General features: G+C 57.9%; 51 protein-coding genes and 11 pseudogenes (2 of these 62 running past the window's edge). 38 read left to right on the top strand and 24 right to left on the bottom strand.

Annotated elements, in window-relative coordinates; genetic code table 11:
• The 5 genes from GGD53_RS16755 to prs all read left to right on the top strand — a co-directional run.
• Positions 1-123, top strand: the 3' end of a protein-coding gene (locus GGD53_RS16755; protein WP_004672712.1) for a radical SAM/SPASM domain-containing protein. 1146 nt of this gene lie to the left of the window's left edge; 123 of the gene's 1269 nt are visible here — the last part of the coding sequence; its start codon lies beyond the left edge, outside the window; the stop codon is at positions 121-123.
• Positions 124-203: 80 nt separating this feature from the next.
• Complete coding sequence (locus GGD53_RS16750; protein WP_004672713.1) at positions 204-698, top strand: hypothetical protein; 495 nt, start codon at positions 204-206, stop codon at positions 696-698.
• Positions 699-703: 5 nt separating this feature from the next.
• Positions 704-1033, top strand: coding sequence for a hypothetical protein (locus GGD53_RS16745; protein WP_004672714.1), 330 nt, complete (start codon positions 704-706; stop codon positions 1031-1033).
• A 29-nt stretch (positions 1034-1062) separates the two neighbouring features.
• Positions 1063-2178, top strand: coding sequence for a nucleotidyltransferase family protein (locus GGD53_RS16740; RefSeq protein ID WP_004672715.1), 1116 nt, complete (start codon positions 1063-1065; stop codon positions 2176-2178).
• Between the two features lie 2 nt (positions 2179-2180).
• On the top strand, positions 2181-3122 hold the full coding sequence (gene prs / locus GGD53_RS16735; protein ID WP_011053499.1) for a ribose-phosphate diphosphokinase: 942 nt from the start codon (positions 2181-2183) through the stop codon (positions 3120-3122).
• A 6-nt stretch (positions 3123-3128) separates the two neighbouring features.
• Here the strand turns inward: prs and GGD53_RS32155 are convergent, their stop codons facing one another.
• On the bottom strand, positions 3129-4163 hold the full coding sequence (locus GGD53_RS32155) for a zinc-dependent alcohol dehydrogenase (RefSeq protein ID WP_011053500.1): 1035 nt from the start codon (positions 4161-4163) through the stop codon (positions 3129-3131).
• A 410-nt stretch (positions 4164-4573) separates the two neighbouring features.
• A pseudogene (locus GGD53_RS16725) lies at positions 4574-5197 on the bottom strand (acyl-homoserine-lactone synthase).
• A 434-nt stretch (positions 5198-5631) separates the two neighbouring features.
• On the opposite strand from GGD53_RS16725, the gene repA reads away from it, so the two are divergent.
• The 3 genes from repA to repC all read left to right on the top strand — a co-directional run bounded on the left by repA (position 5632) and on the right by repC (position 9232).
• Positions 5632-6846: a plasmid partitioning protein RepA gene (gene repA / locus GGD53_RS16720; RefSeq protein WP_008534005.1), complete on the top strand. Its 1215-nt coding sequence runs from the start codon at positions 5632-5634 to the stop codon at positions 6844-6846.
• Positions 6843-7868, top strand: a complete 1026-nt coding sequence (gene repB / locus GGD53_RS16715) for a plasmid partitioning protein RepB (protein ID WP_004672729.1) — start codon at positions 6843-6845, stop codon at positions 7866-7868. The genes repA and repB overlap by 4 nt, the downstream gene beginning before the upstream one ends.
• 155 nt (positions 7869-8023) lie before the next feature.
• Positions 8024-9232, top strand: a complete 1209-nt coding sequence (gene repC, locus GGD53_RS16710) for a plasmid replication protein RepC (protein WP_016737357.1) — start codon at positions 8024-8026, stop codon at positions 9230-9232.
• A 450-nt stretch (positions 9233-9682) separates the two neighbouring features.
• Here repC and GGD53_RS16705 read toward each other — a convergent pair.
• Positions 9683-9894: pseudogene (locus GGD53_RS16705) on the bottom strand (IS3 family transposase); the annotation flags it as partial.
• The gene (locus GGD53_RS16700; RefSeq protein ID WP_281413915.1) at positions 9848-10804 is read right to left on the bottom strand and encodes an IS4 family transposase; all 957 of its coding nucleotides are present in this window, start codon (positions 10802-10804) and stop codon (positions 9848-9850) included. The pseudogene GGD53_RS16705 and the gene GGD53_RS16700, both read right to left, overlap by 47 nt.
• An 18-nt stretch (positions 10805-10822) precedes the next feature.
• Between GGD53_RS16700 and GGD53_RS16695 the strand changes: the two are divergent.
• Positions 10823-11597: pseudogene (locus GGD53_RS16695) on the top strand (integrase core domain-containing protein); the annotation flags it as partial.
• 1046 nt (positions 11598-12643) lie between these two features.
• Here the strand turns inward: GGD53_RS16695 and GGD53_RS16690 are convergent.
• On the bottom strand, positions 12644-13561 hold the full coding sequence (locus GGD53_RS16690; protein ID WP_008534020.1) for a recombinase family protein: 918 nt from the start codon (positions 13559-13561) through the stop codon (positions 12644-12646).
• A 1136-nt stretch (positions 13562-14697) separates the two neighbouring features.
• Here GGD53_RS16690 and hxsB point away from each other — a divergent pair.
• The 4 genes from hxsB to GGD53_RS16670 are packed head-to-tail and all read left to right on the top strand — an operon-like array spanning position 14698 to position 19012.
• Positions 14698-16104, top strand: a complete 1407-nt coding sequence (hxsB, locus tag GGD53_RS16685; protein ID WP_085861351.1) for a His-Xaa-Ser system radical SAM maturase HxsB — start codon at positions 14698-14700, stop codon at positions 16102-16104.
• On the top strand, positions 16101-17183 hold the full coding sequence (gene hxsC, locus GGD53_RS16680; RefSeq protein ID WP_085861352.1) for a His-Xaa-Ser system radical SAM maturase HxsC: 1083 nt from the start codon (positions 16101-16103) through the stop codon (positions 17181-17183). The genes hxsB and hxsC overlap by 4 nt, the downstream gene beginning before the upstream one ends.
• The gene (gene hxsA, locus GGD53_RS16675) at positions 17180-17827 is read left to right on the top strand and encodes a His-Xaa-Ser repeat protein HxsA (protein WP_085861353.1); all 648 of its coding nucleotides are present in this window, start codon (positions 17180-17182) and stop codon (positions 17825-17827) included. Before hxsC ends, hxsA begins: the two co-directional genes overlap by 4 nt.
• A gap of 24 nt (positions 17828-17851) precedes the next feature.
• The gene (locus GGD53_RS16670; RefSeq protein WP_085861354.1) at positions 17852-19012 is read left to right on the top strand and encodes a hypothetical protein; all 1161 of its coding nucleotides are present in this window, start codon (positions 17852-17854) and stop codon (positions 19010-19012) included.
• Here GGD53_RS16670 and GGD53_RS16665 read toward each other — a convergent pair.
• On the bottom strand, positions 19006-20919 hold the full coding sequence (locus GGD53_RS16665) for a DUF4236 domain-containing protein (protein ID WP_085861355.1): 1914 nt from the start codon (positions 20917-20919) through the stop codon (positions 19006-19008). The genes GGD53_RS16670 and GGD53_RS16665 overlap by 7 nt on opposite strands.
• A gap of 274 nt (positions 20920-21193) precedes the next feature.
• On the opposite strand from GGD53_RS16665, the gene GGD53_RS16660 reads away from it, so the two are divergent.
• The 7 genes from GGD53_RS16660 to GGD53_RS32260 all read left to right on the top strand — a co-directional run bounded on the left by GGD53_RS16660 (position 21194) and on the right by GGD53_RS32260 (position 29892).
• Entirely contained in the window at positions 21194-21481 is a 288-nt protein-coding gene (locus tag GGD53_RS16660; RefSeq protein ID WP_125461501.1) for a hypothetical protein, read from the top strand.
• Between the two features lie 256 nt (positions 21482-21737).
• On the top strand, positions 21738-22910 hold the full coding sequence (locus GGD53_RS16655; RefSeq protein ID WP_085861411.1) for a Fic family protein: 1173 nt from the start codon (positions 21738-21740) through the stop codon (positions 22908-22910).
• Entirely contained in the window at positions 22907-26626 is a 3720-nt protein-coding gene (locus GGD53_RS16650) for a hypothetical protein (protein ID WP_184457669.1), read from the top strand. The genes GGD53_RS16655 and GGD53_RS16650 overlap by 4 nt, the downstream gene beginning before the upstream one ends.
• Before the next feature lie 616 nt (positions 26627-27242).
• On the top strand, positions 27243-27605 hold the full coding sequence (gene tnpA / locus GGD53_RS16645) for an IS66-like element accessory protein TnpA (RefSeq protein WP_009996987.1): 363 nt from the start codon (positions 27243-27245) through the stop codon (positions 27603-27605).
• Positions 27602-27949, top strand: a complete 348-nt coding sequence (gene tnpB, locus GGD53_RS16640) for an IS66 family insertion sequence element accessory protein TnpB (RefSeq protein ID WP_009996986.1) — start codon at positions 27602-27604, stop codon at positions 27947-27949. The genes tnpA and tnpB overlap by 4 nt, the downstream gene beginning before the upstream one ends.
• A gap of 72 nt (positions 27950-28021) precedes the next feature.
• Positions 28022-29587: an IS66-like element ISRel19 family transposase gene (locus GGD53_RS16635; RefSeq protein WP_009996985.1), complete on the top strand. Its 1566-nt coding sequence runs from the start codon at positions 28022-28024 to the stop codon at positions 29585-29587.
• Complete coding sequence (locus tag GGD53_RS32260; RefSeq protein WP_009996984.1) at positions 29587-29892, top strand: hypothetical protein; 306 nt, start codon at positions 29587-29589, stop codon at positions 29890-29892. Before GGD53_RS16635 ends, GGD53_RS32260 begins: the two co-directional genes overlap by 1 nt.
• Here the strand turns inward: GGD53_RS32260 and GGD53_RS16625 are convergent.
• From GGD53_RS16625 to GGD53_RS16605, 5 genes are all read right to left on the bottom strand, one after another.
• Positions 29887-30513: a GIY-YIG nuclease family protein gene (locus GGD53_RS16625; RefSeq protein ID WP_281413912.1), complete on the bottom strand. Its 627-nt coding sequence runs from the start codon at positions 30511-30513 to the stop codon at positions 29887-29889. The two genes, GGD53_RS32260 and GGD53_RS16625, sit on opposite strands and share 6 nt — an antisense overlap.
• 103 nt (positions 30514-30616) lie before the next feature.
• Positions 30617-31480, bottom strand: coding sequence for a PGN_0703 family putative restriction endonuclease (locus GGD53_RS16620; protein ID WP_085861358.1), 864 nt, complete (start codon positions 31478-31480; stop codon positions 30617-30619).
• Between the two features lie 90 nt (positions 31481-31570).
• On the bottom strand, positions 31571-32296 hold the full coding sequence (locus GGD53_RS16615) for a DUF2726 domain-containing protein (protein WP_085861359.1): 726 nt from the start codon (positions 32294-32296) through the stop codon (positions 31571-31573).
• A 319-nt stretch (positions 32297-32615) separates the two neighbouring features.
• Positions 32616-32999, bottom strand: coding sequence for a type II toxin-antitoxin system VapC family toxin (locus GGD53_RS16610; RefSeq protein WP_040111689.1), 384 nt, complete (start codon positions 32997-32999; stop codon positions 32616-32618).
• A complete protein-coding gene (locus GGD53_RS16605; RefSeq protein WP_016736583.1) occupies positions 32996-33196 on the bottom strand; it encodes a type II toxin-antitoxin system VapB family antitoxin in 201 nt (66 codons plus the stop codon). The genes GGD53_RS16610 and GGD53_RS16605 overlap by 4 nt, the downstream gene beginning before the upstream one ends.
• A gap of 357 nt (positions 33197-33553) precedes the next feature.
• Between GGD53_RS16605 and GGD53_RS16600 the strand changes: the two genes are divergently transcribed.
• Positions 33554-33970 (top strand): response regulator, encoded by a 417-nt coding sequence (locus tag GGD53_RS16600; protein WP_052272645.1) that lies wholly within the window; start codon positions 33554-33556, stop codon positions 33968-33970.
• A gap of 10 nt (positions 33971-33980) precedes the next feature.
• Here the strand turns inward: GGD53_RS16600 and GGD53_RS16595 are convergent, their stop codons facing one another.
• The 4 genes from GGD53_RS16595 to GGD53_RS16585 all read right to left on the bottom strand — a co-directional run bounded on the left by GGD53_RS16595 (position 33981) and on the right by GGD53_RS16585 (position 35257).
• Positions 33981-34346, bottom strand: a complete 366-nt coding sequence (locus tag GGD53_RS16595) for a response regulator (RefSeq protein WP_052272646.1) — start codon at positions 34344-34346, stop codon at positions 33981-33983.
• A gap of 100 nt (positions 34347-34446) precedes the next feature.
• On the bottom strand, positions 34447-34692 hold the full coding sequence (locus GGD53_RS31815) for a DUF4142 domain-containing protein (RefSeq protein ID WP_244597473.1): 246 nt from the start codon (positions 34690-34692) through the stop codon (positions 34447-34449).
• Between the two features lies 1 nt (position 34693).
• The gene (locus tag GGD53_RS31810) at positions 34694-35008 is read right to left on the bottom strand and encodes a hypothetical protein (protein WP_244597472.1); all 315 of its coding nucleotides are present in this window, start codon (positions 35006-35008) and stop codon (positions 34694-34696) included.
• Between the two features lie 72 nt (positions 35009-35080).
• Positions 35081-35257 (bottom strand): XRE family transcriptional regulator, encoded by a 177-nt coding sequence (locus GGD53_RS16585; protein WP_244597471.1) that lies wholly within the window; start codon positions 35255-35257, stop codon positions 35081-35083.
• A 1064-nt stretch (positions 35258-36321) separates the two neighbouring features.
• Here GGD53_RS16585 and GGD53_RS16580 point away from each other — a divergent pair.
• The 3 genes from GGD53_RS16580 (at position 36322) to GGD53_RS16570 (ending at position 40253) form a co-directional block, all read left to right on the top strand.
• On the top strand, positions 36322-38145 hold the full coding sequence (locus tag GGD53_RS16580) for a PAS domain S-box protein (RefSeq protein WP_342210734.1): 1824 nt from the start codon (positions 36322-36324) through the stop codon (positions 38143-38145).
• Positions 38142-38519, top strand: a complete 378-nt coding sequence (locus tag GGD53_RS16575; protein ID WP_040111692.1) for a response regulator — start codon at positions 38142-38144, stop codon at positions 38517-38519. The genes GGD53_RS16580 and GGD53_RS16575 overlap by 4 nt, the downstream gene beginning before the upstream one ends.
• A gap of 1434 nt (positions 38520-39953) precedes the next feature.
• Positions 39954-40253, top strand: a complete 300-nt coding sequence (locus tag GGD53_RS16570; protein WP_040111693.1) for a DUF982 domain-containing protein — start codon at positions 39954-39956, stop codon at positions 40251-40253.
• Positions 40254-40926: 673 nt separating this feature from the next.
• On the opposite strand, the pseudogene GGD53_RS16565 reads toward GGD53_RS16570, so the two are convergent.
• Positions 40927-41146, bottom strand: a pseudogene (locus GGD53_RS16565) (hypothetical protein); the annotation flags it as partial.
• Between the two features lie 273 nt (positions 41147-41419).
• On the opposite strand from GGD53_RS16565, the gene GGD53_RS16560 reads away from it, so the two are divergent.
• From GGD53_RS16560 to GGD53_RS16540, 6 genes and pseudogenes are all read left to right on the top strand, one after another.
• Positions 41420-41839, top strand: coding sequence for a response regulator transcription factor (locus GGD53_RS16560; protein WP_052272668.1), 420 nt, complete (start codon positions 41420-41422; stop codon positions 41837-41839).
• 115 nt (positions 41840-41954) lie between these two features.
• Positions 41955-42899 (top strand): hypothetical protein, encoded by a 945-nt coding sequence (locus GGD53_RS16555; protein WP_125461502.1) that lies wholly within the window; start codon positions 41955-41957, stop codon positions 42897-42899.
• Between the two features lie 121 nt (positions 42900-43020).
• On the top strand, positions 43021-43254 hold the full coding sequence (locus GGD53_RS16550) for a hypothetical protein (protein WP_040111696.1): 234 nt from the start codon (positions 43021-43023) through the stop codon (positions 43252-43254).
• Positions 43255-43535: 281 nt separating this feature from the next.
• Positions 43536-43712 carry a DUF3606 domain-containing protein gene (locus GGD53_RS16545; RefSeq protein WP_080771747.1) on the top strand — a complete coding sequence of 59 codons (177 nt, stop codon included), beginning with the start codon at positions 43536-43538 and terminating at the stop codon, positions 43710-43712.
• A pseudogene (locus tag GGD53_RS31805) lies at positions 43709-43807 on the top strand (exodeoxyribonuclease III); the annotation flags it as partial. The gene GGD53_RS16545 and the pseudogene GGD53_RS31805, both read left to right, overlap by 4 nt.
• 101 nt (positions 43808-43908) lie before the next feature.
• On the top strand, positions 43909-44256 hold the full coding sequence (locus GGD53_RS16540) for a hypothetical protein (protein WP_040111697.1): 348 nt from the start codon (positions 43909-43911) through the stop codon (positions 44254-44256).
• A 269-nt stretch (positions 44257-44525) separates the two neighbouring features.
• On the opposite strand, the gene GGD53_RS16535 is transcribed toward GGD53_RS16540, so the two are convergent.
• The 3 genes and pseudogenes from GGD53_RS16535 to GGD53_RS32400 form a co-directional block, all read right to left on the bottom strand.
• Positions 44526-44999 (bottom strand): helix-turn-helix domain-containing protein, encoded by a 474-nt coding sequence (locus GGD53_RS16535; protein WP_040111698.1) that lies wholly within the window; start codon positions 44997-44999, stop codon positions 44526-44528.
• 505 nt (positions 45000-45504) lie between these two features.
• Positions 45505-45695, bottom strand: a pseudogene (locus GGD53_RS31800) (non-homologous end-joining DNA ligase); the annotation flags it as partial.
• Positions 45696-45727: 32 nt separating this feature from the next.
• Positions 45728-46015 carry a hypothetical protein gene (locus GGD53_RS32400; protein WP_432443160.1) on the bottom strand — a complete coding sequence of 96 codons (288 nt, stop codon included), beginning with the start codon at positions 46013-46015 and terminating at the stop codon, positions 45728-45730.
• A 678-nt stretch (positions 46016-46693) separates the two neighbouring features.
• On the opposite strand from GGD53_RS32400, the gene GGD53_RS16525 reads away from it, so the two are divergent.
• The 4 genes and pseudogenes from GGD53_RS16525 to GGD53_RS31790 all read left to right on the top strand — a co-directional run.
• Positions 46694-47368 (top strand): transcriptional regulator, encoded by a 675-nt coding sequence (locus tag GGD53_RS16525; RefSeq protein WP_012489415.1) that lies wholly within the window; start codon positions 46694-46696, stop codon positions 47366-47368.
• 127 nt (positions 47369-47495) lie between these two features.
• Positions 47496-48050 carry a hypothetical protein gene (locus GGD53_RS16520; RefSeq protein ID WP_040111699.1) on the top strand — a complete coding sequence of 185 codons (555 nt, stop codon included), beginning with the start codon at positions 47496-47498 and terminating at the stop codon, positions 48048-48050.
• Positions 48051-48185: 135 nt separating this feature from the next.
• The gene (locus tag GGD53_RS16515; RefSeq protein WP_011053293.1) at positions 48186-49280 is read left to right on the top strand and encodes a nucleotidyltransferase family protein; all 1095 of its coding nucleotides are present in this window, start codon (positions 48186-48188) and stop codon (positions 49278-49280) included.
• A 167-nt stretch (positions 49281-49447) separates the two neighbouring features.
• Positions 49448-50315 (top strand): annotated as a pseudogene (locus GGD53_RS31790) (HAD-IC family P-type ATPase); the annotation flags it as partial.
• Positions 50316-50391: 76 nt separating this feature from the next.
• Here the strand turns inward: GGD53_RS31790 and GGD53_RS16505 are convergent.
• The gene (locus GGD53_RS16505) at positions 50392-51213 is read right to left on the bottom strand and encodes a universal stress protein (RefSeq protein ID WP_184457667.1); all 822 of its coding nucleotides are present in this window, start codon (positions 51211-51213) and stop codon (positions 50392-50394) included.
• Positions 51214-51342: 129 nt separating this feature from the next.
• On the opposite strand from GGD53_RS16505, the pseudogene GGD53_RS16500 reads away from it, so the two are divergent.
• A pseudogene (locus tag GGD53_RS16500) lies at positions 51343-51800 on the top strand (pyridoxamine 5'-phosphate oxidase family protein).
• Between the two features lie 426 nt (positions 51801-52226).
• On the opposite strand, the gene GGD53_RS31785 reads toward GGD53_RS16500, so the two are convergent.
• Genes GGD53_RS31785 through GGD53_RS16485 form a run of 3 tightly spaced genes read right to left on the bottom strand, consistent with a single transcriptional unit; the run spans position 52227 to position 52930 of the window.
• On the bottom strand, positions 52227-52337 hold the full coding sequence (locus GGD53_RS31785) for a hypothetical protein (RefSeq protein WP_244597462.1): 111 nt from the start codon (positions 52335-52337) through the stop codon (positions 52227-52229).
• Entirely contained in the window at positions 52334-52588 is a 255-nt protein-coding gene (locus GGD53_RS16490) for a hypothetical protein (protein ID WP_225880286.1), read from the bottom strand. The genes GGD53_RS31785 and GGD53_RS16490 overlap by 4 nt, the downstream gene beginning before the upstream one ends.
• Before the next feature lie 42 nt (positions 52589-52630).
• Positions 52631-52930: a hypothetical protein gene (locus GGD53_RS16485; protein ID WP_029875516.1), complete on the bottom strand. Its 300-nt coding sequence runs from the start codon at positions 52928-52930 to the stop codon at positions 52631-52633.
• A gap of 136 nt (positions 52931-53066) precedes the next feature.
• On the opposite strand from GGD53_RS16485, the pseudogene GGD53_RS16480 reads away from it, so the two are divergent.
• From GGD53_RS16480 to GGD53_RS16470, 3 genes and pseudogenes are all read left to right on the top strand, one after another.
• A pseudogene (locus GGD53_RS16480) lies at positions 53067-53950 on the top strand (zinc-binding alcohol dehydrogenase family protein); the annotation flags it as partial.
• A gap of 108 nt (positions 53951-54058) precedes the next feature.
• On the top strand, positions 54059-55414 hold the full coding sequence (locus GGD53_RS16475) for a trypsin-like peptidase domain-containing protein (protein WP_011053299.1): 1356 nt from the start codon (positions 54059-54061) through the stop codon (positions 55412-55414).
• Between the two features lie 123 nt (positions 55415-55537).
• A pseudogene (locus GGD53_RS16470) lies at positions 55538-56186 on the top strand (BON domain-containing protein).
• 409 nt (positions 56187-56595) lie between these two features.
• Here the strand turns inward: GGD53_RS16470 and GGD53_RS32255 are convergent.
• A pseudogene (locus GGD53_RS32255) lies at positions 56596-56875 on the bottom strand (response regulator); its annotated part runs 155 nt beyond the window's last position; the annotation flags it as partial.

The raw sequence follows: 56875 nt of genomic DNA, 5'->3' as shown, positions 1-56875 counted from the left end.
GACCCGACGAAAGATTCCACCTACCGCCGCGGAGTTATAGCGAAAGAGCGTCGGCCCGCCGCCGAAGCTCCTGTCTATAACTTCTCGGAGGAAATCGCGGCTGCTGCGCAACACACTCACTAACGCAGGAGGCGCGACGTAATAATTGCTGTGTCGACGACGTAATTTAACCAGGTCAACAAAAATAACGTGGAGGATTGAGGATGAGCAGAGCTTTCCGAGGTGCGGCGGGTGTGGCGCACACACTTGCGAACAACGCGATACGATCCGGCAACAAAGCAGCCGCCCAGCAAGCCCAGGTGATTTCTCGTCTTGCGGAAGGACTCGCCCGGCTGCAGGCGGGTTTGGATGACCAAGCTCAGCAATTGACGGCTGGCCTTGTAAAATTAGAGCAATCGCTAAAGGTGTCACGCAGATCGCAACGGTCGAAATCCGGCTCACTCGCTGCTAACGGCGAACTACAAGACTACTACGTTGATATAACCGCCTCGAAGAAATTTGGCAAAGCCAATTGGCCGCGCGCCGCCGATTCAGGTCTTGTAGGACGCCGCATTGGGCGAGGACCGGTTAGGATGACTGGTTCCGACACACAATCGGCAAAGGCGGTTACCGCCGCATTCGCCAAACTTCTCTCGGCTCAGGCACAATTGCTGCAGATACGCAGTGAAGTGGAAGACCTCAAGAAGGTTCAGAGGTAGCGGCAATGGCTAGTTCCCGACTGTTTGGCTACGCCGTTGACGAAGAGGATGGCAAGCTGGTAATCGTGATTGACGGATTGCTTGCCGAAAGTTGCATCCGGCAAATTCGGGACAGCGCCCAGACGGGCCGCGGTGGTGAACTCTTGTCGCGATTGCTGCCGGTAAGTTCGGTTTACAAGCTTATGTCTGGACAAGAGGAACGCGCTGAAGAAACGCTCAGCCTTGAACAGTTGCTTGGACAAAACGTCGACCAGAGTTTCGCTTCCTTCGAACAACAGTTCGCCGACCTGAGGCAGACACTAGCCGAATTCGGCAGCCCGGAAAGTTCGAAATAAATCACGCAGCCGTATCAGGAGTCTCCGCGATGCTTCGGTTGTCACCAGAAGACTCTATTTTGCTGATCACCTGCCGGGCCTACCTACGACCCGAGGATGAAGAGCGTTTGGTCCGTCTCTGCAAGGAGCCTGTCAACTGGCCCTATGTGGTATGGCGCGCCGAGCATAATCGGACGGTGCCGCTGCTTGAGAATCACTTGCGCCGCCTCGATTTGTTGACACTATTGCCTACTGAGGCGGCGCATTACGTTCAGTGCTGGACTGTCATGTCAAAGGTCAGGTCCGCACTCGAATTTCGCAATCTGCCAGAAATCATGGATGCGCTGGATCGGGCCGGCATCGCCTGGTTCCTGGTGAAGGGACCAGATCTCGCGCTTCTCCACTATCCCGATCCACTCCTACGGCCGATGACCGATCTCGACATCATGGTCAAGCCCGCTGACGCGCAGCGCGTGCAGCGGCTCATGTTCGATCTCGGCTACCGGCACGGTATTTTCGACCCTTCAAATGGCAACTGGCATCCGGAACGAAAGGAACTCGATGACGAAACCTTCCGCGAAAGCTATTCCTTGCCGGTGTTTGTAAGGATAGAATCCGTTGAATCTCCGTTCCCTGGTCCCGCGGTGCCACGCCAGCTGCGCTACCGCCACGTAAAGGGATACATCGATTCCGCGAAGAAGCTGCACATGCCCATCTTCATTGATATGCATGTAAATCTCTCCGTCGGCATCGATGTCGAAGACATATGGTCAGGCGTGCGTCTTGCAAACGGTCTAGGCCGCATATTGCAGGTCCAATCCGCGACTGGCGCCGTCTGGTTCCTTTCGGCCAGGCTTTATCACGAGGCCTTCCTTTATAATTCGCTTCGACTATTGATGTTCGGCGATCTTCATGCGGTTCTACACAAAGAAATGGCGAATATTAGCTGGGCGGAGGTCGCTGCGATAGGTTACAAATACGAGATGAGGCCGGCGTTATATTTCGTCCTGACGCAGATGAAGCGCATCTGTGGGATAGACATACCGTCCGAGTTCCTAGAGCTCATTCGACCTGATCAAACCGAGGTACCACTTCAACATGATTGGGGCGACGTGTTGCCCAAACTGCTGTCTATTCCCACTGTTAACGATCTTGAGCTGGCGTAAATATGGCGCCCGAGTCACCATATCGTACAGATCCTGCGGCGAACGACCTTCGTATCGCAGCAACCGAAACCTCTGCAAAGTTTGCGTCAACAGTCCATCGGGCCCTCACGCGGTCAGGAATAACGATCCTAAACACGCAGGTGTTCAGCAATGGCCAGATGGCTGTCACTCCGCGCGACGGCGGGCTTGGCGGAAATGTGGTGGTCGTGCAAACATTTCCTGACAGCGTTCATGATCGTCTTTTCGAGTTGTTCCTAGCGCTTGGTGCCGTGCGGGCGCGGGGTCCCCGCACGATTACCGCTGTTCTTCCCTACCTCCCATATTCGCGTTCGGATCGCCCTGCCTTCGACGGCGGACCTGTACCGGTGCGAATCCTTGCGGGGATTATCGAAACGCTCGGTATAGATCGGCTGATAACTTTCGAACTCCATGTTCCTCAGCTGTGCGCCGCATTTGCCTGTCCTGTCGTCAATCTTCAGTTCGCTCCCGCCCTAGTTCGCCATCTCGGTTCTGCGGCCGTCGATGGCGACATGGTCGTTTCACCGGACTTCGGCGGAGCGAAGCGAGCTGAGCACTTGGCGGCCCTGCTCGGCTGCCCATTCGCTGTCATGCGCAAGCACCGCAGAGACGATGATGACTTTCGGGAGAGCGTCGAGATTCTGGGGGACGTTGCTGGCCGGACGATCATCCTGATTGACGACGAAATCAACAGTGGTCAGACGGCTTTTTCAGCCGCCGCACATCTCAAAGCGGCAGGCGCTCGCAAGATAACCCTTGCCGCAGCCCATGCCATATTCACGCCGTCGCTGAACGAAAACTGGGGACGGTCTCAGATCGACCGCATCGTTGTGACCGACAGCGTCGGACGTACCGACAATTTCCCCGACAGTGTCGAAGTAGTCTCGATCGGCAACGAAATTGCAGGCGCGCTGCAGGCACGCTGAGAAGCATTACCTGAAATCTAGCATCACGCGATTAACACGTGGATCGAGCGCCTGCTCGAATGCCTCTTGGGCGTTTGACGAGGGCCAAAGATTGACCTGCAGCACGTCGAAGCGTGCGGCATGTTCAACGATGGTTCGAATGGCATTTCTCACGTCGTCCGCGCTTTGGGCTATGGTGCCGATCAGTTCAATTTCCCGGTAATGCAGAAAGTTAGCGCCTACCGATAACAAATCGGACGTCGGAATCGATTGGTAGAGTACAATCCTGGCACCGCGTGACGCCGCAGCTATGGCCCCCTGAATGCCTCTGACACCGAAGCGCGTGCAAAAGATGCAGTCGAAGCCCCAGCCATCCGTTAATTTCTCGACGAGTTTCGGATCAGACAGAGAATGAACTGACCCCGTTGCATGGGCGCCGGTCGACATCACAGGCCCATGCGTTGCCACGTCGTCATCGAAAAGGTAAACGTCGCATCCTTTGGTTGTCAGAAGTATCGAATGGAGAAGGCCCATCGTGCCTCCGCCGATGACGGCCACAGTGTCTCCAGCCTTTGCACGCGCCCTATTTATGCCGCGTGCCACGCAGGCGACAGGTTCAACTAACGCGGCACGCTCGGGAGCCAAAAAGGAAGGTACGGAAAAAACCTGATAGGCGGGTACGCCCACAAAATTGGCCAATCCCCCCGGCCCCTGCGGCACCCCTCCTCTCGCTTTAGGATTTAAATATGCACAGTGGTTGTCCAGTCCGAGGCGGCAGGCACGACATTGGCCGCATCTGCGCATTAAAAGCACCGCAACGCGGTCTCCTACGCGCAGGCCATCCGGTACATCGTCCGGCAGAGACACGATCGTGCCTGACAACTCGTGCCCGCCCCAATAGGGGTAAGTCGGCTTGGCGCCCCGATAAACGCGTTGCTCCGGTGTGCAGAGTCCACACAACTCTATCCGCACACCGACTTCGGACGATACGGCGAGTGGAACCGACAATGTCCATTCTTCAACCTTGCGGGGGCAAGTAATTACGAGTCCACGAACCTCCATACGAGACCTCTCGCTCCCCGACACACCGACTATCCTAATATGTACACTTACTTGCATCCAGAATCTAGCCAACAACCACAGGCGGCAGTCAGAAAGCTGATGAAATCACGTGCCTTGCTGGCGGGCTTGCTTATGTCCTGGGTCTTGACAAGCTTCTCGGAGATATCGTCGGCGCAAACGGCAAAGGACGTTTCAAGCGGCAGAAGTGTTCCCTTGCGCAAGGAGCGACGAAACTATTGAAGGTAGAGTGGAGCGCTTGGGCCGCGTCAATGCCACCAGCCTCAAACACGAGCCGCGGTTTACCAGCCCGTTCTTCGATGCATCCTCATCTCTGCGAAGATGCCATGTCGCCTTCCCTCATCTGCCCGCGCGAACCCTCCTAAGAGCCTATCGCCACATCGTCCAAAGCTTCATCCTTCGTGGCGCACCGGTTCGAACCGAACAGACCAACAATCCGAGTCGCACCGAGAAGGATGACGGCAACTAGATCGGTAGTTGGGCGGCCGCAACATCAGAAAGGTCTCAGCGTTTGCTGGACGCGTGCCTGCGATGGCGGTGGTGGCAACGATCTTCTCTGGCTGCCCCAAGCGCGGGAGAGGCCATTCGACGCTAGCAAGAGTTCGCTCGAACCTGATATCCGTTACCGCAACGACTTCGCTGAGACCACCTCCCAGGCACCATTCTACGATGCCGGCGAACAAGGTCAGCGTTGCCTCGTGAACGGAACCATCTCCCCTCCCCTCCCCTCCACTCTTCGAGGTGTCGACGCAAAAGCGAGAACTCTAGACCATCAGGGGATTGGCGTTCAGGCGACCCTTCGGGAGCAGAGACGGAAATACGTCTACCAGCATGGTCGGTCCCATCGCAGACAAATCGCGTGCACATCCTGCAAGTGGTCCAGCCGCGGTGACATCCAGGATGGCAGTCGGGGCGAGAGCGTCAACCCCATCTGCCTCGCACTCGTCGACTACTTCTACATCCCAAGTGCGAGTGGAAAAGATCCTCGCACGTAGCCTATGATCGTCCTGAAGCAGCTACGCTTCGTAGTAAATTTTTGGTGTCGAGATCGCGAATACCTGCATGAATTTCTCCGCCGCCGTTAGGCGCCGGGAACTCTGCACGAATTGGAATCGGGCGTCCGTTGTCGAATGCTTACGGTTTTGTGCGAGTGAGTCGCGGCAAGGGGATCACCGACTTTGCCGAGGTCTTCTGCTTTTCGTCTAAATCGCCGGGGCACATTTGTAGGATTCACAATAAAACACACCATGACCAATCGGTACCGCGGTCTTGCTAAGCTGCAGGATATAAACGGAAAAATCCATTTACTCTACGTTCCGGGTTTATCCACGTTAGCCTTTCGTTAACCTAAAACCCCTTGCTCAAAATGCAGAATCGGCTCTAATAGCTAGTGGCGGAACTTTAGCGGTTTCGCGAAAAGTTCCGCCACTTGCAGGAAATGGATTTTGAGATGGCGAAAACCGCAGCAAAAACAGCGCCGGTCGTCGAAGGGTTGACCGCATTGATGGAGCGTCATGCTGACGCTCTCTCCAGCCAACTTCAAGCACATCATCTCAAGGTCTTCCCGCCGACGTCCGAAAAGGGCATTCGATCCTTTGCACCGTCAGAAGCCTCAAAATTGCTTGGCATCGGTGAGTCTTATCTTAGACAAACTGCTTCGGAAATGCCTGAACTGCACGTTAGTATGAGCCCTGGCGGTCGACGCACGTTCACGATCGAAGATATTCATTCAATCCGTAAGCACCTGGACCTGATTGGCCGCGGGAACCGGCGCTACCTGCCCCATCGTCGCACGGGGGAGCAGCTTCAAGTCGTCTCGGTGATGAATTTCAAAGGCGGCTCGGGCAAGACGACGACAGCCGCGCATCTGGCACAGTACCTGGCAATGCGTGGCTACCGGATTCTCGCGATTGATCTTGATCCCCAAGCAAGCCTTTCCGCACTCTTCGGCAGTCAGCCAGAAACTGACGTTGGTCCGAACGAAACACTCTATGGCGCCATCCGGTATGATGACGAGCAGGTCCCAATCGAGCAGGTTGTCCGAGGAACGTACATCCCGGATCTTCATCTAATTCCTGGCAATCTTGAACTGATGGAGTTTGAGCACGATACCCCGCGCGCGCTTATGAACCGGAAGGAAGGTGACACGCTTTTTTACGGTCGGATCAGTCAGGTCATCGAAGACATCGCGGACAACTACGATGTCGTCGTTATCGATTGCCCTCCCCAACTTGGCTATCTCACGCTTTCAGCTCTGACCGCCGCAACCTCGATCCTCGTCACCGTCCATCCCCAGATGTTGGATGTAATGTCGATGAACCAGTTTCTGGCGATGACCTCGAATCTCCTTCGGGAAATCGAGAACGCAGGCGCCCAGTTCAAGTTCAATTGGATGCGCTACCTCGTCACTCGTTTTGAACCGAGCGATGGCCCGCAGAACCAGATGGTGGGCTATCTGCGTTCGATCTTTGGCGAAAATGTCCTCAATTTTCCGATGCTCAAGACGACCGCCGTTTCGGACGCTGGCCTGACGAATCAAACCCTCTTTGAGGTTGAGCGCGGACAGTTCACGCGCTCGACCTATGATCGGGCCTTAGAGGCGATGAACGCCGTCAACGACGAGATCGAAACTCTAATCAAAAAAGCATGGGGTAGAACCACATGAGTCGGAAGCACCTCCTTGACGTCACCACGGACGCGCCCGACAGCTCATCAGCTGCTGAACACAGAGCGGCAAAGACTCGCTCCATGCCGCTTCTCGGCGTGACCAGAAAAGAACGAGATCCAGCGACGAAGCTGACTGCAAACATCGGTAACGCGTTGCGCGAGCAAAATGATCGTCTTGGTCGTGCCGAGGAGATCGAGCGGCGTCTCGCCGAAGGTCAGGCCGTGGTTGAACTGAACGCGTCGTCAATCGAGCCGTCCTTCGTTCAGGATCGCATGCAAGGTGATATCGAAGGACTTCTTGCATCCATCCGCGAGCAAGGACAGCAGGTCCCAATCCTTGTGAGACCTCATCCCGTTAAACCCGCGCACTACCAAGTTGCCTTTGGACATCGCCGGCTGCGCGCCGTTTCGGAGCTAGGACTGCCGGTCAAGGCGGTTGTTCGAGACTTGACGGACGAGCAGTTGGTTGTCGCACAGGGTCAGGAAAACAATGAGCGCGAAGACCTCACCTTCATCGAAAAGGCACGTTTCGCACACAAGCTAAACAAGCAGTTTCCACGAGAAATCGTCATCGCGGCTATGTCAATCGATAAAAGCAACTTGTCGAAGATGCTCCTGCTTGTTGACGCCCTCCCCTCTGAATTGATCGATGCCATCGGCGCCGCTCCAGGCGTTGGACGCCCAAGTTGGCAGCAATTGGCAGAGCTGGTTGAGAAAGCATCGCCTCCGGCAGGCGCTGCGAAATATGCTGCCTCGGAGGAGGTGCAGGCGCTGCCGTCGTCGGAACGGTTCAAGGCAGTGATCGACCATCTGAAACCGCGTCGGACTGCGCGCGGGTTGCCAGACGTCCTGTCGACCCCCGATGGCGACAGGCTTGCGCAGGTCACGCAGAGCAAGAGCAAGCTAGAAATTACCATTGACAGGAAAGCCACGCCGGATTTCGCGGCTTTCGTACTCGAGCATTTGCCGGCGCTTTACCAGGAGCATCGCGCAAAGCATCAACGGAAACAGGGAGTGTAACCCGCAAAAGAAAAGAGCTCCCTCAACGTCGCCGTCGTGGAAGCCCTTCTGTCTCTGTAGCAAGAACAGAATCGCATTTCCTCGAATCCTCGTCAAGAGTCTTTGGCGCCGTTTTGGTGAGCGAATTTCCTTTGCCTGCTGAAAGGTGAGAGACAATGCAGTCGGGGAATGTAGCGACGCCGTTCGGGCGGCGGCCAATGACGCTTGCGCTCGTGCGGCGCCAGGCGGCAATGGAAATCAAGCATGGAAAAGCTGCCGATAAGTGGAAAGTGTTGAGAGACGCTTCCGCCGCGATGGAACTGCTCAAGATCCAGTCGAACAGTCTGGCTGTTCTTGACGCACTTTTGAGTTTTTATCCTGACAATGAGTTGCGTCAGGATGCACAATTGATTGTCTTCCCCTCGAATGCCCAACTGGCGCTTCGGGCGCATGCAATGGCGGGCGCAACGTTGCGGCGGCATATTGCCATTCTGGTGGAGTCGGGGTTGATCGCCCGTAAGGATAGCGCCAATGGCAAGCGCTTCGCCCGCAAGGGCGACGATGGCCAGATCGAGAATGCTTTTGGCTTCGACCTGTCGCCCCTCCTGGCGCGATCGGAAGAGTTGGCGATGTTGGCGCAAAGAGTGGCGGCCGAGAGAGCCTCGCTCAGGAAAGCCAAAGAGAGCCTTACAATTTGCCGGCGGGATGTTCGCAAACTTATTACTGCTGCAATGGTCGAGGGCGCCGACGGCGATTGGAAGACGACCGAGGACATCTACATTGCGCTCGCGAGCAGAATTCCGCGCGTTCCGACCCTTGAAGGGGTCACTAGCGTTCTCAATGAAATGGAGATGCTCCGTGAGGAAGTGCTTAATCGTTTGGAAAACCTCGAGAATGCTGAAAAAATTAGCACCAATGCTGCTCATATCGAGCAGCACATACAGAATTCAAAACCCGAATCCGTAAATGAATCTGAACCACGCTCCGAAAAGGAGCAGGGGGCAAAGGCGAGCTTGAGCCATCAGCCGAAGAATGAATCGCAAAGGGCGTTCCCCTTGGGATTGGTGCTCAAGGCGTGCCCGATGATCAGCGACTATGCACCGCGCGGCGTGGGGAGCTGGCGAGATCTGATGTCTGCCGCTGTGGTGGTTCGATCTATGCTGGGGGTAAGCCCTTCCGCCTACCAGGATGCCTGCGAGGCGCTAGGACCGGAGAATGCTGCGGTGGCAATTGCGTGCATCCTGGAAAGGGCTAACTTCATCAACTCTCCTGGAGGCTATCTGCGGGATCTAACGCGCCGAAGTGAGCGCGGTGAATTCTCGCTTGGCCCGATGATAATGGCGTTGTTGAAGGCCAACGGGCAAGGCGGTTTGAGGGCTGGGTAAGTGCGGCTGATCGTTATTCCTGCCGTTGAGGATTTCGGTTGTGGTCAGCTGACCACCAAGCTAACCCCTTGGAAAACACCAACTTTCAAAGGCGGCTTGTCGCAGGCATTGTGCCGGTTACCGTCTGGCTCCCGAGCCAAATGACGCCTCTTAGGGGAACAGTAGACCGTGATCTCAATACGAACGCGCCCAAGGTCGCGCACGAACAAGACCAGGAGCGAAGTCTTCGCACGAAATGGCAGCCGCCTTTCATCAATTCATTGGCACCGGCGCGGCAAATCGCAAGGCGGCCGGCTGTGCCGGCTAATCGCGAGTGGGCGATGGCGCCGCATGGATAGGACGCAATAGGAACAAGTACCTGCTGCCATCCGCAGCGCCGGAATCTACGGGGCTGATTCGCGGCGGCACTTCCACAACACTGGGAGAATTCATCAACCGCTATCTTGGGCGAGGTGACGCAATGAGCCACTCGACCCTATGGTCTTTTGACCAGGCAAGAATGGCATTCGAGGTGAGTTTGGTGCCGTTGTCGGAGAGATCATTGCGAGTTTCGAGCGAGGCGACGACCGGAGATCGAGGTGTCCGGGGATCGCCGCGAGGCATTCTCGCGTCGCGTCATCGACGATGTTGAGCACGCGAAACCCCCTTCCGTAAGCGAACTTGCAGGCACGCGCGCACGGATCCTGGCCAACGCGAAGGCTCTGCCCGCTGGTCGCTGGATTTTGTTCGTGACCAAAAGCAAATGATCCAGTGGAACATTTCTCCACCGAACGACTGAGGCATATACCTATCTCGCAAGGCCCAGCCATCGGCACAGTATTTGAGTCCGTTGAAGAAGGTGATGGGTCCAGGCGGCTTGGAGGAGGCATAGCCGTTCCAGCCGCCGAGTTTGGCGATGATCCAAGCGGCCCAGGCGAGCGAAGCTTTGGGATGGGGATTGGATTGCAGCTTGGTCTTGCCCTTGAAGCGGCTTTCGAGGGCGGCGAGCGTGTTGATCTCGTGGGGACTGACTGCCAGGCTTGCCGGGTGAGGATCGCCGCCACTGCGGTCCTGCACGAGTTGGAGGACGATTGCCGCGGCCTTGGCGGCGATGGCGACGAGCTTTTCCAGCCGCGGCGCTAACTGCAATTGGCTGTCCTCGATCTTGAAGCCCTGCGTCTTCATCACCCGGAAGAACTGCTCGATCATCCAGCGCTGCTTGTACCAAGCGACGATCTGCCAGGCGTCAGTCGCACTGGAGAGCGCATGGGTGGTCAAGAGCAGCCAATGCAAGGGCTCGACACCGTCGGGTGCGTCCGGTTCGACGACCTCGACCCAACTGAGCCTAACCCCGTCGGGCAGCCCTTCTTCGCGCAGGTTTTGCGGTTGCCTGATCGTCGCCTGGCCGAAGCGCAGGCACAACGTTGCCTGCCGCGCCGGACGGTCGGCGCGCTCGCGCAGCTCGATCGTTTGGGTGTCGCAGAACCGAACTGTCTCTACGACATCACGCAGTTTAGAGCCGCCGATGAGTGCATGGTCATGCATGACGCGCGACAAAAGATCGAAGCGTTGGTCGGGCAGGTGCGCCCACATCATAAAGAAGTCGCCCTATTGCGCGACCTCGCCAATGAGCGATGGCGTTTCGGCGACCGGCGACCGGCGACCGGCGACCGGCGACCGGCGACCGGCGACCGGCGACCGGCGGCTTCGGCGGGGGGGGGAGCGCCGTTGGCGTCGACCGCATCTACGGGCTCTATCGCGAAGAAGGACTTTCCGTTCGCAAGCAGAAAAGCCGGGGCGGCACGCTGTCGGCACGCGTGGCCCGATCCTGGTCGAAGCGAAGGCCAATGCCCGAAGCTCGCTGAATCTCGTTCACGACCAGTTCGCTTGCGGAAGGCGGTTTCGCGTGCTCAACTTCGTCGAAGACGTGACCCGCGAATGCCTGGCGGCGATCCCGTGCACCTCGATCTTGCGTCGTCGCGTCGCTCGCGAACTGTCGGTCCTCATCGAACGGCGCGGCAAACAGGGGATGATCGTCTCCGACAACGGCACGGAATTCCTCGAATGCCATCCTTGCCAGGTCGAAGGATCATAGTGTCGAGTCGCACGGCATCACGCCGGGAAGCCGATGCAAAACGCTAATGTCGAGAGCTTCAACGGCCGGATGCGGGACGAGATGGTCAACCGGAGCCTGTTCCTCGGCTGCGATTATGCCCGAAGCGCCATTGCTGGGCCGACGATTACAACCACTTCCGGCCGCACTCATCGCTCGGACCAGACCCGGGCACGTGATGCAGATACCATTGCCGCAACCGGCTCCAACGCTGCGCGAGATGAAAGCTTCGCGTTTCCGCCACTTGGCGTACTCGGAGCGCGCAGGCTCTAGTCGCTGCCGGAGAGGATTGAGTGCTAGGTCAGCGGGTCCACTGATCGAGGTTTTTCGCCAGACTCTGCTGTCGTGGGCCAGCAAGTTTTTTGGGGTGGGACGCACTGCCAACAGCTGCTTTTCCGGTGGTCAGCTGACCACAGCTACAACACTCTGAAAAGAAACGACATTTTCGGGCGCTACTATGGACGGCGCATGACCCGCTCCTCGCGCCACCTCTCACAAGATCGGTTGTGTAGAGATAGGTACCGTCCTGTCGCCGCCATGGGTCGCGGGGTCTTGGCGGTCATTTTTGATCGTACATGACGTTCTAAGGGCATTGGTCATGGTTGCCCGGGTAGAATGGCCGACAGCCCTTCTATGCGGCTGGTGTAGTAAGGTCAGTTGATGCACGGAGCCGATTGAGCGGCTTCGTGTTCGAACGAACAATCGCGGTGTTTGTCACGACTGAAAGGAGACATTGCTTTGTAATCTTAACGGCGGTCTCCGCAGGATGCTTCAGGACGAAGACCTCCCAGGCTTAGAGGACAGTCGAAATTTGCTGGTCGTAAAACGAATGTTTGCAGATCTTCGGCCGTAATCATTCTTGTAGGAAATATAGCTGGCGGCGCGGACAAATGGCTCAATCAAATTGTCGAGCATCCTTGAAAGAACGCCGAAACGCGGACGGATTGTAAAAGAAACAAATACTGTCTGACTGAGTTCCGGCTCGCGCCCGAATTCGTCGTGCAGCCGAGACGGCTTTTTGGTAGCGAGGGGAGCGGCTGTCCTCTGCTTTTACCCGCGCCGCCGAGGCTCATGGCCCGCGCGCCTCTGCGGATCATAATCACCGCGGCTGAAGCCTTCAGCACGTTCCGGGGGAGGGGGCGAGCAGGCGGAGGAAGCCGGCTCCGCGGCGAGGATGTAGGCGCTGAGCTGAAACCGCGGAGCGATAGCGACTAGCGGTCCTGGCGCTACAGATCCCCAAAGGCCGGACCTGACGGCTATGCAGTCGAATAGCGACAAGAAAAGACTCTCTGCCATCGGGCGTCGGATGAACCATGCCCTCAACGGCGAATGAGGCCAAATCGGTGGGCTTCGTCCAGCAGGACCCGCACCGAGGACGGTTGCCAGTTCTTGCCGCTGCGCACAGGCCGTTCTCCCATCTGGTCCAGTTGCGCGGCAATGTCGCGCAGCGACAGGTTGGGATCGGCAATGGCAATTGCCGCCACCAGCTTCATCAGATAGTCTTCGGGAGCCCGGCGAGGGGATCGAGCAAGGAGTTCCTTCTCCGCGAGCTTTTCGCGTACCATGCGATGAACAGCGCGACGAAGGCGTTCGACGGTCCAGTCGTGGCCACGGCGATTGAGAACCCGCACGACATTGTCCCAACTGTGCTGCGGCCGGAGTTGACGCACCATCGGCAGCCACGTCTGCGCCGATGCAATGAGTTCATCGAGATAGAGCTTCTCCCGTGCCTGCGAGATTGCCTTGATCGCCTCCGGCCGTCGTTCTCGCAGACCGGGATTTCCAGGAAGCTTGCCGCGTGCCTTCGCCGCCTTAATGCCGGCTTTGGTACGCTCAGCGATTAGCGCCCGCTCGAGCTGCGCGACGGCGCCGAGGACCTGAAGGGAAAACATGCCTTGCGGGGTCGACGTATCGATTGGATCGCGGATCGACCGGAAATGCACGCCGCGGGCCTCGAGGTCCTCGATCACCGACAAGAGATGACTGACGGATCGGGCCAGTCGATCGAGGCGCACGACAATGAGGACGTCGCCGGCGCTAAGTTCAGCGAGTAATCGCGTCAGCACCGGTCGAGCCCGCGATGCTCCGGAACCATGCTCCTGATGGATCCGATCGCAGCCGGCTGCACGCAGCTCGTCCAACTGGGCATCGTGGACCTGTTCATCCGTCGACACCCGGGCATAACCGATCAGCCGCTTGGGAGATTGTTGGTTGTCAAATGTTTGTGGCTTTGCCATCGCGCTTGTAACGGCCCTGTCTCGAAGTAGTTTGTACAGATAAGGCATGCGTTAGAAATCGAACAGTTGCAAGCGTGTTTTATGGGCTAAATGCAGCCCCGCTAGACTCGAAACACGACGTCGAAGGGGCGTCGGGCCGTAACCAGCGTGAAACGCGCTCTGGCGGCCACCTGCGGCGGAAATGCCGGAAAACCAGGGAGTTCGGAGGAGGGGAGGGCCAAGAGGGTGTCGCCTGAGGAATGATTACAGAGAAATCCGCACTCGCTCGGGAGTTAGGGTGGCCGTGTGCGACCCTCATAACAGCCCATGTTCCGCCGATCCTCGCCGAAATCTTCCTGAAAGGGCGGAAAACCAGGCGTTTCCGGTCATCCAAGGCGACCGACATCGCTGATGTCGACTCGATTCAATCACTTCCGATAAGCAGTACTTATCGGAAGTGAACCATGCGCGCCGATACCATAGCGATGACGGAAACAAATCTTAACTTTGCTTCGGTTTTGGAAAAGAACATCATTTATTCATATAGTTAATGACGTATGAAGATCTCAAGCGTCGGTTTACTTGCAAGCAGAGCACGCTGCGAAATGAGCCGACAGATTATTCGGACCGAGGCTAAGCACTCAGGCAGTGGCCCGTCTGGCCTATGCCGCCTCTCGGTTCAGGATTTTTTTTGCGGTGAGCGCCACCCTGTCCTGCGGAATCGAGATCACTTTCCGTCAGAATTGATTTCCGGCCCCAGAAGATGAGTGATGGACACCCTGTTATTCTCGGGAAAATGCAATACAACCATCTGGTGATCTAGCGGCTGAGTTGCTACAGTGATGCGGAGGGGAAGTCGATCGCCATTGTCCGATGGAAAGAACAGAATCCAGCACGCCGATCCAGAGATTTGAACGACGCACTTTGATCGATGTCGATGAAGCGCATCGACCTCACCTTGCTGCGGCAATCCTTCGTTTCAATGCAGCGAATGCTGCGGCAAGGGTCGAGGTCTCGAAGCAAATCACTCTATCCGATGACGGTACGTCGCCCATCGACACGTTGATCGCAAATTTTCACCACTGCCTCTACCGTGAGAAGATCTATTCGGAGACGCTTCCCCTTCGACGGGCTCTCATCAGCGGTGTTCTCGGGCGATGACCGTTTTCCCACTGAAATTCACGCGGTTGGCTTCTGATTATCTATTCGCTGATGACGCCGGAGGGTATTTCCGGGCAGATGGCAGGTTCCTTGAGCGATACGCCGGTGGCAATTTGACCACCTCAGACACCGAGTTTCTTCATACAAGCGGGCACGCATTCGATGAAGTAGGCGACCTCGCGTATATGGGGTTTGCATATCGGTGGGCACAGCGACTGCATCGTCCGCAGGAGCTTAACTACGTCATTCTCGTGCCGACACTTCGCTGCAATTTGGCGTGCGGCTACTGCCAGGTGTCGCGGGTAAACGAAAACACCAGTGGGTTTGACTGGACCGAGGACACGCTCGCCCAGGTTCTTCGTTTTCTCGATGGCATGGACACGGCAAGTGCGAAAATCGAGTTTCAAGGCGGCGAACCGCTTTTGCGATTGGATCTGCTGGAGACGGTTCGAGAGTTTGCGCGGCGCAAATTCAAGGACGTATGCTTCACCGTTTGCACCAATCTGCAGTCTATTTCCGCTGACGCCTGGGCGTTTCTCGACGCTTCGGACACATTCGTTAGTACGTCGCTTGATGGCGAACTTTCGGCTCACCAACGGCAGCGGACAATCACATCCCGCGACACCCACCAGTTTGTTTCTAACCTTCGGTATGCGATCGGAAGGCTAGGGCAAGGGAAAGTGTCGGCGTTGCCCACGCTTGATGTCAACAACCTGCCAACCCCGAACCAGATCATTGAGACGTTCGGCGACTTCGGCTTTCGTTCCATTTTCCTCCGGCCTATCAACCACCAAGGTTTCGCTCGGAAGCGATACCAGACAATGGGCATGGATGAGCGATGGAATGACTATCATGGCCGATTCATCGATGCGTTGATTGAGCACAATTGGACAGCAGATTTCCCTGTCGAGGAATTCTACTTCACGCATTGTCTTCGCCGGATTCTACGCGGCGGCCATAACCACCATGTGGACCTTCGCAACCCGAACATCCTCGGTAAGGACTACATAGTCATCGATTTCGACGGCACGCTTTATCCGTCGGACGAAGCAAGGATGGTGACGAGAGTGGGGCAGATCGACCTGAGTGTCGGCAACCTTTGGGATGGGATCGATCAGGCAAAGCTGGATGTCCTGAATGAGGAAGCGACTAACTCGTTCCATCCAGATTGCGTCCACTGTCCATACCAGGCGGCCTGCGGCATTGACGTGATCGATGACCTCTCCCGGTATGGTCGTATCGACGTGAGGAAGCGTGACACTACCTTCTGCCGACGCCACACCGCGATCTTCGACAAGATATTTGAGCTGCTCTATTCGGATGACAAAAAAGCCCACAAGAGCCTCGCGGCATGGGCCGGAATCCCGGAGTTCGATTGTTCGCTCGCCCCGATACACACATGATCGATTTGCGGCTCAAGATCGGTGACGTCCCAATCGACCATCCAAGTATAGTTCGCCTGCGCACGGACGCGGTGGAGAGTGAGCATGATGCTGTCCTGATCGATCGTGACCACCAGAGTCAAACCTTCGATCTCGCGGGCTATTCGCTTCGCGTCTACTGCGATCCCCAAACTGATCTTGACGGCGACGTGCTCCTTCTGGTTCCAGGTCGAAACTCGGCTCATCGATTGCTGCGAGCAAGGTCGAGGCACAACACCTTCCTGGTTACCGAGCAATGCGACCAGCTTTGCGTGATGTGCTCGCAGCCTCCCAAGAAATATCACGTCGACCTCTTCGACCAATTCACAGTCGCCGCCACCTTGGCCCCGGAAAACGCGCGCATCACGATATCTGGCGGCGAGCCGCTGCTGCACAAACGAAGACTATTTCAATTCCTCGTCGCCGCCGCGAAGGCCAGACCCGATATCTCATTTCATGTTCTGACAAACGGCCAGTTTTTCGAACCTGGTGACATCGTCCTAATTGATGAGATCGGAAGAGATCGCGTGCTGTGGGGCATTCCCCTGTACGCACCTTACGCCGAACTTCACGACAGCATCGTTGCAAAGCGGGGTGCCTTTGAAACGTTGTCGCAGAATTTCATGACGCTGATGAGGGTGGGCGCTGCCGTCGAGCTTCGGACGGTGGTCCTTCAGCAGAACTGGGATGTGTTGCCACGGCTTGCGGAGTACGTCTCGACCCGGCTTCCGTTCATCGATGTCTGGGCCATAATGCAATTAGAAAATATCGGCTACGGTAGAATGAACTGGGGGGATTCGTTCAAGGATACGTCGCTGGATTTCCGAGAACTACGGAGCACCATCAATCTCGCGATTGGCCGCGGTATCCAGACTCTTCTATATAATTTCCCTCTTTGCACAGTTCCCCTAGAGTACCGGCATCTGGCACCAGGCACGATATCAGATTGGAAGAACAAATTCCTCGAAGAGTGCGGTGAATGTAAGTTGCGTTCTACTTGTGGTGGATTTTTTGAATGGTATAAAGCTGATGAGGGGTTTGGGGGACTGTCACGACAATGAAAAAGCGCAAGGCTTACCTGGTGCCGTCATTGATTGCGGCTGGGTTCATGCCATCGAAAAGCGATGCAACGCCACTTGTCGGCGTTACCAACAAGAAGCCAGAACCAACCCTCTTTGAGCGGCTGCAAGTCAAGCAGGTCTACACTCTCGCAGGCCATAGCTCGCATTCGAGCCACGCAAGTCATAGCAGTCATGCTAGTCACGCGAGCCATGCATCGGGCTCTGGTGGCGGATACGTTGTGCCGCGTGGCGACTACAACAACAGCACGACCTATACGCAGCCCGACCCGACACCGAGCTATTCGCCCAATCCGGGACCGGTCATCAGAAGTCTTCCTACTACTCCTAACATACCGACGTCGACTGACAGCTATCCGACGCAGGTTGCCCCGCAATCTTCATCGGTGAACACAGCGCCACTGCCGCTGAAGACGTTGCCAGGCAACTCGGACAAATTTCGCCGTGTTGTTATTCAGGTCCAGACTGCTCTGGTTGCCTATGGCTATTACCGCGGTCCGGTAACAGGGCAGGTCGATGCCGCAACGAGGGTTGGACTTAATAAAATGCAGGATGCCTATGGGCTGAAGGTGACCGGAACGATCACGCCTCAAGTTCTCACAGCTTTTGGAATTTCAACAAACTGAGCCGATCAGATTGGGGAGGGAGCGATGCGCTCGTCTGTCTTCATTTCTTGCCTGATTTTATTGGCCGCGCTGATCCCAAGCCCGAGTCACGCAGTGATCAGATTTGCTCATGTGAAAGCGGCGAACAACGACATTTTGTTGGTTCAAGGAACGTTCGAGCCAAGCGATCGTCCGGAAAAGCTCGAAGCCGAAATAGAGAACAGCATTCCGAGATTCATCGCATTCAATTCGCCGGGCGGGGATACGGATGCCGCGATCGGATACGGCCGGGCTATTCGTCGGCTGAAGCTTTCGACGTTGCAGGTTTCGGGTTCGAAATGCGAGGCCGCATGCTTATTCGCATTTGCCGGCGGAGTGCAGCGTTTCGCGGAAGACGCCTCCGTGATCGTTGATCGGACGCTTTTTTCCCCGGGAAGCTCGGGCCAGCAAACCGGCACCGATAGATACAAAGCCTACCTGGCGGAGATGGGCCTCGATCCCAGCTTGTTCACATTTGTCACCGGTCTGGCCGACGGCGATCGACGGGTGCTGTCGCTGATCGATATGGCTGGCTTTGGTCTCGTGACTGGTCAGCCTACCCCCTACGCGGCACCGACTGCGGAAGAGACCGCCGTATCCAACGAGCTTCCTTCGACAGCATTGAACGATGCAGCGCTTCAGTTCTTCCAGGAAATGCAGCGGACCTGGTCGACGAATGAAGGAATGTTCTTCCTCGCGAACAACTATGGGGACTCCATTGTTTATTACGGCACCCAGCGCTCGAAGGCAGACGTCCTAAACGAGAAGCAACAGTTCGCTGAACGGTGGCCTGTGCGCATTTATGCCGTTCGGTCTGGCACAGCAAACGCAGCATGCTTTGATATCTGCACCGTCTTCGCGGTGGTCGATTGGTATACCTACAGCCCCTCACGTAAAAAATCCGCCTCTGGCGCGGTGAACGCGGTGATGACATGGGACCCCGCGACCCACAAAATTCTGGCGGAGAACGGTAAGATCACGACCAAGGACAATTCGGTGGCTGGACCAGATCGGATTATTCGTCGCTGGCTGACCGACAACGCTGCGTGCTCGTTGTCGTACGCAGAGGACGCTTGTAATTCACAAGCACTGCTTCTTACGGAATTGACCAACAGCGGCTGGTGCCGCAAACCCGATGCGACTTGGGGGCCGTGCAATCCTCAATAAGTCCGACCACCGGACTGGAAGGTGTTTCGCACCTTGGGCGTGGTTGTTTGACGCGAAACCGGCCGTTGACCAAGCAGTTCCTTCGGTACCCATCCCATCGCTGACGGACCACCAGAGACATGGACCCATCCGCTTTCCGTCTCGAGGACGGCGAGCAACGCATTCTGGCCGACTGCGCCGACCGGGATATATTTTGTGCCGGGTCCATCCCTCAGTTGGAAGGGTTGCTTCATGTAGGCAAATTTTGGTTCCGGTGGGGCGATGTAAGGCGCGACAGGCGGCTCTGATGCTGCGTCCAATATAGACGCGGCGGGCGCGGTCGCGGCTGCCGCAAGCGCCTCAAAGATCGCAGGATCGGGTGGCGGCTCCTGATCAGCCCGAAGGGAGGAAAGTGTCGAAAATGCCGGATCATCTACTATTGCCGTAGCGTCATCGTTCGGTGCCTGGACAGGGAGTGCCGGCTTACCGGCTTCCGAAGCGGAGCCAGAAGGGGTTGTGGCAGGGGTCACCATCGTCGACGATGATGGTGACCCCTGTGCTGAACCAGTAGCGGAGGCCGCGGGCCTTCCCGGCGTTGATGATGACGATGCGACTTGCCCCGAACCGGTGGGAGCAGTGGCCTGCGTTGTGACGGGCCTAGTCGATTTCTCCGCGTTTTGGAGTGCGGCGATAGCAATAGGAAGTCCAAAGATGCCCCCAATGATGAGGGCTATAGCAGGTACAGCGCCCTTTCGCCTCTGTTCATCCGGCAGAGGCGAACTTGGTGCCACTGGTGGCGATACTGACGTCGCGGTCGATGGGATCGCTTTCGGGGCTTGTGCAGCCTCCATCCTTGCCTTCGCTAAAGCTTGGAGACCGGCGACGAATCTCGCCAGCTTTCCCACTTGCGAAAATTCCAGTACCTCGTTGAGACCGCTGTCGCTTTGCAGATGAAGGGTATCGTACAAACAGACAGGCAGCTGGCGGTTGTTCCGAAAACGCCGATCGGGCCCGCCATTCTTGTTGGGGTGCTGCCAAGTGCGATCGACGACCTTCGCGTCATGAGGGACATGACCATCTTCGATAAACCGGGACGCCTGCCAGCGAGCGCGGAGATCAGAATATGACAGTGCACCGAAGCGCGAGTTGTGGGTGACCAAAGCAACGTCGGGCATGAAATATATGACCTGCTTGCCAACATGTACCGAGGGCGGTGTGATGTTGCTCTTGATGACCTTCGGCAAAGCGTAGACGAGCTTCGTGGCAGTTCGCTTCACCAAGTGGGATGCGCCTGCATTTCTTTTCCAGGTCGTTAGATCGTTGATCGCACCGCCAGCCTCGATATGCCATTTCCCGGCGCAGGAGCGTAAGTCATCGAAAGCTGCGATCGTCTCCTGGTATGCCTGCTCGACCGGGCCATCGATATCATAAAAGAGAACTGTCGATCGGCGGTACGAGTCGAGCCACGACCCTACCGCCCAGGCGGGAAGGGTCGCGATCAGGACCCAAATCCCCACTGGCGGCGCTTTCGCCAACACAAGGATGCCGAGGAGAGCCGTGAGCCATCCGAAAAGCGCCGACATCCGCCATTGATTGGCCTTCGCGTTGATTTCGTCCAACAATTCGCCGAAGTTCTCGTCTCGCATCAACAAGACGTTGCCGGACTCGAACTCGATCATGTTGACCGCAGGTACTTCAAAAGTGACCTGAGCGGGCGGTGGCTCGCTGGCAACTCTGTGTCGACGTTGGCCAGCATTTTCAAGTGACGCTCGATAATATAGTCCACCTCGTCCGGCATGGATATAGTGGCCCCGAGGTCCGGTACCGACCCTTAAGCCCCTCGCGCCGACAGAGACGCCGATACCTCCTTGGGAAAAATTAAACCGGAATGGTCCCGCCTTGACTGACTTGCGTATGTAGAATGGCACCCCATGCCCCCCAGTCCCATTGCAACGTGGATGTTACACAGATTCCTGGCTGCAACGAAGAATTTTGTCGCTTGGCTTTTCAGGTCCGGCCCCCGCGAAATTTGCATACCGTTGTGTTCGCCGTCGATAGCCGCCAACAACTCATAAAGGTAAGGTGGTTCAACTTTACAAGAACGTCGGTCATCCGCCTTTTGTTGCGTGAAGACGACGACGGCGGTTTTCTTCCCGGCTCAAGGAGTTGCGACGCCTGTTAAGTGGGGATGTCCCGGGCACGGTGCTGGTTGCCGCTTCTAAGCAGTCCGCATCTGACGCTGGAACCGCTATCGATGGCAAGCTAGATATCGATAAATTGAAAGCTGCTATCGACGCGGCTGGGAAGCCGATTTTCGCCGCGGCGCCGCAACAAGACCTCTGCGGTAAGGTGAAAACGTTTTGGATCATTCCATTGCAAGCCGTGAAAGTCGAAGAAGGAACTGTCGCGGTACTGGGGCTTTCCACAGCGGATCCGTCCAACTTGGATCAAGTGAACGCTCTTGAAAAATCGCTGGCACAGAAACACTGAAGCGCCGCGTTCGTACGCAACGAGGCACTCTTGCTGCTTTGAGATCGAGTCATAATCAAATTAGCTTGAAGTTTGCGGGCCTCTATCAGGCTCATAACCTATGCCGGACAGAACCAAAAAATTTGGACTCCTTTTCCGAATCAACCGGCACAGAAACCGGCAAAATGTGTTAAGCTAAACGCTAATACAGTGTTGATTTTCATCGCTTTACAAGCGGCACAGAAACCGGCATTAATCCGGTATGGATATTGCGTTTATGGAACCGTTGGTGCCCTCGGACGACAAGGGCGCCCTTGGAGATAAAGTTTTGACGCTAGTTGGCGAGGCCAATCAGCTGGCTGGCCGTGTTCACCCGATTTTGGCTGGTTCGATTGGTGACCTCGTACGTTCTATGAACTGTTATTATTCCAATCTTATCGAAGGGCACGACACGCATCCACGCGACATCGATCGCGCGCTTGCGAACGATTTCTCGGAGGAGCCTGAGCGGCGAGAGCTTCAGCAGGAAGCTGTCGCCCATATCCACGTCCAGAAATTGATCGATATCGGCGACGATCCAGACGTCTGGCCGGCTTCCGCCGCCTATGCGTCTTGGCTCCATGAGGAGTTCTGCTCGCGCCTTCCCCCGGAGATGCTATGGGTGTCCAATCGCACGACTGGAGAACGTGTGCCAATCATTCCCGGAGAGTGGCGAAACCGGGACGTCCAAGTTGGCCGCCATCTACCACCCGAACCAATCGATTTGCCGCGTTTTATGGTCCGGTTCGATAGGGCCTATCAGAGTCCGCCATTAACCCGGTCGCAGCAACTCCAATCTGTGGGGGCCGTCCATCATCGCTTTCTTTGGATTCATCCTTTCCTCGATGGCAACGGCCGTGTGGCGCGTCTGATGTCGCATGCGCTCTTGAAGCGCCTTGGCGTCGGGACGAGCCTCTGGTCGGTCGCCCGGGGTCTTGCGCGAGACGAAAAGAAATATAAGACGCTTCTCATGGCTGCCGATGGTCCGCGTGCTGGCGATCGCGACGGGAGGGGCAATCTCACCCATCGGGGGCTGGTCGCTTTCTGTGACTTTTTCCTCGACCAGGCGATCGACCAGATCCGGTTCATGAGCAGCCTAATCGAGACCGATAAGCTACTCATGCGCATCGAAATCCACATCGAGGAAGAAATCCGCGCCAAGAAACTCCCCAAGGGCAGTTTCCAGGTCCTCCGCGAGGCTGTCCTGGCTGGCGAGGTGGAGCGTTCGAAAATTCAAATGATTACCGGCTATGAGGAGAGGGCGGCGCGTAACGTCACATCGGCGCTCGTCGAACGGGGAATGCTTTCCGCTACCTCGCATAGGTCGCCGCTTCGCCTCGCCTTCTCGGCGGACACGGCCGAGCGGTGGTTTCCAAACCTCTATCCAGCCAATGCGGGGTCAGGCAAATGAAGGATCAGACAGTCATCCTCGTCAGGCGGTTCTTTCCAGCGGCACCACAGCGTGGGGATTGGGAGTTTCTTAGCCCGGTAGCCGGAGGCACTCCCCAGCATTGGCGAGCTTTGGAAAGCCTCTATCGCGTCCTCATTCTGGCAGAGCCTGGTGCCGGAAAGACCTTTGAAGCTCGCCATCAAGCGCGCAAGCTTGCTGAAAAGGGCAAAAAGGCTTTTTTCATCCGGATCGAGAAGCTTAATAACACCTTCGATACCGCCTTTGAAATCGGCACCGCGGAGGCGTTTGAAAGCTGGCTTGCATCGACCGAGGAGGCTTGGTTTTTTCTGGATTCTGTTGACGAGGCGCAACTTGAGACCCCGCGGGCTTTCGAGGACGCGATAAAGATTTTCGGTTCGCGCATCCGCATGGCGCGTGAGCGAGCGCATGTCTATATCACAAGCCGGGAAGATGCCTGGCAAGCTCTGCCAGATCGGAGCCTCATTCAGCAGCACCTACCGTACCTTGCCCAGGACGCACACGACGAGGAAGATCTCCCTTCTGGTGAGCCCGTTCCGAAGCCGGGACCTGAGAGCGCCTTGAAGGTCTTTCGTTTGGGGCCTCTGAAAAGGGACGAAATCCGGCTCTTTGCAAGCTACTATTCCGTCGGGGATATCGAGTCGTTTCTCGACGCGATCGAGCGAGCCGATCTTATGTCTCTCGCCGAGAAGCCGTTCGACCTGCGCTCTCTGATCGAAAAATGGCAGGCTGATCGGCAGCTCGACAATCGCCGCGATGTCCTCCAGCGCGTCATTGAACTTCAAATCAAGCCACTTTCCTTTCATGGATCGACTATCCGAATTCCGGAAGATCGCTTGCGACACGGTGTGCAGGCACTAGCTGCAGCCGCGACACTGACCGGAAAGAGCGTAATCTCTCTTCCAGGTGAGCTCGTGACTGTCGATCGAATTGACCCCTCGGTCGTCCTGCCCGATTGGTCAGAGGAAGAGATTGCCGCTCTTCTCAAAACGGGTGTGTTCGATGATATCGTCTATGGAAGCGTCCGCTTCCGACATCGCGATATGCGCGAACTTCTATCTGCAGAATGGGCTGCTTCGATCGCAGTTCAGCCGCAGGGCCGAGAGCGGATACAGAACCTTTTCTTCCGTAACAGCTACGGGGAAAAGGTCATAGTTCCGAGGCTACGGCCGACGCTCGCCTGGCTGATCCTCTTTGATGATCGAATTCGCGATGAGGCTTTGGCTATCAGCCCTGAAATCGCTACCGAGGGAGGCGATCCCTCACGCCTTCCGCTAGATATTAAGCGTCGCATGCTTTTCGATATCGTCCGACGGATTGCGGCCGATGATGAAACTGGTCCCTGGATGGACAATGCTGCCATCACCCGCATTGCTACCAACGAGCTTTCCGCCGAAACCGATGAGCTCTTGGCGCGCTACAAAGACAATGACGACGCGATTTTCTTTCTCGCCCGTTTTGTCTGGCAAGGAAAAATCAAGGCCGGCTTACCGATCCTCGCAGAAATCGCACCGGATCGGTCCCGCGACCTCAACACTCGAATCGTTGCGATCAGGGCCGTCATGGCGGTCGCGGGAGAGGCCGAGAAAGACACTCTTCTAAGTAAGTTGCTCGCATCCACAGAACCCCTTGATCGGCAAGTAGCATCAGAGATCATCCTCAATCTTCCTGCAACATTGACTTCTGTTGGTTTCGCCCTGCGCGCAATCGAGCGAACGCAGCCCAAACGCCGCTTCGAAATTACGGGGTTAAGCCAAGCCTTGCACGAATTTGTCGATGGCTTGCCGGTCATGGCCGACAGTGTGCCCGAGCAACCACTGCTGACCCTCATCGTCGGCTTTGACGAGCTGTTGGGCCGGGAACCACATATCGAGCGCGGCGAATGCGTTGTGTCCTCGGAGTATTCGTGGCTCCTCCCATCGGCGCTACGCGCCGTCGAACGACTTGTTGGAGCGAAATCTGCCTCTGCTCTCGACGGTCGCTCCATCGGCATTCTGACAAAGGCGCAGGCGGCGAAGTTCTGGGACCATGACAGCGACGGTCAGGACAACAGCCGGCTTCGCGAGCTGGTGCCTCGATGGAAGGATCTCAACGACGCACTCTATTGGCAAAATGCTGATGAGCGGAGGGCCCGCCAGCAGTCCAAGGGCGGCGAACTAACCGACGATTGGCAGCTGACGATGTATGAGCGCTATTGGGCATTCTCAGCCGATGATTTCGATCGCTGCCTTTCGTGGATCTCCTCACGCGAAAATCCTGACGACAGGCGGCTTGCGCTCTCGCGGTGCTTCACGCTGTATCTTGAGAACAGCAAGAGAGGGGATTGGACCGAGAAGCTTGTCGAAGCAGTCGCCGGCCAACCGGCGCTTAAAGCTCAACTCGATCTCTGGCTCCATCCGCCAGCACGAGAAGTCGCCGACTGGGAAATCGAACATCGGAACTTCGAGCGCAAGCATGCGCGCCGCGAGCGCAAATCCGCGCGCGATCGGGCGGCATGGATCAGTGAACTCAAGAAGAACCCGGACCGTATCCGTAATCCGAGCGGAGCTGAGCCGGGGCAGATCACGGGCGATCAATACCATCTCATGATGAGCATCGAAGGCGAGGGTTGGACCCGTTACGACGCACGCTCGAACTGGCAGTCTCTGGTGCCAGAATTTGGGGCGAAGGTCGCTGAAGCCTTCCGCGACGCGGCTATCAAACACTGGCGCCACTATGACCCAAAACTCCAGTCGGAGGGTGCTGATGGATCCTCTATACCCCACGCTTTGATTTTTGCGTTAATCGGGCTGGAGATCGAGTCGACAGAGGATGGTTCGTTTGGGGTTGGTCTTTCCGAAGAGGAGGCCGCCCACGCGTTCCGATATGTTACATGGGAGCTGAACGGTTTCCCTCGATGGTTCGAAGCCCTCTATCGTGCCCATCATGAGCAGGGACTTGCCGCCGTAACGAAGGAACTCGTTTGGGAACTCGCTGAGGCAAACAAGCGGCCGCCTGGCTTTCACCACATCCTCAGTGATATCGACAATCGGGCGCCCTGGCTCCAGGCCGATATCGCCCCGCTCCTGTTTGAATGGCTCCTCACCGGCCGCCCCGTCACGAGTGATACTCTTAGGCACAGCCTGAAAATCCTTCAGGATGTCCCATGGGAAGGCCTTGCCGACCTTGCGAAGGCCCGGCTTAACTCAGGTGACAGCGACAATCGTCCCCGCTGGTATGCGCTCTGGGTTGCCTATGACCCTGAAGCGGCAATTCCGGTTCTGCAAGCCGAGCTTGAGGCGCTTGACGATGAGGCCCCGGAATTTGCGCAGCACTTTGTTGTTTCGCTTATGGGGACGCGATTTGGAGGCAATGCGATGTCGTCCGGCTATCGAAGCGCCGCTCATCTCAAGACCCTCTATGTGCTTATGCATCGCTTCATTCGGGCCGAAGACGACATCGAGCGCGCAGGAACGGGTGTTTATTCGCCGACCCTGCGCGACAACGCACAGGATGCTCGCAACAAGCTTTTCAACCTTCTCGCCGAAATGCCGGGCGAAGAGACATATCAGGCTCTCAAGCAGCTCGCAAAGGAACATCCTGAAGAGAAGTACCGGCTATGGATGGCTGACCGCGCTCGTCAGCGGGCAATTAGCGATGCTGAGGAGCCGCTTTGGAATGCGGATCAGATCCCGCGATTCTACAGGGGACATTCTTGAGGACGCATCAAACAGGCGCGTCAAAAAGCAACCTGACTGGGTTATTTGAATTGGATGTTGTCGACGCCCTAAGGGCAAGAACAACGCTATGAAAGACGTCGTGGCAGTCCGTAACCGATGTTCGGTACCAATCGAGCTAATTTATAATGATTCCAATCGTATAGGATGTGATTAAGACAGGTCTTGGGTTCGAATCCTGTCAAGGCGGTCATTCGCAGTTTCCGCCTTGAGCCTGTTATTCCGGTCGGTTGAAAGATCATGCACGTTCTAATTTAGCTTAATCTAGACTCCTGAGTTCTGTCCGGCATGCAGCTTCTACAAACGGAAGCGCGTATTTGACATCGGGAGCGCTCGAAATGCGGATTTCGTCCTTCAATCGCCCCCATCCGTGCGTCTCGGGTATCTTTCGCACTTTCTCTTCAGCGTCCACCAAGCTGGTCTCCGGCAGGCGAATCAGGATTCCCCTTCGCTGGACCTTAATCTCCAGAAAGTTCGTCCCGCCCGAAACCTTGGTGAGCGTACGGTGAGCTGTTTTTGCTGATCGGCCAAATCAGGCGATGTTCTGGCATTAGAACCAGCATTAGTGCTGACATTAATACCAGAACGAAGAGGTTTCATGGCTCGCATAGAGATCATGTCCGGTACCGAGCGCAGACGGCGTTGGTCGGACGAGGCGAAGCTGAGGATACTTGCGGAAGCTGATGAGCCCGGTGCTCGCATTGGCGATGTGGCGCGCCGGCACGACATTCATCCGGGCCAGATCCGCTTGTGGCGGCAATCATTCAACTATGCCGATCGGCCGACGGTGTTCCTCCCGGTGGAAATCACGGAGGAGGTTGGCGTAAGCCAGCCGTCTACCGCATCAACAAGGCCGACGATCGTTGAGATCTTGCTTCGAAACGGTCGGAGCTTGAAGGTTGCGGTTGACGTTGAGTTGAAGCTGCTTGGCCCGCTCGTCGCTTGCGTGGAGGCGGTATGATCGGCCCATCGGGGAATGTGAGGGTCTATCTGGCCTGCGGAGTGACCGATATGCGGCGTGGCATTGATGGTCTGTCCGCGCTGGTGGAGACGGTCGTGAGGGAGGCACCGGGCTCGGGCGCAATCTTCGGCTTTCGCGGAAAACGCGCGGACCGGATCAAGCTGCTTTGGTGGGATGGCCAGGGGTTCTGTCTGTTCTACAAGATTTTGGAGCGCGGATACTTTCCCTGGCCGACGGCGAAAGAGGGTGTAGCGCACCTGACGCAGGCGCAGCTTTCGATGCTCGTTGAGGGGATCGATTGGCGACGCCCGGCGTGGACTTCCGCTCCCGGCCGAACGGGATAAAAGCTATATTTTGCAGGGGCATGGGAAGCTTAACGCTGGTGCGTCAGAGGCAAATCGGCTAGTTTCGCGGATATGGAAACAGCGCCGCTGGACAGTCAGGACGAGCTCAATACTTTGCGCGCACTCGTCGCGGAACAGGCGGCAAAACTTGAGAGCCAGGAAGCCGAGGTCATCAAGCGAGACTCCATAATCGGGCTTCTTCGCGCGCAACTGGAGCTTCTCCGACATCGGCAACATGGCGCGTCTTCGGAAAAGATCGACAGGAAGATCGAGCAATTCGAGCTGATGTTGGAGGAGATCGAGGCCTCCCGGGCCGAGGCTGAACAGCGCTCCGGGAAACCGCCTCTGCCGGAGTTGGACGACGCATCCGAGAAGCCGAAGCGCAAGCCTCTACCCGATGATCTCACCACCGAAGAACTGGTCTATGCAGCTCCCTGCAATTGCCCGACCTGCGGTGGCACTTCGTTCCTGAAGGCGGCCGACAGAGTGGTCCAGGTGCTGGAGCACGTGCCGGCGTCGGTCAAGATTGTCCGGCATGTCGAGAAGCGCATGATCTGCAGGGAATGCGATACGACAGTGGCTGGCGAGATGCCGACCTTGCCGATCGAGCGCGGCAAACCCGGGCCGGGGCTGCTCGCCCACATCATGATCGCCAAATTCGACGATCACATTCCCCTCTACCGCCTGTCAGAGATGTACGACCGGTTGGGGATAGACATCTCCCGATCCGTAATGGCCGACTGGGTCGGCCGGGTATCTGCATTGCTGACACCACTTGTCCTGTTAATCAGGGCCCATATCGCCGCACTCGACCGAATACATACGGACGATACCCCGGTCGATGTTCTCGACCCCGGGCGGGGCAAGACAAAAACCGGCAGGGTCTGGGTCTACATCTTTGACGGCAGTGGCTATCAATCCGCCACTCCCGCAGCCATTGCCTATTACTACAGCCCCGACCGCAGGGGCGCACATCCGGCTGATCACCTGGCAAGCTTCAGCGGCGTCATGCATGCCGACGGCTACGGGGGTTACAAGAAGCTCTATGGCAACCAGATCATTGAAGCCGCCTGCATGGCGCATGTGCGCCGCAAGTTCCATGATGTGATAAAGCTCAAGCCGTCTCCGATCGCTGAGGAAGCGCTGTCACGCATCGGCGCTCTCTACGATATCGAGAACCGTATCCGAGGCATGTCGGCTGACGAGCGGCGCACCCTGCGCCAACACCATGCCCGGCCTGTTCTGGACGAACTCAAGGCCTGGATCGAGGCGACACTCTCGACTTTGCCTCAGAAGCAGAGGCTGGCCGAGGCGATGCGATATGCCCTGTCGCGATGGGCAGCCTTGAGCGTCTACATCGACGATGGCCGTGTCGAAATCGACAACAACATCGCTGAACGAGCCATGCGTCCGCTTGGAATTGGAAGGAAGAACTGGCTGTTTGCCGGCTCGGACAAGGGCGGCGAGCGCATCGCCAACATCCTCACCATCATCGAGACGGTCAAACTGCAAGGCCATAATCCAGAGGTCTATCTGACGGATGTCCTGACCCGGATCCAGGATCACCCCGAAGACCGAATTGAAGACCTCCTGCCTTGGAACTGGACGCCGGCAAAAGCTCGATGCGAGGCCGCCTGATGGCGCGCTCGAGGTTCATCTACACACTCAGCCAAGTCGCCGGCATGATCGGCGAAAACCTCGAACTGATCGAAGAAGTGACCGCAAACTCGGACAACATCTCCGAAGGCGAACTGGTTTACGTCGGCGATGGCAGTGAAGACGGCACGAAGGGTCTGACCGAGAATGGCATCGAAGAACTTCAAAGCCTACTCGCCGACATCAGGACGTGGGACGGCGGTATCCGCGAGTTCCTCATCGACACACAGTGCGATCCTGAAATAATCGACCGCATCATGGCCGATGAGATGAAACGCGGCCTATAGATTCCATCTCTCGACACCCGAAAATGCGTTCGCCGGACGCTTACAAACCTTGTAGGCGATGCGTTGCCGAGGCGTGACGACCTCGCCCGAACGCAAGCGGCCATCAATCGCCAGTATGTGGTCACGGAGCTCACGCAGAAGCGGCTGCCTGACCGCGTCGGCGTAGGCAATGTGATCCTCGAAAGAGGCAGTGCCTTCCGGCGTTCCTTGCCTTCTCCTCTGTGGTCCTACGGAAGGTTTACGCGGGACAAGATCGATGTCGCCTGTGGTCACAGTATCAGCCATCGGAGCGCTGGGTTCCTGTACAGCTGGTTTCTCCGGACGAAGTCCGACTGAGGCGGCAACTTCATTGAGGATATCAATCGCGAAACTGAGACTGACCTGAAAGAATTCACGGTCCGAACCGGACCGATGCTCCGCCAACCTCTGATGGATCAACCGTTCCGCCCGATAACAATCCGTCACCCGTCTGGACAACAGCACTTCGAAGTTTTGAGGCACTCCCGTTGCTGACGAGATCTCGGCGGCCCTTTCTTCGGGCGTCCGAGTCGTCATTCCGATCTTATACTGGTTTGCGCGATAGGCTGGATTGAATAGGATGTATATGTGCCCTTCAGTCAAGACTTCCTCCCATTTCAGGAATTTACAACGGCTAGCGGGTTCCTCGGTCCTAGGTTCCAACGCACCTCTGGGTGTCGGTCCGTCAATTTCGCCAGTGGCTAGGCTAGCTCGAAGGTGAACCCATTGCTGCCGTAGCAATCTTGTGATCGACCCATGCAGCAAGGCCGTTCCAGAGTTCTCGGTCGAGGCCGACTTGGCAAGCGATCGCAATGATCTGCTGGTATGAGACGGGCGTGATCGCAGATTGGCCCGCGAGACTGGGATCCATCAGACCCCGCTTCGCCTTCCGCGCCGTCGGGAAACTGGGGTGATCGGCAAAGACTGCGAGAGCAGTTCCTTGAAGATGGCGGTGCTTGCCGAGCGCTGCCGCCAGCACGGCGTTGCGCATCCACTGATAGGCATCTCCCTTAAAAGGGCAGGGCGTATGGTCAACACCCGTATCGAGAGCGAAGACCGTTGGGATATATTCCCAGTAACGAATGCCCTTGCCTGTAAGAGCACACTGTGAGCGCACGCCGTTGCCCGGGTTGATCTGATCGACGTAGCTTCCGTTGCATTGGCGCTCGCCAAAGCCTGACACCGCGGTTTGGCTACATTGTCCTCCGGGTTCGGTGAACTTGCACTCGATGACGAGTGCTGCCGCGGAGCCGATAGCAAGTGCATCGACTTGCGTCGGCCTCGGCTCCCCCAGAAGCCGATCAGTATCGGTCCACTCGAGTGTTATCGCCCATGGACCACCCGGCGCCACTCCCACACGCTCGGCGATGGCGTCGAAAATGCGGTCGCGATCTGTGCTCGTTTTGAGTGTGCCGAACACATCGGTTGCGATGGCTTGCGACGAATGCACCTTATAGGCCTGAATTCGGTTGGTTCGGTCACGATGCCAGGGAAACGTCTCCCAGTCCTCGATCGCTCCGTGACTGGCCGGAAATAGATTTTCGCGGACTGCCTGGAAATCGGAGATCATCTTGGGTGCGCCTCAATTCCATCAAGCCAAGAAGATGGTTTCCTCCAATCGAAGAGGCTCAACCGTGCAGGCATTGGTGATGGGGTCGCGTTAGGTGACACTCGGCTTGTCCACCAGCTTCTCGACCAATCGCCTGAGTTCCGACGGGGTCGTTTGGCCAGCCACCACCTCGTGGTAGCCAATTCCGGCGCGTCGCAACGCCTCTTTCTTTACGGCGTCGCGCGCGGCCGCTGCGCCTTGATGATGCGCTCCGCCTTGGTATTCGATGACATGCCGCGGTCGGCAGTTGCTGTCCACGAGCAGTAAGTCGACACGCTTGGAATTGATGCAACTGTAGGCGTCTGGGTCGGCACTTCGCAGGATCTCGCCCAGTGAAACCTGAGCCATCACCTGCCAGGACGAATTGCAGCCGATCACCACACTGTCGAGTTCCCGAAACACCCGGGCTTCGCTCTTGTTCAGTAATGGTTGGATGGTGAACTTCGAGCGCATCACGATACGCAGTTGATCCGTGGCATCGATTGGCCGCAATGGCTGAGCAGCTGGGGTCTGAAGCCAGGGGCCTTGTATGACGCGCTCGTTCCAGCGCCTTTGCTCCGATTGCGACCTGTTTCTCTCTCGCCACGCCAGTCTGCTCGTCGCGGTTAGGTACTGCTCAACGGCCATGCCGATGATAATACCCACGAGCAGCGCGGCGATTAGCAGTTCGGGCTTTTCAAAGTCCGCAATGGTTATGCCGCCCGAAGCGCCGGCTGCGGCAGCTCCGATGATCAGCCAAGGTGCTGCGAACAGCACCGACCTCTGGCGATATTGCATGCCCCTCTCCGGATTTCCCGCCAAGATAGTATGACGCATTTGCGGCGCGCGGAAAGTTATCCAAAAGAATGAGGTCTCACACGCCGCAGACTTCTACCCGACGATCGATTTCCTGTTCCGGAGGGACCGATGAGTCTAGCGACTAGTCGACATCCGTTTCAGCCAGGATTCCTTTATCGCTGGCGCAGCGAAAGCGAGAGTCAGTGCCAGGCGTGTTGCCATGGTGTTCTCGTTTCGGGCTAAAAAGATCGCATAAAGGATCGATCGGAACTCTGCGCTCAGGCGGCTCACGACCAGCATGAGTGCTTCGATATAGCATTTAGTTTCGCGCGTTGGCAGGGGTGTGCAATGAAGCCCCCGCCTTTTCGGCCGCTGCCCGCAGACGCTTGTCTCTGGTCCATAAGACCGCTCGTTGATCGAGGAGAACTGAGGCCATCAAGTGGGCATCTGTATAGCCAATGCCCATACTGAAAATGGCGTGGCGATCAATCATCATCATAACTTCGTCGTGCGTCGCGACGAACGCTTCGCGCTGGGCCGCCAGGAAAGCCATCACGCTACTGCGATCCCGAAGGCTGCCAAGTGCGAGCTCTCCGATTACGGCTGGATGGCATAAGAGACGATCGTCCTCAATAATCCTACGCAGCTCTGAATCGGCGTGCCGGAAATGATCGATCCAGATGGAAGTGTCGGCAAGTATCACTTGGCGGCTGCGCTCCGGCGGCGTGGGGCTGCCTCCGCATCCGGCATAGTTCCGCCAAGCGCGATGAGGCGTTTTCCCGACTCCACACGAACAAGCGTCTCCAACGCTTGGCGGACCAGAGTGGCGGTTTCTTTCGTCCCCGTTAGAGACCTAGCCCTTTCCATGAGGGTGTCGTCGAGATTGATAGTCGATCGCATCGTTTGGCTTCCTATTGTGGTGTTATAGATAGCACCATTTGGTGATAAAATCTACGCCTGATCTTCACTCCAATACGTCGGCCGTCGGATGTGAATCCAGCGGCGTGATATTCGCTGCAGGCGCGCGGGTTACTGTCCCATCGACTGCACGATTGTGGAATGGCGGGATCGGTGGTTCGTATCCCTTCAAGGGGGTCGATTTCAGACCAGGTCGCTCGATGACTGTGTACTGGAACCACAATTGCTCCGGCGGGCCACCGGGAGTAATCTTGCCTCGCAGCGAGCCCGGCTCGAAAGCCGAGTGAATGCGGAACCGCCACGGCTTTCAAAGGTTGGTGGAGCAGGAGGATGCCTTTAATGTCGCAAGGAAACCTCAACGGCAAGAAAGTCCTCGTCGTCGAGGACGAGTACCTTCAGGCTCGGACGATCGCCGACGCTTTAATGGAGCACGGCGCCGATGTCATCGGCCCTTTCCCGACGGTCGAAAAAGCGCTGCAGTCCTGCGGGCGGGATGTGATCGACGCTGCTATTCTCGACGTCAAAGTGGGTGACGTCACCTCGTTTCCCGTTGCGGAAAGCCTCTGTCGCGACGGTATCCCTTTCATTTTTCTGACAGGTTACGATCGCGCGATGATCCCGCCGCGGTTCAAATGGGTCCCGCATTACCTGAAGCCATTCGTCGGAAGGGAGGCCCCAACGGCCCTGGCGCTTGCGATCGCGCAACTTCGGTCCGAGCTCCCGCCGCGCCGGCCGACTAGGAGGCCAGGTAGTTGAATTTTTTCTGTCAATGTCGCGACGCCTTACGCGAGATTCTTAATGCCACCTCGATCAGAACTTCGAAAGGCGCAATCGGCTTCCGGATTATTTGCTCTTTGCGGAGCCGCTTCGGCAGCACGTCCCTGTCGAACCCGGTAACAAAGAAGAAGGGGATGCCTTTTTCGCGAAGAACGTCCGCAAGTGGAAATACGTCCTCGGCATTCAGCCTGATGTCGAGCACAGCGGCGTCGATCGCCGCCTTTCCGAGCGCCAGAAAAGCTGCCTCGATATCGGGGTAGGGACCGACGACGTCACCACCATGCTTTTCGATCGCGCGCGCCATGTCCTGGGCTTGATCGTAATCATCCTCTACGACGAGGACGCGTCTGCCCACCAGATCAGAAGCTCACGCGCGTGCTCCGGGGATGTACAGGTTTCCGAGAAGGCGGAGAAAGATCCGGTGCCAGCACATCCGTCATCACCGAACATGATCCTCAACCAAGCTTCGACTTTAGCATGTCGAGGTGGTCCATATGTTCCTTAATTTGGCCACGTGCAAGCTTCGTAAGGCTCAGATGCTCGCGATCCTGGCCGATCTTGAGGTAGCCCTCTTGAATCGCCAGCAGCTTCTTATGGCCTTCGAGTTGGGCGGTAACGAACGCCTTGTCGAATTCGGCTCCGGATGCAGCCTTCAGCGAGTCCAGCGAAGCCTTGCCATCGCTGTCGAGGATCTTGGCCACTTCATCGTCCGACGGCGGCTTCAGCGCTCCCTCCGCCTTTCCCCATCTCCATGGACTTCAGGATATCGGCGATGGTCTCCTGCTCAGCGACTTCCCATTCTGCAAACGACTTCACCATCCCGTCGGACGCCTTCTCGGTCGCGACGCGGCTTATGGCCAGCGACAGCGAGCCGACCTTCTTGGTATCTTCCGCATGTTTCTTTTCAGCGTCGCCCATGGCGGGGGAATGCGATTGAGCATGGACGAAAGTGGACGACAAAAGGGTGGGAAGCGCGGTTGCGGCTGCGAGTCCCGTCAGCATCTTACGGCGGTTCATGGGTATCTCCGGTCTGTTGAGCGGCCTTGATAACTTCAAGGCCGCCGCGAAGTTCCCGGTGACGTCCTTCAGCTAGGCAAGAACGTGCTCGATGCGCTCGACATGATGCTCCGGCACCGGTTCGCCAGGTTCCTCGGCAGCGGCGATTTCCGCCACCGTAAGTCCGGTCGCAATTGCAAGCTCCTCGAGGCTGTCGCCTCTGGAGATACGAGCAGCCCTGCGGCTTGCTGCTGGGGTCGTATCTGACATGACAATTTGATCTATGTTTTTCATCTCCAAATTTGCGTGCAAGAAATGTCCTAAGGGGCGTTGAGTTCCATGACGAGAGTTAGCCGCCCTTTTTGCTCTTCTCCTTGCGTAGTCGCGACATCTTCAGACCCTCCGTCAGCCGCACGCTGGAGTATGCCATCTTCACTACTGAGGAGAAGGGCAGGATCCCTGACAGTGCAGTACCAAGTGCTTCAGGGTGGCGGTCATGGCGCGGATCGCCACCGTCTTGCGCTCTGGTTCCTCAATATGATGAGAAGGTCAAAAGCCTCGTGCTTTCCGGATAGCCTCTCTCACGCTGAGTTCGATCTCGATATCTTCGAGAAATCGGCGGGACAGCCTTGGAGTTATCGCACGCGGGAGAACTCGTCGCGCTGAAGCTCAATGAATAGGCGGCCGCGCAGCAGCGGTCGAAGCGGGAAGGGACCAAAGCTTGCCACTGCGCGGCCCGAACCCCTGCGGAGGGGTGGATCGCGAAGAGTGCAGGGCTTGCGCTGTCCAACAATCCAAGCGCCTAACCACTGTCAGTGTCGAGAGTTCCCGCAAGTTCCTACCAATCGCGAGATCGAATGATTTAGGGGTGGTGGACCGCACGACCACTGCCATATGGGGCGCAGCGTACAGGAGACTAATTTTCGTGCGGTCCGAGCGTGTAACAACGCCGCGGCGTCTGGGTTCCCCAAGGTCGGCGAGGGAGGAGGCTGGATTGTAGATGGGGTGCGGGGAGACTGGACAGCTGTGTCGCCGCAGATTTGGCGACGCTCGCTTATCTCGGGCAGATAACTCCGAGTAAGTTCCGAAGACGAGTTCAGTGGCCATACGATTGGGAGGGCCTCCTTCACTGACTAGCTAAATCCCGTGCCAACGCTAAATCAGTTTCCAGGCGAATGATGCCAGCTGCTGGCCGCGCATCGTCGGGAACTGATCGTCTATAAGGATGTTCGGGGGAATTCAAATGACAGGCCCGAGGAAGCAATCATGGGCAGTTATTCAAGCGCCAGAAAGTCCTCGCCGACTTCGGGGAATTTGCGCTTCGCTCCGACGATCTGGATGCAATCCTGAGCGAGGCCTGTCGTCTGGTTAGCGACGCAGTCGATACGCGCCGCTCCAAGGTATTGGAAATTCAGGAGGGTGGTCAAAAGCTGCGCGTGCGAGCGGCAGTTGGATGGCAGCCTGACATCGTCGGTCTCGAGCTCGACATGGAGGACCATTCGTCCGAGACCTTTTCAATCCGGACCGGCGAGCCCGTCATCACTCAGGACATCACAAAGGAAGAGCGGTTCAAAACGCCCGATTTCATGCGAGCGGCCGGTGTCGCCGCGCTCGCCAACGTCCCGATCTTCTTACCGGGCAACCGCACTTTCGGTCTGCTTCAGGTCGACGACGTCGAGCCAAGGGATTTCTGTGAGGAAGACACACAATTCCTCAGAACCTACGCCACGATCCTCGGTCCGGTGATCGACAGGCTCCACAAGATGCAGGCACTTCAGTCGACGACGGAACGTTTCGCTCTCGTCGTTGAGAATGCCCGCGACTATGCCATCTTCGTCGCGGACCCGCAGGATCGGATCGTCGACTGGCATAAGGGTGCTGAGAAAGTCTTCGGGTGGACGGCTAAGGAAGCCGCCGGAATGTCTTGCAGCGAACTCTTCACTCCCGAAGATCGGGCGAAGGGCGAGGATCGCAAGGAAATCGAGACGGCCAGACGCGAAGGTTCGGCTCCCGACGTGCGATGGCACGTGCGCAAGGATGGCTCGCAGGTTTTCGTTGACGGCTCGACCGTATGCCTGCGAAACCCGGACGGCTCGGTAAGAGGGTTCCTCAAGATCGGTCAGGATGTCACCGAGAAACATCGAACCGAACAGCGGCTTTCGGAAAGCGAAGCCTTGCAGCGATCGCTCATAGCGGGTGTTCCGCAACTGGTCTGGCGGGCGCGATCCGTTGGCCTTCGCATCTGGTCAAGCCCGCAGTGGGAACGGTTTACAGGACAACATAATCAAGACAGCCTTGGGATGGGTTGGCTGGCGGCCGTCCATCCCGACGATCGCGATCTGGTGACGGCGGCCTGGGAGGACGCGGAAGCCAAGGGTGGGCTCGATTGCGAATATCGTATCCGTCGCGCTTCGGATGGGGAATATATCTGGCACCACAGCCGCTCGCTTCCAGGAAGTGGCTTAGGGTTCGAGTGGCTCGGGACCTGTACTGATGTGCAGCAACTGAAGGAACTTCAGACCAGTCAGGAGGTCATGCTGGCGGAGCTACAGCACCGAACCCGCAACATCGTTGCGGTCATACGGTCGCTGTCGCTCAAGACGATCGAGTCAAGCCTGACGTTGGAAGACTTCGCCGAGGCTTTCAGTCACAGGCTTGCCGCTGTTGCTAGAGTCCAAAGTCTTCTCTCGCATCTGGGCGAATATGAACGGCTTACGTTCGATGATCTGCTTGAGGCGGAATTGGCCGCGCATGTCAGCGACAGGGAAAAGATAACGCTCGATGGACCGCCGGGCATCCGATTGCGGTCACGGGCGATCCAGACATTCGCCCTGGCGCTCCACGAACTGGCAACCAACGCTGTCAAATACGGAGCGCTGGCATCGTCGCAAGGCCGTCTTACGATCCGATGGCGTCTCGAGCATGGATCTGACGGCCGATCGCCAGCCTTGCTCCTGGAGTGGGTGGAAACCGGGGTTGAAAACATGCCGAGCGACGACGCGCCGGCGCAGGGCTCTGGCTATGGGCGGGAGCTCATCGAGCGCGGACTCCCCTATCAACTCAAAGCTAAGACCACCTATGAAATGGGCGCCGGCGGCATCCGCTGCACAATTCTCGCTCCCATAGCTTTCGACCTCGGAAGGAATAGTCCACGATGACTGTTGAGACCCTTGCTGGCCTGGCCATTCTCGTTGTTGAGGACGATTATTTCATCGCCGACGAACTGGCGAGCTCGCTTTCACGTGCCGGTGCGCAGGTGGTTGGGCCGGTCGGCGCCTTGAGTGACGCGCTTGCACTTCTCGACGAAACGGATCACCTGGACTTTGTTATACTTGACCTGAATCTCGATGGAGAGTCGGCTATCCCGATCGCAGACGCGCTGGCGGCTCGGAACGCACCCTTTGCATTCGTCACCGGTTACGGTTCCAGTGGAATCCCTCCGCGATTTAAGACGGTAGAGCGCCTCGACAAGCCCGTGGAGATAGCGCGGGTGGTTAGTTTGATAAAGAAGGGAACGGGATCTTCGACTTAATCGCTCTATTGAACGACGAACGGGACGCTCGCCGCATGTTGCTCCGGGCCGCCCTCATCAAAATACCGCCGCCGAAGCGGGCAGCGCTGCTAGTGAGGCTCACATGCCGATCCACAACATCGCGGGCGACTGAGCGGGGCTTCGTGACAAGATTGAAGCCGTTAGGCTGCAGGGGCGCAGGCAGTGTAATTGGAAGCATCTCCACTACCGCAAAGACGTTGAGGCGAGTTCGGACGCCCAGCTTTGCGAAATCGCAATTCGGCGTGATCAACAAGGTCGGTCGAAAGCGGTCGCTAGTGGCACCCAGGCCCGCGAAAGCTGGCGAGCCTGCGTTTGTCCCTGGAGCACCTTTGCTACTACCGGCCAGACTGGATGACTTCAGCAAGCATTGGCCGCGCCTGATTGTGCGGAACTATTGGGAGTCGGATTGCCGGTGCCACTTCCCGCTGCGCGGTGGCAGTCGTTCGGATCACCACCTGACGCGCCAGAGTTGCTGCTGCTATCCGTTGGATTGCCGGCGTCAGCTCCAGACCCGGTGGAATTGCTACCAACGCTGCTGCCATTCATATTGCTGCCGCCCGTCGCATTGGTGCCCGATGCGCCGCCATTGGTACTGGACGCACCGCTGCCGGACGATGCGCCGCCGCTGGAGCTTCCTGAGCCGCCAGAGCCTCCGGAGGATTGAGCCATGGCAGATGTCGCAAGAGCAAGAGCGAGTGCTGACGTCGCAAGGATCTTGAAAGTCATGAGTTCACCTTTGTGGGTTGATTGTCTTTGCGAGGCCTAAACCTCAGGCATCCACGAGAGTTCCTAACTGCATGTTCCCATCGCTACCGTGTCCGGCACCGTACCAAAACGAATAGAAGCGGGTTCAAGTCCGAGCTACTCGTCGTGGACGTCATAAATCCGGCGCGCCTGAGCCAGGCCCCCGTCGGATGTCGAGCCTTGATTTCAGCAGAGGCGCCACGACGCAGATGTGGAGGTGGAGCAGCCATGGGGGCTGCGACCGCACGACGGGCGGACGCGGCTCGTTCCATATTCAATCCCAAAGCGGCATCAGCTCGGCTGTTGAACCGGCGCACGCGCATGCGGCGCCATGACACTCTCTTGGTGCTGAAGACGGTCGACGAGGTTGCCCTTCCTTCGCCCCCCTCCAAAACCTTCAGCGCATTGATGTTTTCACAGGAAGCAGCTTTGTTGCCACCGAGAGAGGGCCGAGTGGTTCTGACGTGCTGAAAGCGACCGCATGGCACTGGGCGGATCAGTGCCAGGGAGAGGACGAGCTATTTTGCAATTCCTCTTGAATTCGAAAAAGCCAAAAACCAAATCGGATGCCGTCGACTGTACAGCGCAGGCGACGTTCGAACGCAAAGACATCAAACGGCGCCATCGCGATGGCGCCCATCAACATCGCGGCTACGGAAGGAGAGAATGATGAAGCCCGATATGTTCAGACAGCCTGTTTCGGTTCTTGTTGGTCTTGGATTTCCCGTTGAGGTCCGCAGCGTGATGGACGCCTACCGGCATCTCGCCGAATGGCCGGCGTCGTTGCGGGATAGTGCGCATTCCATCGCTCTCAAGGCTTGCGGTGCCGCGCTCCGCGGCGAGATCGAGCCGGAGACGGTACGCGGCCTGTACGCTGCGTTCGCTGAAAAACACGATTTGCTGGTGCCGGAAGACCAGGTCATTGCTGTCTCTCGGATGTCGCGGGACAGGGATCCTCAGCTGTACTGAGATACAGCCGATGATGGCGACAGCTTGAGCCACGGCCAACGATCGAGTTGGCGCCTCCGGCCCCGCGACCGCCGTTGTTCGGCGACTGTCGTCTTCCCGGCTTCGTTAGGCGAGCTGCCAAGCCCACTGGTTCCATGGTCTCCGGGGCAAGGTTAGCGTTGGGGCCGCTTACTTCTCGAGCGACATCGCGCCCTGTTGTGCAACGCCCCGGTAAGAGGGCTTAGTGTCGCGCTCCTGCCGCGCGGCCTCGTGTCGCCGCACCTGGATAGTGGCTCGCCCTCATGCCGCTCCTTGCAGGTCGGATCTGCGCAAAGGCGGCGATTGACCCAGACGGAAAGCTACGAGATCACATGCTCAATGCGCTCGAGGTGGTGATGAGGCACGATCTGAAGGGGTCCCTCGGCCGCTGCGATTTCCTCGACCGTAAGTCCGCTGGCGACGGCTAGGTCCTCAAGACTGTAACCTTCGCAATCCTGGCTTCGAGGCTGCGGAGGTGTTGTCGGCGGTAGCGAATTGATCCATTTCAAACTCCAAATCACATTGATGAAGCGGCTGAGGGGGCGATCTGTCCCCGACGGGCTGGCTCCTTCGTGGTGTCGCTGGTTAGCGGTTAGCCGCCAACGCCGAGCCGCTTGGTTTTCTCTTCGCAGACGACGCTCTTCTTGCCTGGCGGCGCTTCCATGATGCCTGTTGCCCAAACGGTGATGCGCATGCGGCCGGATCTTAAGACGAAGCGGCGTTCAGTGGTCTGCTTGCCTGCCGTATAACCTGCACGAAAACATGCCGTGCCGCCCACCGATTGACGCGCTCACGGAAAGACTGCGGCTGCGACCACCACCAGTCGCTCAGCGCCGTTCAAAGGAAACTGTCTTCTGTTGGAGGCGGTCAAGCATAAGCTTCGAGTCCCAAATCAAGTTCAGCCGGCATACCCTCACTTCGATCGTCATTGCGCTGCAATCTGCTGCTCGAAGCTCCGGGACGGTGAAAAGACGATACCGCTGCGCCACGCTACGCAGTCATTGAGCGCGTTTTCCCCTCGAAGGCCAGCGCCCGAAGCAGTTCGGACTTCCGCCCGGAGGGCCTGGTCTTCGAGATCGCATTCTCAGCGGAACCCGATCCGGCATTTGAAGTTTCACCAGTGCGGGCTGGTTCCGACGGGTAGGCAAGTGAAGCATAAGGTATTGATAGTCGAGGACGAGCCGTTCCTGCGGATGAAGACGGTCGATCTGGTGGAAGCTGCAGGATTCGAGGCATTCGAGGCAGGCAATGTGTCGGAGGCGATCGTGATCCTTGAGGCGACGCCTGGAATCCGCATCCTCTTTACGGACATCGACATGCCCGGCAGCATGGACGGCCTGATGCTCGCTGCGGCGGTGCGCGACAGATGGCCGCCCATCCAAATCATCGTCGTGTCGGGCAAGCAGAAGCCGTCGGCACGGGACATGCCGGATCACAGCATATTTTTTCCGAAGCCCTACGACACCAAAAAGGTCACCGACCAGCTTCAAAAGTGGCGGCATAGGAATAGTGCGCATGGAACATGTGCGTCGACGACAAAGTTCATCTGTCGTCCCATCCTCACGTGATCTCCTACTATTTCCATGCCAGTTTGGTGTTCTGTCCTCGGCATTCTTCGCATGCTTCGCCGCAATGCAATTGCCAGTAGGCTTGCTCTTCGATCGCTTCGGATGCCGATTGCCGATGACAGCGCTCGCCCTTTGCGGCGCTGTGGGCTCGGCGATGATCGCGACGGCGACGTCATTCGCACATGCACTGCTGGGACAGGGGCTGATCGGAATGGGCTGCGCTCCAGCTATTATGGGGATCTATTTCCACTATGGGCAGGCACTTCCGTGGCAGAAGGCGGCGCGGGGTCGCGACCACGGTCGCCATCATCGGGTCGCTTGGAGCTTTGGTCTCCGCAACGCCGCTCGAGCTGCTTGTTTCAATGCTCGGTTGGCGATACGCGGTCGCGGCGTCGGCGTGCTGTATGACCTTGGCATCGGGCTTGCTTTATATCTCAGTCAATACCGATCGAAACGAGGAAAACCCGATGCTCGACGAGGCAAGCCGCTCTCCGAACAATGTCGGGTTTCTGATCTTCCTGTCACCTATCTCTTAAGTGCATCTCTAGGTACCGTGTTCAGGAGTGCCTGGGCGTCGCCCTACCTCATGGAGGTGGTCAAGCTTTCTTCCCAGCAGGCGGCAAATGCCTTTGCCGCGGTGAGCGCGGCAGGCACGTTGACGGGTGTCGTTCTAGCTCTGGCAATGAAGCGTTGGTCGGCGGGATCGATCGTCGGGGCGCTCTATGGGGTAGCAATCGTACTGACTACCGCCCTCGCGTTCGATCCGGCGCAGAATGTGTTCGTCGCCGCTATCGTGCTCTCCACCTTGTACTCGATTAGCAACTGCCACACGATTGCCTTAGCGGAAGCACAAGAGCACATCTCCGCCCGAAGGCGTGGCATGATCTTGGGCGTCTTGAACGGCCTGGGGTTTGTCGGCGTGGCCTCGTCTTCCCCGATATTCGGGATGATCGCCCGCTCGCTCGAACCAAGCCCCGCTTTCACAGCCATGTTCGCCGCAACCGCAGCAGTCCTCACCGGTTCTCTCGTCTTGTACATGTTCCGAAGCCGAATGAGGTGACCGTTCTCGACTGTGGCGTCCTTTGAGTGGGGAACGACCGCCGTCAGGATCCCGAAGAGTTGGAGACTGAGGTCTTGTTGTAGATCGCTCCTCCGCTATGTCGATAGCTGGAGGATGTCACATGCCAACGCACGACGAACACTTCCGCATGCTTTCGGAAGCGGTACAGGCTTGGTACCGCTATTACGAGGTCGAACCCGACGACCAGGCGTCGCAAACCTTGTGCTCGGCCGCCATCGAGTTCTTCAACGAAGGCGCGACATCGTTAGAGGATGTCACAACGTTGCTCATCGGCACTTATGTCGGCAGGTGGGCGACGCGCGTAAACGCGCCGACGTCGGCTGCCGTTCACTGAGCTGCCGGGTCGACGGGATAACCGATTTCGTCCTGCACCTTGCTGATCGACAGCTTCCCGCCCAGCGGAGAGACGTGCTCAGCAGCTTCGATTTCGTTATCGTCCTTGAGAAGCCAGCAACTACCAGTCGGCCGGAGCGACACCGCGGAGGTCTTTGCGGTGCAGGATCGAGGTCACCCGGTTGCGGCACCTGCGACGAATGTCTTGCACCGCACGAATTGGCCGGAACTTCTTGAATCCGCGTTCGTTTTTAGATGGTCCGAAACACAGGAGGCTCTATCATGGCTACTACATCACGTGGACGAAATCAGGACCGGGCGCGCGTCGCCGCCGGTCAGAAGCATGAAGTCGCATACGAGGCGAAAAAGGAAAACGTTTCGAAGGATACGGTCAAGAAGGCGGTCAAGTCTGCCGGTAACAGCCGCAAAAAAGTCGAGGCCGAGATTGATCGCCACTGACGGTGATCGCCAGTTACAACGTGAACGGCGTCAATGGCCGTCTCGAAGTCCTGCTTCGGTGGATTGGGGAGACCGCGCGGGACGTCTGCCTGCTGCCATGGTGTTCACGTTCTTGGCCAGTTCGGCAATTTATCATTTCTCTTCATAGATTCAAAGCAAGTTGCAGCTAAGGTCGCGTTCTCGTATGGAGGGTAAAATGCTGAGATTTGTCGGCCTTTCTTTTATTTTTGGGGCTGTCGCCTTCTTAGTCCTCGAGCTGATGCGGTTGCATTGGGGCGATGACTCGATGTTCACAGAGCCTTACCTCGGTTTCTGGTTCCTTTTCGGTGAACTGATCGGCGGGATCGGTGTTCAAACGATCTTTGGATTGTTGATCGGGGGAGCACTTTTTGTAATTTCTCGAACGCCTGACAAAGTTAGGCGGAGCCTCATCACATCGACGATAACCACGACGATTGTCACATCGCTGATGTTGATCGGAGTTTACGGCCATCGAACAGAACGCACAGTCGTCGAGGCTATTAGCCTCAGAGGTGCCTTGTAGACTTTACGCTCAACCGTTTCTCACGCCGACAACCTAAGTCCAATTGTCTGCATCACACAGCCTAGAACGTTCACCCATAGCAAGAGTCGAACCTGCCCTATCGTCATAACAACCCATCAATAAATGACTATACAGATATCGTGTCGGTTGTATCCACAGACGGACCGCTACCAATCGAACCTACCCAGCCACGGCTGAGCCACTGAAGTTCCACAAATACCTCTTACGCCACCGACAGATCAAGCCGCCTGAGTGGCCCTCTCGGATGCTTACTTCTGTTCTTCCATCTCTTCATCGACAATCGAGCTGACGAGGGCAACGACCCGGCTGCGCACACGCGGGGAAAGGAGCAAGACGTCGTCTATCAGACGCCGTCCCTCCGCCGTGGAAATGTAGGCAATCTTCTCATCGATCTCTGTTATGATTTGCTGGCCCTGAGTGGTTTCGGGATCTGGAAGGCCTTCGAAAAACCTCGAAACAGGGATCTTGAGGCAATTGGCAAGCTCGTAGAGCATCGAAGCGCTGACGCGGTTCTTACCGCTTTCATATTTTTGTACCTGCTGCAAACTGACCCCGATGCCGGCGCCGAGATCCCCTAGGGATACATTCGACTGCATTCGGCGGATACGGATTTGCTGTCCGACATGCCGATCAACTGGATGCACCAACTCGCGCGCTACATTCGACTGTTCGGCTTGCGCAGGCCTCGAAGTCCGGACCTGTGCTGCTGCATAGCGCTTCATGGTGGACACCCCGATGGAGAGTTTCACGCGGTGCGCCCCCGCTGAAAACTCGCTCAACCCACTGATCGGGGAGTTGGAAACCGTACAAGACGGTCCTGTGGCCTTTAGTTCCGAGGAACCTGGACATACGCCACAGGCTCCTCGACCGAAGGTCAAGGAGTGTGGTGTCGAATCGGCCGACACCAACCGCTTGTAGGGGTTTCCACACCCCAAGGCAGCGCGTACTGCCTCGCTGCGAAACCTAGTTGAAATCCGCGCGCGGCGCAACCGAATGCTTCACAAGATTCAATGGCTTCGCTCTTCCAACGCTGCGCGAAGAGCCTCGGCGCTTTTGAATACGCCAAGTGGCGCTGTGTGAGCCGCGGCCGAACGAATGGCGTCAGCCGCAGGCTAACGATCTGTTCTGGGTCCGTACGCAATGGCCGGAAGGGTCGTCGGAGCCTTTTTGCTGCGGGGTGATCTGGTTGAAGTCGGCGTATTTCACCTTAGACGCCACCTCCGCTTGTTAGGATGGATGGCGAAGTTTCCCATCAGCTGTCCAGGAAACTCGATCTCGGCGACCAGGGTCGGCTCGACCCAGACAATAGCGGCACTTCAGGAATAGGGCAGGGGCGGCTGCTTTCGCTTCCAGCGCAGCTTGTCCAGCATCTTCCGCAATCGGATGGCCTCGGCTTCCTTGAAGCCCGTTGATGCAGACCGACCGAACCTCGACGCTGTGTGCTCTCGCATCACACAATCTGTGCCGGCGCATAAAAACCCATCGGCTGTGGAATTGATGAGCGCGGCGCAGAAGGCGTCAGGGTAATGGCCTCGCCGCTCTGGGCGGCTGCTCGGCGGGACGATATCCGACAAGCGAGTGTGCCGGCTTCGCTGCTCGAATCGCCGAACGCCGTGCTTCTGCTACACCTCGCATCGGCTGGGAGGGGCGCTGACGCCGGTTGCTGACGACCGGTCATATCGCCGGGCTTCTTGTCTCCGGCGAAGGTGTAAAGCGGCTTACCTTCCCATTTCTCAATGGCTTCGTCGGAAATCCGCGGGTTATGGGCATCGATGATTGGAGCTGGCGGCATTCCTCGCGGTACGGGACGATCATGGTCGATCTCCGCCCCACTTCTGCCCAAGGGGTCGCAACGATCTTGGCTTCCATATTTGAAGATACAACACTGTGCCCGCCCAGCGACATTTCCTTATCAGCTTCGTCACCACGCCGATTGTGGTGCCGAGGAAGATCGCATAACGGATCGAAGGGAACTGGCCCGGCAGGCGAGCAAAGAAAGACAAGGTTGACAGGCGCATTGCTTCTTCGATTGAGGGTTCGGCAGTTCATGCGTGACGACGGTGGTGCCGATCGATCTGGCCTTCGCCCGTGCGCGCTGGCAACGCCGGCGCTCTGGATGCGCTACATAGACCGCGTCGGGGTTGGCGGAAAATCTTTTAAGACTCCGGCGATGTACAACAAGGAAGCTCGCCGATAAGTTGCCCACGTGCAACTTTTGAATCAGTACGGTTTGACTTCGTTCAGGGCCAATGTAGCCTCACCCGTCTCATCCCCCATTCGACTGGCCACGAATTCTGCTCCTGGAAAGGTGAGGTGGACATTTGAGCGTGGCTATAGACGGGCAGTCCGGTAATCGTTATTTCGGATATACCACCCCATCACCAAATCATCCAATGAATTTTCAAGGCCTTTTATATTGAAAAAAGTGCAACGCAGTTTTGCCGTCGAGTACAAAAGCGGCAGACGAAAACTCGATACTAGGTCGAACTCGATCTGGGGCAACGTGGACCTAAAGTCCGTCGCTCGCGACCTAGACGAAGAGGCAATGCCGTTTCTGTCGGATAGCTCTCAGAGTGGCAAATCCGACAGCGAAATTTCTCTACCAAAACCAGATCAGGCTGAGTCGTTGTTGACACCGCCTCTTGAGCCGTCGACAACTGCATCAGATGCACAGGAGATAAGCATGGCCGACGAGACTGATACTGCAACCAGTGCCGATGTGCCGGCCGTTGTCGAAACGCCAATTACGCCGAAGAAACAGCGCAAACCCAGGGCCAAGAAAGCCGCGGCACTCGAAACCGCGTCAGCTGACACTACGGCAGAGCCAGCAGCTGCTCTGGCCGGCGCCGGTGGTGTGAAGAGGAGAGGGCGCAAGACAAAGGTGATCGAAGCTGCGGCGAGCGCCAAACGCGCACCTGTGCGCCGTGCTCCGAAGGCGGTGCAGACAGCCTCGGCCGCGCCGACGACAGCGATCGATGAAATGGCGGACCTCCTGCAGTTAGAAGAGGAAAATCAGCGGCTGCGCAAGCTTCTGGCTGAAAAACTTCGCGCTGAAAATGCCGATCTGCGCAAACGGCTCAAACTCGATTGATAAAAGCAGCTGGTCAATCGCCGGCCGCATTTCCATGCTTATCAAGAGATAAAATTTGGCGACGGTGAGCTGTTGCCGGAATGAAGACTTACTGCCTGCTTGCGGGATAAAACGCGAGGTCGGATAGATGGCGTCTCCCTGGAAATTTCTTGCCCGACTGGTCTCACCGGGACGCGAACAAAAGCGAAAAAACGGCTCGACCGAGAAGGTTTCGCCGGAGGCGTTGCCTAGTTCTGGTCCGACTGAAACGCCTGCCGAGGACAGCCTGAATAGCGATGGTCGGCCGGCAGGCGCGGAGCTACCTCGTCACGGTCAACCCGGTGCAGTTTCCCTCAAGCCTGTGCATTCCGAAGAAGCCGAAAGCGATGTCCACGACAAGGTCGACGGCGAAGTTGCCGAAATCGTGGAGGTCGCTGATCCCGCTATATCCGGTGGTACGGGTATCAACGCCACCGCTGCACATGATGCCGCTTGGATCAAGCGAACTGCCGAGGTCGCACCGCGCGAGCAAAGGAGCCGCAGCAAGGAAGCGGTGGCGATTGCGAACGATCCCCAATTTATCCAAACTGCAAACGGGATGAGCCTCGATGACGAGATCAGGATGCTCAGGGATCAGCTGGCCAGAAAGCTAACGTTGCAAAACGCGCAGTTGAGAAAAATGCTGGAGCGGTTTGAACCATGAGCGTGACGCGCTGCCTGCCTTTTAAGCTTGTTGCAGGTGTCCTTTCAAGACGATAGAGGCGGCATCCTATCTTGCGACCTATCCTCACGACGGTTATACTGTTTTTGAAAAACAGTATAACCCTGGAGTCGAGCTATGAAGTCCATCGACCTCATGTATCAGACGATGCTCGCTGAGCTCGGTCAGCGCTCGCTCGACGCCGCTTGGACGGCCGATTTCCCTCCGGAGGGTCGGTTCACCCCGGCAAACATCAAGGGGCGCAAGTACTGGTATTTCGACATCCCGGATGGACATGGTGGTACGAAACGTCGTTACGTCGGTTCCGCTGATGATCCGGTTATCGCACAGCGCGTAGCTGATCATAAGCGGGACAAGGACGATCTACGCGCTCGCAGGCGCTTGGTAAATACCCTGACCCGCGAAGGCGGGATGATCGCCCCTGACGCCATGTCGGGCGATATCGTCGAGGCTCTTGCCGATGGCGGTCTCTTTCGGCTCCGGGGTATTCTCATAGGCACGGTGGCCTTTCAGTGCTATTCAGGACTGCTCGGTGTCCGTCTTCCCATGGCTGCGATCCTGACCGGCGATGCTGACATCGCCCAGGACTATGCCATCAGTCGGGAGGTCGAAGATAGTCTGCCTTCGATCCTTGAGTTGCTGCAGGGCGTCGACGCCAGCTTTCGTCCAGTTCCACATCGATCGGGAGCCGCGGTCTCGTCAGCGTTTCAGAATGCCGACGGCTACAGGGTTGAGTTCCTGACGTCGAACCGTGGTTCGGATGACTACATCGATCAGCCGGCGAAGATGCCCGCTCTTGGTGGCGCCAGCGCGGATCCACTGCGCTTTCTCGACTTCCTCATAAGGGAACCCGTCAGGACAATGCTGCTCCACCGAAGCGGTGTTCCGGTCGTCGTCCCTGATCCGTCCCGGTATGCCGTCCACAAGCTAATAGTCGCCAGCCGCCGAAACACGGACGGGCAGGGGCCGGCGAAGCGTGAGAAGGACATCCGACAAGCTGCGCTGCTCTTCGAAGCGCTGCAGCAGACAAGGCGATCTACTGACTTGGCGCTCGTCTACAACGAAGCATGGAGGCGCGGGCCTACATGGCGAGAAGGTATTCGAACCGGGGCGGGAATGCTGCCAGCACAAGATGCCGAGCGGCTCAACACGGTCCTGACCGAGGGCGGAAAAAGAAACGGCGAAGAAATTGAACTTCCGTTTGGAGAATAGGCCGTCTTTCAAGGCTAAGCAGTTGATTTGATTCGAAGTCGTGAAGACAATGAAGATGAATATGGTCCTGCGGGGTCCTGTGCCGAATATCTGCATCGCACGGTCTCAGATCTGGCCCCGGCCAGCGCCGGGCAGGCGAAGCGCTGATCTACATAGCAAGGGGGTCAATCGAGAAGATCGCGGTCGGCGACGTGCTCCTGATACGCAAGGGCGACGTCGTACCGGCCGACGGGGCTCTCGTCAGCGAAGTCGCGACGATCGACCAGGCGGTCCTGACCGGAGAGCCCTTAAGGGTGCGCATCGCGAGGGATGGCAACATTTCAAGTGGCGCTACGAACGAGGGGGACGTGATCGAAATCCGCGTTCTAAGTCGCGCCGAGACAGCACCTATGCCGGAATACCGGAATAGTGAGGCTCGTGGAAGCATCGAGGCGCTCCAAGGCGAAGCTGATGCGACTGGCCGACCGGTTCTCGGTGTGGTTCTTGTTCGCCACGGTAGCGATTGCAGGCGTCTCGGCGTTCATGTCCGGAGACCTGTCAAGGATCGTGGCCGTGCTGGTCGTCGCCACGCCCTGTCCGTTGATCCTGGCCGTACCCGTCGCACTTGCGAAGGAGGGCGTTCTGGTGAAGGGTGCGGGACCTCTCGAGGCACTCGTCCAGGCCACCGTGGCGGTGTTCGACAAGACGGGGACGCTCACCGCGGGACAGCCCGAAGTCGGCCACATCGAGGGATCGGAGCATCCTAACAGGATCCTGCGGCTGGCCGCCTCGCTGGACCAGGCGTCGGGCCATGTGGTCGGACGCGCGCTGGTGGACGAGGCGCATAGACGTGGGTTGGTAGTGAGCCGCCCATCGGAGGTGACCGAGACCGCGGGATCCGGAATCGTCGATGGCGTGCGCGTCGGCGTCGGAGGAGACGCCTATTTCGCAGAGGCGCCGCCGTCCGGGCCTAACGGGTCAGGCAGCGCAATGCGTGTCAAGGTAGTGTTTGACGGCACGCCGGCTGGCACGATCACGCTCGAAGACCGGCTTCAATACCTTCCGCCAGTCGGCGGGGCATTGCTTCAGGAGGCCATCGACGTCGCGGTCATTCTAACGCCCTTCGCGCCCTCTAATGGGCGAGAAGCACTGGTAGCTCGGCCTTGACGAGAAGTTCTCGAGTGACGCCGCCGAGGATGAACTCACGAAGCCGCGAATGGCCAAATCCGCCCGCGACCAGAAGGTCCGCCTTTCGTTCCAGCGCGGCCGATTGGATGGCGCCTGTCGCGGTCTCGCCGCCTGCCTGGATCGATACGTCATCCACGTCGAGTCCCGAATGCTTCAACGAAGAGATCAGGAGGGCGCGGTTCGCCTCGTCGATCTCCTTGTCGTCGGTGATCGAGATGACCTGCACCTTGATCGCGCGTTCGATGAAGACCCGTGCGCTGGAAAGGGCGCGCGCTGCGGTGGCGCTGCCGTCCCAGGCGACGGCGATCGTGTCCACACGAGAGTAGACGCTGGTGGCTGGAAATAGCACGAGCGGACGGCCGCTTCCGAATAGCAGCGTTTCGGAGAGTTGCCGGGAGAGCTCCGAGGCTTCGACGATGGAAAGGTCGTAGCACTTGGCAATTTCAGAAAAGCGTTCATAGACGAACGGTTCCCTGACCTCGAATCCGTGGATTCGCACCTCGAAGCCAGTTTCCGAAATAGCGTCGGCGATGTGTCCCCGCAGCGAAGTCCCGCTGTCCCGGCTATACCGTTCTGCTTGTCCCCGCCATGTCTCGACATCGATAACGGTGGGAAAGGGCGGATGGACCTGGGGGATCCGGACTTGTGGAATACTGGCGACGAGATGGGCGTCATTTTGCCTAGCGAGGCCGATAGCATTGTCGATTATGGCGAAGGAACTCGCGTCGGGATAGGTCGACAACGGGAGATGGAACTGCGGCTTCATGCTTGCCTCCTGAGGTTAAACTTCCGTCATGATGCATGCCGCTGAGAGAGTTCGCATTGCGCTTGGTCAAGGCCGCGGCGCAATGAAGCTCCTATAATCGCGCCTTCATCGAAGCTGGAGGATACGGCCATGACGATCAATCTGACGGAGATCAACCCCGGTGAGTGCTACCGCATCCTGGAGAACGAGCGTTTCGGTCATCTGGCATGCTGCAAGGATGGGCAGCTCTACGTGGCGGCGATCTATTTCGCCTTTTCCAACGGCGTCGCCTATAGCTTCACCATGCCCGGCAAAAAGCTCGACTGGATGCGGGGAACGACAAGGTCTGCCTACACATCGAGCAGCGTTCGAGCGCCGGCGGGTGGACGAGCATCGTCGTCGAAGGCAGGTTCGAGGAATTTCCTGACAGCGAGGCGCGACAAAGCGAACGGCTCCACGCGTGGTCTTCTCCAAAAGTATTCGGACTGGTGGGAAATCGGCTCTATGAAGCCCCAGGAGTTCCCCATGCACCCGATGGCTCTCCTCATGTCTTCTACGGCATTGCCGTCACGGCCGTGTCGGGACGCAGTGCAGTCAGAACGGAATGACCGTCGATGCTCGAGCCGAACCCGCATCCCACAATCGGAGCACCACATGCCATATCTACGCGGCCTATATCCAAGCGCCACATCTAATTTCACCTCGCACCCGCGTTTCGCGCGGGCGCTCTGATTCAAGACGAGATCTTTGCCGGTCGGCCGCGGTCACTGCGGATTTGACGGCGTCCGCCGCCCGGCGAGGGCTTCGATGCTTTGAATTTCCGACTCGACTTGCCCGCAGTATCGACCACGGTGATGCGGTCGAGGTTCTTTCGGACTATGTCGAGGGCGAGCTGGAGGAGTATCCTAGAGAGGTGGCGCGACTGTGTGAGGCCGGGTCACGAACGTTGTCGCACGCCGCCGAAATGTGTCGCGACGTCGCCGCCGGTCAGGCCAACGAGGCTGAAGCGAAGACGGTCGTGTGAAGCCCGCGGCTCATCGGATGGTTCGCAAGACGAGCACGGTGCATGGTGCGCGCTGCACGACGTGGTCCACGACCGAGGCGAAGACGCGGTGGAGCACGTCGTCGCGGCGAGAGGCGATCACGGCGAGATCGGCGGCATCTCCTTTGCGATGGCGACGATGAGCTGCGACGGGTTGCCCGCTCGGACGTGTATAGAAGCAGGAGTCTCGGTCGACCGCGGGGCTTCCGAAAGCCTGGTCTCGGAGGCTCCCATCACCTCAACCGCCCAATCGTTCGGCGAGGCCGACGAGGGCAGGCCCTCCACCGCGTGAACGAGGTGGAGGCTTCCGTTGGGCGCGATCTGCGCGTGGGCCGTTTCGACGAGGTGGAGCATGCGTTGCCGGGATCCTCGGCCGATGGCGCCGTGGCGAACATGTCAGTATATGTCCTTGCCAGACAGGCTAACGAACTCGGTCGTCAGTCCGTCGTCATGCGCTTCCTTGAGAAGCCGATCGGCGCTCATGATGTCGAGACACATGGTGCCCGTGAAGGATTGCCGCAGGGCGCAGCAGAAGTGATCTCTCGCCCATGCCTGGCCTCGCGGCGTCGCCGCCGTCACTTCCCAGCGATCCTCGTCCCGACGTCCGAGAACAAGGTCTGCGGACGTTCGCTCGACGGGAGGAATGGTCGTGGCAGCGTTCGTTTCTGTCTTGCCGGTCTTTTCTTGTTCGCGCATGTCCGTCTCCTTTGGATGAGGTCGTGGCGCTGTGTCCAGGAGCCTATCTGTCCCCGGGCGTTTGTCTTTGACGAGCATCAATCCGGATGTTTGACCGGGATCAAGCCAAGGTGGGGAAGGTGGCGATACGACTGTGGCCTGCGGCGTCTGCCGGACGGACCTTCACGTCTGCGAAGGAGACCTCTCCCAGCCAAAGCTTCCTCTCGTTCCAGGGCATGAGATTGTCGGAACCGTGATCGCAACGGGCGAGGGCCTTCCTCGTCGCCTTGTCGGTCAAAAAGTCGGGGTACCTTGGCTGGGCCATACCTGCGGGCACTGCGCATATTGCCGAGAGGGTCGCGAGAACCTGTGCAACGATCCTGGCTTCACGGGTACACAATCGACGGCGGCTTTGCGGCCCATGCGGCGGCCGAGGCGGGCTACGCGTTCGAACTGCCTGAAGATGCGGACCCGGTGGCGACCGCGCCTCTTCTCTGCGCGGGCCTCATCGGGTGGCAATCCCTGAAGATGGCGGGCGAGGGGAGGACGATCGGCATCTATGGGTTCGGCGCGGCCGCCCACATCCTCGTGCAGGTGTGCAAGCATCGAGGCCAGAGCGTCTATGCGTTTGTGCTTCCCGGTGACGAGGCCGGACGGAAGTTCACGCTTGATCTTGGCGCCGTCTGGGCCGGGTTTTCCGGTGAAAAGCCGCCGGTGCCGCTCGACGCCGCCATCATCTTCGCGCCGGCCGGCGAGCTCGTGCCAATGGCGCTCGACGTGGTGCGGAAGGGCGGAACGGTGGTCTGCGGCGGCATCGACATGTCAGACATTCCGAGCATGCCCTATCGTCTGCTCTGGGGCGAGCGGCGGGTCGTCTCGGTGGCGAACCTGACGCGGAGCGACGGGGCGGAATTCTTCTCGATCGGGAAGGCGGCAGGGGTCAGATGCTTCACCAGCGTCTACCCCCTCGAGCATGCGAACGAGGCTCTCGACGATCTGCGCGCAGGCCGTGTCTCTGGAGCCGCCGTGATCGTTCCGTAGCCGATGTTCCCCTTGACAAGGATCAATGCGCTTTGCTTGCGCTACACAAAAGCTTCTTCGTCAAGACGTCCGCCGACAACCGGCGGCGCTTCCGCAAGGAGATCAGAGATGTCGCGTTCGTTGCTCGCCTTGGCGGCGCTCTTCATCGCAGGTGAGAGCCTATTGTCGGCTCCAGCCGTTGCAGACAGCCTGTCGCTCGCGCCGATGCTCCAGCGTGTCGTGCCGAGCGTCGTCAGCATCTCGGTGCAGGGCAGGGAACTCGACGACGCGGATGCAACGCTTGCTGATCCCTTCTACAGAAAGTTCTTCGGACTACCTGACGACGCTGCGCCGGCAGAGCACAGCTTCCAATCGGCCGGATCGGGTGTCGTCATCGACGAGGTCCACGGCTACATCGTCACCAACCAGCATGTCATAGCAAGCGCCTCAAAAATCGAGGTGGCGCTCTCCGACGGCCGACGCTTCCAAGCGAAACTTGTCGGCGCCGATCCCGAGACGGATGTCGCTGTCGTTCAAATTCCACCTGATCATCTTGTTCAAGCCGAGTTTGGAAGCGCGTCCTCGCTTCACGTCGGCGACGTCGTCGTGGCGATCGGGAATCCCTTCGGCCTGGGCCAGACCGCGACGATGGGCATCGTAAGCGCGCTTGGGCGCCGTGCCGTGGGATCGGAGGGGTACGAAGGATTCATTCAGACGGACGCGTCGACCAATCCCGGCAATTCGGGCGGCGCGCTTGTAAGCGAGGACGGCGTCGTGGTCGGGATCAATAGCGCGATCATCGGCCCCGCCGGAGGAAGCATCGGCATCGGTTTTGCGGTCCCAGCCGAGACTGTCGGCATCGTGATGCGGCAGCTCATCCTGACCGGCAAGTTGGTACGCGGCGAGGTGGGAATTTTAACGCAGGACCTGACGCCCGGTCTCGCAAAGGCGTTCGGCATCGATGAAGGGGCGGGCGCGCTGGTCAGCGAAGTCCTTCCGGGTTCACCGGCGGCAAATGCAGGAATTCAGCCGGGCGACGTCATTCGGATGGTCGACGGAAGGACGGTGCGCGGCGCGTCCGACGTTCGAAGGCTTGTGGGATCGCTACCGTTGCAGTCCAAGCCGTCCTTCCAGATCGACCGCGCGAGCCGAAGGATAGAAGCATTTCCCGTGGTGTCCGACGCACCGGTTGCCGAACCGGCTGCTCCGCGTACCATTCATATCGGCCGCGGCCCTCTCGCCGACGCCGAGATGGCGAACTCTCCCGATGGTCCCGGCGCCCGCGTCGTCGTCGTCGCCGAGGGTTCGGTCGCGGCACAGGCCGGCCTGCAGCCGGACGACGTTATCGTCGCTCTCGACCAGCAGCCGGTGACGGACGTCGGGCAACTCCTCTCAATACTCGTGAAGGAGCATGCCCGTGCTCTCATCACCGTCGTGAGGAACGGCCACCGCCTCTTCGTGGCCGCTGACGTGCAGACCCAGTAGCAGCCCGCAGACCGTGTTCTGTCCGCTGAAATTCCAAGGTCGCTCTCGTGCTTGATGAAGATCAACGACGAAAATCTGCGGCGCTGTCACGATCGGCACGTCGCAAACCTGAAGGAGGTTGTCATGAACGACATTCAACTCAGACAGAACATTCTCGACGAAATGGAATTCGAGCCCAGTATCGACGCGGCTGATATCGGCGTCGCGGTCGAAAGCGGGATCGTCACACTGACTGGTCACGCGCGCACCTACGCGGAGAAAGACGCCGCAGAGCGCGTGGTTAGTCGCGTCAAGGGCGTGCGCGGAATAGCTGCCGATATCGAGGTCCGGATTTTCGGGCCGAAGGAAACAGACGACGACGACATCGCCCGGCGAGCTGTCAAAATGCTCGACTGGAACGTTTCCGTGCCAAAGGATTCGGTGCAGGTGCGGGTCCTCAAAGGGTGGATCACCTTGCGGGGAGAGGTCGAGTGGCAATATCAAAAGAACGCTGCCTACGACGCCGTGCGGCATCTCGCCGGCGTAGTAGGGGTGTCCAACCTAGTGGAGCTGAAGCCGCATATTACGGCGGTGGATGTCAAGAAACGCATCGAGGATGCTTTCCAACGCGACGCCGCTCTTGAGGCCGATGCAATCAGAATCGACGTCCAAGGCAGAAAGGTAATCCTCTCCGGCAAGGTGAAGACCTGGTCGGAACGGCAGGCGGCGGAGCGCGCTGCATGGTCCGCTCCAGGGATCAGCAACTCTCGACGACCGACTGACGGTCGGGTGATCGAATATCGGGATTGGCTAGACGTTACTGCTCTGCCCACACTCAGCAGCAAGGGCGCCGCTGAGCGCCCTTCGCATAGAGCCCAATTTCCTTGATCGACTTGCGCGCAGATCTCGTCTTCGGAATGAAATTCCGCACCACCCGTTGCAGAGCCTCCGTCGCGAGCACAAGGCGACCATTGTTGTTGTTGGAGAGCGACCTTGGGTGGCGACGTAGGCTGGGATCTTCCGCGAAGAAAGATATGAGTCCCCGCAACGGCAGCGCGATTGAGGTTCGGGTTTGATTTTTCTAAATTGAAATCCTGCTGTCGAGCAGAATCGCTATTAGGCCTCGCGGCGAGCAGCAGCCTGAGACGGGTCGACATCTCCGATGCAGTGTACGGCTTCTTCAGCCAGCCGGCGCCCGCTTCGATCTCCTTTTCCGCGGCATGGGGTTCAGAAAAGCCCGACGTCAGGAGAATTTTCACCCTCGGCCAGCGCTCCCGGACATTCCGGGCCAGTTCGTCGTCGTTCATTCCCGGCATGGCCACATCACTGAACAGGAGCGCTACGTCATGCCCCGCCTCCAGCTCCTTCAACGCGTCGATCCCGTTCGTAGCTTCGATCACGAAGTAGGCAAGCGTCTGCAGGCGGCTGACCGTCACTCGGCGAACTCTCGCGTCGTCCTCGACCACCGGGATAGTTTCCGTG

The sequence above is a fragment of the Rhizobium aethiopicum genome, assembly GCF_014197535.1.
Lineage (GTDB): Bacteria > Pseudomonadota > Alphaproteobacteria > Rhizobiales > Rhizobiaceae > Rhizobium > Rhizobium aethiopicum_A.
This window is presented reverse-complemented; position numbering and strand designations above follow the sequence as displayed.

Excerpts from the sequence above, each read along its gene's own strand:
- GGD53_RS16570 (WP_040111693.1), top strand. The coding sequence starts at position 39,954 with ATGAAGCCCGATATGTTCAGACAGCCTGTTTCGGTTCTTGTTGGTCTT.
- repA (WP_008534005.1), top strand. The coding sequence starts at position 5,632 with ATGGCGAAAACCGCAGCAAAAACAGCGCCGGTCGTCGAAGGGTTGACC.
- GGD53_RS16620 (WP_085861358.1), bottom strand. The coding sequence starts at position 31,480 with ATGATCTCCGATTTCCAGGCAGTCCGCGAAAATCTATTTCCGGCCAGT.
- GGD53_RS31810 (WP_244597472.1), bottom strand. The coding sequence starts at position 35,008 with ATGAACCGCCGTAAGATGCTGACGGGACTCGCAGCCGCAACCGCGCTT.
- GGD53_RS16740 (WP_004672715.1), top strand. The coding sequence starts at position 1,063 with ATGCTTCGGTTGTCACCAGAAGACTCTATTTTGCTGATCACCTGCCGG.
- GGD53_RS16505 (WP_184457667.1), bottom strand. The coding sequence starts at position 51,213 with ATGAAGCCGCAGTTCCATCTCCCGTTGTCGACCTATCCCGACGCGAGT.
- GGD53_RS16540 (WP_040111697.1), top strand. The coding sequence starts at position 43,909 with ATGCTGAGATTTGTCGGCCTTTCTTTTATTTTTGGGGCTGTCGCCTTC.
- hxsC (WP_085861352.1), top strand. The coding sequence starts at position 16,101 with ATGATCGATTTGCGGCTCAAGATCGGTGACGTCCCAATCGACCATCCA.
- GGD53_RS16690 (WP_008534020.1), bottom strand. The coding sequence starts at position 13,561 with ATGGCAAAGCCACAAACATTTGACAACCAACAATCTCCCAAGCGGCTG.
- GGD53_RS16550 (WP_040111696.1), top strand. The coding sequence starts at position 43,021 with ATGCCAACGCACGACGAACACTTCCGCATGCTTTCGGAAGCGGTACAG.
- GGD53_RS16670 (WP_085861354.1), top strand. The coding sequence starts at position 17,852 with ATGCGCTCGTCTGTCTTCATTTCTTGCCTGATTTTATTGGCCGCGCTG.
- GGD53_RS16585 (WP_244597471.1), bottom strand. The coding sequence starts at position 35,257 with ATGTCAGATACGACCCCAGCAGCAAGCCGCAGGGCTGCTCGTATCTCC.
- GGD53_RS16490 (WP_225880286.1), bottom strand. The coding sequence starts at position 52,588 with ATGCTCCACCTCGTCGAAACGGCCCACGCGCAGATCGCGCCCAACGGA.
- GGD53_RS16600 (WP_052272645.1), top strand. The coding sequence starts at position 33,554 with ATGTCGCAAGGAAACCTCAACGGCAAGAAAGTCCTCGTCGTCGAGGAC.
- GGD53_RS16605 (WP_016736583.1), bottom strand. The coding sequence starts at position 33,196 with ATGCGATCGACTATCAATCTCGACGACACCCTCATGGAAAGGGCTAGG.
- GGD53_RS32260 (WP_009996984.1), top strand. The coding sequence starts at position 29,587 with ATGGCGCGCTCGAGGTTCATCTACACACTCAGCCAAGTCGCCGGCATG.
- GGD53_RS16615 (WP_085861359.1), bottom strand. The coding sequence starts at position 32,296 with ATGCAATATCGCCAGAGGTCGGTGCTGTTCGCAGCACCTTGGCTGATC.
- prs (WP_011053499.1), top strand. The coding sequence starts at position 2,181 with ATGGCGCCCGAGTCACCATATCGTACAGATCCTGCGGCGAACGACCTT.
- GGD53_RS16515 (WP_011053293.1), top strand. The coding sequence starts at position 48,186 with ATGAAGTCCATCGACCTCATGTATCAGACGATGCTCGCTGAGCTCGGT.
- GGD53_RS16485 (WP_029875516.1), bottom strand. The coding sequence starts at position 52,930 with ATGCGCGAACAAGAAAAGACCGGCAAGACAGAAACGAACGCTGCCACG.
- GGD53_RS32155 (WP_011053500.1), bottom strand. The coding sequence starts at position 4,163 with ATGGAGGTTCGTGGACTCGTAATTACTTGCCCCCGCAAGGTTGAAGAA.
- GGD53_RS16750 (WP_004672713.1), top strand. The coding sequence starts at position 204 with ATGAGCAGAGCTTTCCGAGGTGCGGCGGGTGTGGCGCACACACTTGCG.
- GGD53_RS16555 (WP_125461502.1), top strand. The coding sequence starts at position 41,955 with ATGACAGCGCTCGCCCTTTGCGGCGCTGTGGGCTCGGCGATGATCGCG.
- tnpB (WP_009996986.1), top strand. The coding sequence starts at position 27,602 with ATGATCGGCCCATCGGGGAATGTGAGGGTCTATCTGGCCTGCGGAGTG.
- GGD53_RS16650 (WP_184457669.1), top strand. The coding sequence starts at position 22,907 with ATGAAGGATCAGACAGTCATCCTCGTCAGGCGGTTCTTTCCAGCGGCA.
- GGD53_RS16655 (WP_085861411.1), top strand. The coding sequence starts at position 21,738 with ATGGAACCGTTGGTGCCCTCGGACGACAAGGGCGCCCTTGGAGATAAA.
- GGD53_RS16535 (WP_040111698.1), bottom strand. The coding sequence starts at position 44,999 with ATGAAGCGCTATGCAGCAGCACAGGTCCGGACTTCGAGGCCTGCGCAA.
- GGD53_RS16700 (WP_281413915.1), bottom strand. The coding sequence starts at position 10,804 with ATGTGGGCGCACCTGCCCGACCAACGCTTCGATCTTTTGTCGCGCGTC.
- GGD53_RS16520 (WP_040111699.1), top strand. The coding sequence starts at position 47,496 with ATGGCGTCTCCCTGGAAATTTCTTGCCCGACTGGTCTCACCGGGACGC.
- GGD53_RS16745 (WP_004672714.1), top strand. The coding sequence starts at position 704 with ATGGCTAGTTCCCGACTGTTTGGCTACGCCGTTGACGAAGAGGATGGC.
- GGD53_RS16475 (WP_011053299.1), top strand. The coding sequence starts at position 54,059 with ATGTCGCGTTCGTTGCTCGCCTTGGCGGCGCTCTTCATCGCAGGTGAG.
- hxsB (WP_085861351.1), top strand. The coding sequence starts at position 14,698 with ATGACCGTTTTCCCACTGAAATTCACGCGGTTGGCTTCTGATTATCTA.
- GGD53_RS16575 (WP_040111692.1), top strand. The coding sequence starts at position 38,142 with ATGACTGTTGAGACCCTTGCTGGCCTGGCCATTCTCGTTGTTGAGGAC.
- hxsA (WP_085861353.1), top strand. The coding sequence starts at position 17,180 with ATGAAAAAGCGCAAGGCTTACCTGGTGCCGTCATTGATTGCGGCTGGG.
- tnpA (WP_009996987.1), top strand. The coding sequence starts at position 27,243 with ATGGCTCGCATAGAGATCATGTCCGGTACCGAGCGCAGACGGCGTTGG.
- repC (WP_016737357.1), top strand. The coding sequence starts at position 8,024 with ATGCAGTCGGGGAATGTAGCGACGCCGTTCGGGCGGCGGCCAATGACG.
- repB (WP_004672729.1), top strand. The coding sequence starts at position 6,843 with ATGAGTCGGAAGCACCTCCTTGACGTCACCACGGACGCGCCCGACAGC.
- GGD53_RS16545 (WP_080771747.1), top strand. The coding sequence starts at position 43,536 with ATGGCTACTACATCACGTGGACGAAATCAGGACCGGGCGCGCGTCGCC.
- GGD53_RS16635 (WP_009996985.1), top strand. The coding sequence starts at position 28,022 with ATGGAAACAGCGCCGCTGGACAGTCAGGACGAGCTCAATACTTTGCGC.